This is a genomic window from Psychrobacter sp. Arc9 (assembly GCF_041431295.1).
Taxonomy (GTDB): domain Bacteria; phylum Pseudomonadota; class Gammaproteobacteria; order Pseudomonadales; family Moraxellaceae; genus Psychrobacter.
The window spans coordinates 1-53,507 of sequence record NZ_JASMRK010000017.1 but is presented as its reverse complement, the minus strand read 5'-3'; the positions used below and the strand labels follow the sequence as shown (position 1 = coordinate 53,507).

At 42.0% G+C, this 53,507-nt stretch carries 49 protein-coding genes; 14 read left to right on the top strand and 35 right to left on the bottom strand.

Annotation, left to right across the window (positions count from 1 at the left end; all coding sequences use genetic code 11):
* Nucleotides 1–459: 459 nt before the first annotated feature.
* Nucleotides 460–1,374 (bottom strand): CDP-diacylglycerol--serine O-phosphatidyltransferase, encoded by a 915-nt coding sequence (pssA, locus tag QO187_RS09885; protein ID WP_371548218.1) that lies wholly within the window; start codon nt 1,372–1,374, stop codon nt 460–462.
* A gap of 26 nt (nt 1,375–1,400) precedes the next feature.
* Nucleotides 1,401–2,288: a 23S rRNA (adenine(2030)-N(6))-methyltransferase RlmJ gene (locus QO187_RS09880; protein WP_057758888.1), complete on the bottom strand. Its 888-nt coding sequence runs from the start codon at nt 2,286–2,288 to the stop codon at nt 1,401–1,403.
* Between the two features lie 141 nt (nt 2,289–2,429).
* On the opposite strand from QO187_RS09880, the gene QO187_RS09875 reads away from it, so the two are divergent.
* The 3 genes from QO187_RS09875 to QO187_RS09865 all read left to right on the top strand — a co-directional run bounded on the left by QO187_RS09875 (nt 2,430) and on the right by QO187_RS09865 (nt 6,929).
* The gene (locus tag QO187_RS09875) at nt 2,430–3,185 is read left to right on the top strand and encodes a 2OG-Fe(II) oxygenase (RefSeq protein ID WP_371548216.1); all 756 of its coding nucleotides are present in this window, start codon (nt 2,430–2,432) and stop codon (nt 3,183–3,185) included.
* Between the two features lie 62 nt (nt 3,186–3,247).
* A complete protein-coding gene (gene dapE / locus QO187_RS09870) occupies nt 3,248–4,465 on the top strand; it encodes a succinyl-diaminopimelate desuccinylase (RefSeq protein ID WP_371548214.1) in 1,218 nt (405 codons plus the stop codon).
* A 277-nt stretch (nt 4,466–4,742) separates the two neighbouring features.
* Nucleotides 4,743–6,929: a TonB-dependent receptor domain-containing protein gene (locus tag QO187_RS09865; protein ID WP_160022630.1), complete on the top strand. Its 2,187-nt coding sequence runs from the start codon at nt 4,743–4,745 to the stop codon at nt 6,927–6,929.
* Nucleotides 6,930–7,139: 210 nt separating this feature from the next.
* Here the strand turns inward: QO187_RS09865 and QO187_RS09860 are convergent, their stop codons facing one another.
* The 6 genes from QO187_RS09860 to QO187_RS09835 form a co-directional block, all read right to left on the bottom strand.
* Entirely contained in the window at nt 7,140–7,622 is a 483-nt protein-coding gene (locus QO187_RS09860; RefSeq protein ID WP_160022628.1) for a GyrI-like domain-containing protein, read from the bottom strand.
* A 65-nt stretch (nt 7,623–7,687) separates the two neighbouring features.
* Nucleotides 7,688–7,897, bottom strand: coding sequence for a Fe-S cluster assembly protein IscX (iscX, locus tag QO187_RS09855; RefSeq protein WP_021812734.1), 210 nt, complete (start codon nt 7,895–7,897; stop codon nt 7,688–7,690).
* A gap of 176 nt (nt 7,898–8,073) precedes the next feature.
* Nucleotides 8,074–8,610: an acyl-CoA thioesterase gene (locus tag QO187_RS09850; RefSeq protein ID WP_160022626.1), complete on the bottom strand. Its 537-nt coding sequence runs from the start codon at nt 8,608–8,610 to the stop codon at nt 8,074–8,076.
* Nucleotides 8,611–8,888: 278 nt separating this feature from the next.
* A complete protein-coding gene (locus QO187_RS09845) occupies nt 8,889–10,289 on the bottom strand; it encodes an NAD(P)(+) transhydrogenase (Re/Si-specific) subunit beta (protein ID WP_102092432.1) in 1,401 nt (466 codons plus the stop codon).
* On the bottom strand, nt 10,286–10,621 hold the full coding sequence (locus QO187_RS09840) for a proton-translocating transhydrogenase family protein (RefSeq protein ID WP_219621845.1): 336 nt from the start codon (nt 10,619–10,621) through the stop codon (nt 10,286–10,288). The genes QO187_RS09845 and QO187_RS09840 overlap by 4 nt, the downstream gene beginning before the upstream one ends.
* A 115-nt stretch (nt 10,622–10,736) precedes the next feature.
* Nucleotides 10,737–11,888, bottom strand: coding sequence for a Re/Si-specific NAD(P)(+) transhydrogenase subunit alpha (locus QO187_RS09835; protein WP_371548213.1), 1,152 nt, complete (start codon nt 11,886–11,888; stop codon nt 10,737–10,739).
* A 497-nt stretch (nt 11,889–12,385) separates the two neighbouring features.
* Here QO187_RS09835 and yaaA point away from each other — a divergent pair, with 497 nt between their 5' ends.
* Nucleotides 12,386–13,192 (top strand): peroxide stress protein YaaA, encoded by an 807-nt coding sequence (yaaA, locus tag QO187_RS09830; RefSeq protein ID WP_371548211.1) that lies wholly within the window; start codon nt 12,386–12,388, stop codon nt 13,190–13,192.
* A gap of 93 nt (nt 13,193–13,285) precedes the next feature.
* On the opposite strand, the gene QO187_RS09825 is transcribed toward yaaA, so the two are convergent.
* From QO187_RS09825 to QO187_RS09810, 4 genes are all read right to left on the bottom strand, one after another.
* A complete protein-coding gene (locus QO187_RS09825) occupies nt 13,286–14,899 on the bottom strand; it encodes a hypothetical protein (protein WP_371548209.1) in 1,614 nt (537 codons plus the stop codon).
* A gap of 492 nt (nt 14,900–15,391) precedes the next feature.
* Nucleotides 15,392–16,018, bottom strand: a complete 627-nt coding sequence (locus QO187_RS09820; RefSeq protein ID WP_371548222.1) for a glutathione S-transferase family protein — start codon at nt 16,016–16,018, stop codon at nt 15,392–15,394.
* A 66-nt stretch (nt 16,019–16,084) separates the two neighbouring features.
* Nucleotides 16,085–17,263, bottom strand: a complete 1,179-nt coding sequence (locus QO187_RS09815) for an aromatic amino acid transaminase (protein ID WP_201549337.1) — start codon at nt 17,261–17,263, stop codon at nt 16,085–16,087.
* Between the two features lie 18 nt (nt 17,264–17,281).
* Nucleotides 17,282–18,199, bottom strand: a complete 918-nt coding sequence (locus tag QO187_RS09810; RefSeq protein ID WP_371548207.1) for a DMT family transporter — start codon at nt 18,197–18,199, stop codon at nt 17,282–17,284.
* Nucleotides 18,200–18,346: 147 nt separating this feature from the next.
* Between QO187_RS09810 and QO187_RS09805 the strand changes: the two genes are divergently transcribed.
* Nucleotides 18,347–18,802, top strand: a complete 456-nt coding sequence (locus QO187_RS09805) for an Lrp/AsnC family transcriptional regulator (RefSeq protein WP_371548205.1) — start codon at nt 18,347–18,349, stop codon at nt 18,800–18,802.
* 241 nt (nt 18,803–19,043) lie between these two features.
* Here the strand turns inward: QO187_RS09805 and QO187_RS09800 are convergent, their stop codons facing one another.
* The 3 genes from QO187_RS09800 to groES form a co-directional block, all read right to left on the bottom strand.
* Complete coding sequence (locus QO187_RS09800; protein WP_201549335.1) at nt 19,044–19,421, bottom strand: hypothetical protein; 378 nt, start codon at nt 19,419–19,421, stop codon at nt 19,044–19,046.
* A 399-nt stretch (nt 19,422–19,820) separates the two neighbouring features.
* Nucleotides 19,821–21,470, bottom strand: a complete 1,650-nt coding sequence (gene groL / locus QO187_RS09795) for a chaperonin GroEL (RefSeq protein ID WP_371548203.1) — start codon at nt 21,468–21,470, stop codon at nt 19,821–19,823.
* A gap of 123 nt (nt 21,471–21,593) precedes the next feature.
* Nucleotides 21,594–21,884, bottom strand: a complete 291-nt coding sequence (gene groES, locus QO187_RS09790; RefSeq protein WP_057758860.1) for a co-chaperone GroES — start codon at nt 21,882–21,884, stop codon at nt 21,594–21,596.
* 478 nt (nt 21,885–22,362) lie between these two features.
* On the opposite strand from groES, the gene QO187_RS09785 reads away from it, so the two are divergent.
* On the top strand, nt 22,363–23,142 hold the full coding sequence (locus QO187_RS09785) for a DUF3108 domain-containing protein (protein ID WP_296207610.1): 780 nt from the start codon (nt 22,363–22,365) through the stop codon (nt 23,140–23,142).
* A 110-nt stretch (nt 23,143–23,252) separates the two neighbouring features.
* On the opposite strand, the gene QO187_RS09780 is transcribed toward QO187_RS09785, so the two are convergent.
* Together QO187_RS09780 and wrbA are read right to left on the bottom strand one after the other, a co-directional pair.
* Nucleotides 23,253–23,702: a hypothetical protein gene (locus QO187_RS09780; RefSeq protein WP_371548201.1), complete on the bottom strand. Its 450-nt coding sequence runs from the start codon at nt 23,700–23,702 to the stop codon at nt 23,253–23,255.
* Between the two features lie 126 nt (nt 23,703–23,828).
* Nucleotides 23,829–24,446, bottom strand: a complete 618-nt coding sequence (gene wrbA / locus QO187_RS09775) for an NAD(P)H:quinone oxidoreductase (protein ID WP_160022606.1) — start codon at nt 24,444–24,446, stop codon at nt 23,829–23,831.
* A 256-nt stretch (nt 24,447–24,702) separates the two neighbouring features.
* Between wrbA and QO187_RS09770 the strand changes: the two genes are divergently transcribed.
* From QO187_RS09770 to QO187_RS09760, 3 genes are all read left to right on the top strand, one after another.
* Nucleotides 24,703–26,286, top strand: coding sequence for a YihY/virulence factor BrkB family protein (locus tag QO187_RS09770; RefSeq protein WP_371548198.1), 1,584 nt, complete (start codon nt 24,703–24,705; stop codon nt 26,284–26,286).
* Nucleotides 26,279–27,895 carry a DUF2254 domain-containing protein gene (locus tag QO187_RS09765; RefSeq protein ID WP_371548196.1) on the top strand — a complete coding sequence of 539 codons (1,617 nt, stop codon included), beginning with the start codon at nt 26,279–26,281 and terminating at the stop codon, nt 27,893–27,895. The genes QO187_RS09770 and QO187_RS09765 overlap by 8 nt, the downstream gene beginning before the upstream one ends.
* Before the next feature lie 154 nt (nt 27,896–28,049).
* Nucleotides 28,050–29,324, top strand: coding sequence for a cation:proton antiporter (locus QO187_RS09760; RefSeq protein ID WP_371548195.1), 1,275 nt, complete (start codon nt 28,050–28,052; stop codon nt 29,322–29,324).
* Between the two features lie 78 nt (nt 29,325–29,402).
* Here the strand turns inward: QO187_RS09760 and QO187_RS09755 are convergent, their stop codons facing one another.
* The 3 genes from QO187_RS09755 to QO187_RS09745 are packed head-to-tail and all read right to left on the bottom strand — an operon-like array spanning nt 29,403 to nt 32,287.
* Entirely contained in the window at nt 29,403–29,888 is a 486-nt protein-coding gene (locus tag QO187_RS09755) for a DUF2127 domain-containing protein (protein ID WP_371548220.1), read from the bottom strand.
* Between the two features lie 55 nt (nt 29,889–29,943).
* Nucleotides 29,944–31,155 carry a dihydroorotase gene (locus QO187_RS09750; RefSeq protein ID WP_371548193.1) on the bottom strand — a complete coding sequence of 404 codons (1,212 nt, stop codon included), beginning with the start codon at nt 31,153–31,155 and terminating at the stop codon, nt 29,944–29,946.
* A 58-nt stretch (nt 31,156–31,213) separates the two neighbouring features.
* Complete coding sequence (locus QO187_RS09745) at nt 31,214–32,287, bottom strand: aspartate carbamoyltransferase catalytic subunit (RefSeq protein WP_114701674.1); 1,074 nt, start codon at nt 32,285–32,287, stop codon at nt 31,214–31,216.
* 389 nt (nt 32,288–32,676) lie between these two features.
* Between QO187_RS09745 and QO187_RS09740 the strand changes: the two genes are divergently transcribed.
* Both QO187_RS09740 and QO187_RS09735 read left to right on the top strand, forming a co-directional pair.
* The gene (locus QO187_RS09740; protein WP_371548190.1) at nt 32,677–33,660 is read left to right on the top strand and encodes a class 1 fructose-bisphosphatase; all 984 of its coding nucleotides are present in this window, start codon (nt 32,677–32,679) and stop codon (nt 33,658–33,660) included.
* 105 nt (nt 33,661–33,765) lie between these two features.
* A complete protein-coding gene (locus tag QO187_RS09735) occupies nt 33,766–34,560 on the top strand; it encodes an RNA methyltransferase (RefSeq protein ID WP_102093280.1) in 795 nt (264 codons plus the stop codon).
* A gap of 206 nt (nt 34,561–34,766) precedes the next feature.
* Here the strand turns inward: QO187_RS09735 and QO187_RS09730 are convergent, their stop codons facing one another.
* From QO187_RS09730 to QO187_RS09695, 8 genes are all read right to left on the bottom strand, one after another.
* On the bottom strand, nt 34,767–35,699 hold the full coding sequence (locus tag QO187_RS09730) for an electron transfer flavoprotein subunit alpha/FixB family protein (protein WP_057758839.1): 933 nt from the start codon (nt 35,697–35,699) through the stop codon (nt 34,767–34,769).
* A gap of 167 nt (nt 35,700–35,866) precedes the next feature.
* Nucleotides 35,867–36,616 (bottom strand): electron transfer flavoprotein subunit beta/FixA family protein, encoded by a 750-nt coding sequence (locus QO187_RS09725; RefSeq protein WP_057758837.1) that lies wholly within the window; start codon nt 36,614–36,616, stop codon nt 35,867–35,869.
* A gap of 457 nt (nt 36,617–37,073) precedes the next feature.
* On the bottom strand, nt 37,074–37,643 hold the full coding sequence (locus QO187_RS09720; RefSeq protein ID WP_102093282.1) for a DUF421 domain-containing protein: 570 nt from the start codon (nt 37,641–37,643) through the stop codon (nt 37,074–37,076).
* A 267-nt stretch (nt 37,644–37,910) separates the two neighbouring features.
* On the bottom strand, nt 37,911–38,123 hold the full coding sequence (locus tag QO187_RS09715) for a cold-shock protein (RefSeq protein WP_057758834.1): 213 nt from the start codon (nt 38,121–38,123) through the stop codon (nt 37,911–37,913).
* A gap of 363 nt (nt 38,124–38,486) precedes the next feature.
* Nucleotides 38,487–38,918, bottom strand: a complete 432-nt coding sequence (locus tag QO187_RS09710; protein ID WP_102092530.1) for a hypothetical protein — start codon at nt 38,916–38,918, stop codon at nt 38,487–38,489.
* A 314-nt stretch (nt 38,919–39,232) separates the two neighbouring features.
* Nucleotides 39,233–40,249, bottom strand: coding sequence for a ketol-acid reductoisomerase (gene ilvC, locus QO187_RS09705; RefSeq protein WP_102092529.1), 1,017 nt, complete (start codon nt 40,247–40,249; stop codon nt 39,233–39,235).
* Nucleotides 40,250–40,383: 134 nt separating this feature from the next.
* Nucleotides 40,384–40,881, bottom strand: coding sequence for an acetolactate synthase small subunit (gene ilvN, locus QO187_RS09700; protein WP_057758828.1), 498 nt, complete (start codon nt 40,879–40,881; stop codon nt 40,384–40,386).
* Entirely contained in the window at nt 40,881–42,593 is a 1,713-nt protein-coding gene (locus QO187_RS09695; RefSeq protein ID WP_197411831.1) for an acetolactate synthase 3 large subunit, read from the bottom strand. Before QO187_RS09695 ends, ilvN begins: the two co-directional genes overlap by 1 nt.
* Nucleotides 42,594–43,583: 990 nt before the next feature.
* Between QO187_RS09695 and QO187_RS09690 the strand changes: the two genes are divergently transcribed.
* On the top strand, nt 43,584–44,081 hold the full coding sequence (locus QO187_RS09690; RefSeq protein ID WP_102092528.1) for a DUF4124 domain-containing protein: 498 nt from the start codon (nt 43,584–43,586) through the stop codon (nt 44,079–44,081).
* A gap of 22 nt (nt 44,082–44,103) precedes the next feature.
* Here QO187_RS09690 and QO187_RS09685 read toward each other — a convergent pair whose 3' ends face one another.
* Nucleotides 44,104–45,927, bottom strand: coding sequence for an NAD(P)H-hydrate dehydratase (locus tag QO187_RS09685; protein ID WP_102092527.1), 1,824 nt, complete (start codon nt 45,925–45,927; stop codon nt 44,104–44,106).
* Nucleotides 45,928–46,171: 244 nt separating this feature from the next.
* Between QO187_RS09685 and queG the strand changes: the two genes are divergently transcribed.
* Nucleotides 46,172–47,329 (top strand): tRNA epoxyqueuosine(34) reductase QueG, encoded by a 1,158-nt coding sequence (gene queG, locus QO187_RS09680; RefSeq protein WP_228153116.1) that lies wholly within the window; start codon nt 46,172–46,174, stop codon nt 47,327–47,329.
* Nucleotides 47,330–47,475: 146 nt separating this feature from the next.
* Here queG and lysM read toward each other — a convergent pair whose 3' ends face one another.
* The 6 genes from lysM to QO187_RS09650 all read right to left on the bottom strand — a co-directional run bounded on the left by lysM (nt 47,476) and on the right by QO187_RS09650 (nt 51,999).
* Nucleotides 47,476–47,985: a peptidoglycan-binding protein LysM gene (lysM, locus tag QO187_RS09675; RefSeq protein ID WP_057758817.1), complete on the bottom strand. Its 510-nt coding sequence runs from the start codon at nt 47,983–47,985 to the stop codon at nt 47,476–47,478.
* Nucleotides 47,986–48,277: 292 nt separating this feature from the next.
* Complete coding sequence (gene acpP / locus QO187_RS09670) at nt 48,278–48,514, bottom strand: acyl carrier protein (RefSeq protein ID WP_057758815.1); 237 nt, start codon at nt 48,512–48,514, stop codon at nt 48,278–48,280.
* Nucleotides 48,515–48,785: 271 nt separating this feature from the next.
* Complete coding sequence (gene fabG / locus QO187_RS09665) at nt 48,786–49,514, bottom strand: 3-oxoacyl-ACP reductase FabG (protein WP_057758813.1); 729 nt, start codon at nt 49,512–49,514, stop codon at nt 48,786–48,788.
* The gene (fabD, locus tag QO187_RS09660; protein ID WP_102092525.1) at nt 49,511–50,479 is read right to left on the bottom strand and encodes an ACP S-malonyltransferase; all 969 of its coding nucleotides are present in this window, start codon (nt 50,477–50,479) and stop codon (nt 49,511–49,513) included. Before fabD ends, fabG begins: the two co-directional genes overlap by 4 nt.
* Before the next feature lie 425 nt (nt 50,480–50,904).
* A complete protein-coding gene (rpmF, locus tag QO187_RS09655; RefSeq protein WP_057758809.1) occupies nt 50,905–51,087 on the bottom strand; it encodes a 50S ribosomal protein L32 in 183 nt (60 codons plus the stop codon).
* 318 nt (nt 51,088–51,405) lie between these two features.
* A complete protein-coding gene (locus tag QO187_RS09650; protein WP_102092524.1) occupies nt 51,406–51,999 on the bottom strand; it encodes a DUF177 domain-containing protein in 594 nt (197 codons plus the stop codon).
* Between the two features lie 181 nt (nt 52,000–52,180).
* Between QO187_RS09650 and QO187_RS09645 the strand changes: the two genes are divergently transcribed.
* Nucleotides 52,181–52,609: an elongation factor P hydroxylase gene (locus QO187_RS09645; protein WP_102092523.1), complete on the top strand. Its 429-nt coding sequence runs from the start codon at nt 52,181–52,183 to the stop codon at nt 52,607–52,609.
* Nucleotides 52,610–53,507 lie beyond the last annotated feature (898 nt).

Sequence of the window (53,507 nt, the reverse complement as noted above, 5' to 3'; positions counted from 1 at the left end):
CATATCATGTTTTAATAGTCTGTCAACTTCTTTTTTTAATTTGTTTCAACAAGTTAACTGGGTTATTAATGTGTAATTACACACTAGCTACTTCCAGCTCGTCTTGATGAGGTGCGTATTATAGACGCTATATTTATTTAGTCAAGAAGTATTTGCTATTTAATTTAAACAATTTGCATTGCTCAAACCTGTAACCTACTTCCCTTTCGACTGGGTGGCATTATACGGAGTTTTAGATAGAAAACAAGGAAACTCTATAAATAATCTCAGTTATTTTCTATCACTGATATCGTATTAACCTAACCCATTGTTATCGCTATCAAACTTTAAATACTGTCTTTTATATCTACAGATTTAGCTGTTTTACAGTGGTCGACGTACTTCAGCAGTATATAGAGCGCGTAAAAAAAGGAACTCACCTTACGGTAAGTTCCCTCATATAAAATCTAAATACAGTATCTAGCTTTCCACTTTCGTTTTAATCGTAGTCACAATACCTGATAACGCATAGATGATGCCGATAGCTAAGATACCAACGGGTATATCATAGAGCACAATGCTCATGACTAGCACCCCAATGATAAGCACTACAAAAGGTACTTTCTTTTTGTCAAACTCTTTAAAGCTATAGTATTTGACATTGCTGACCATCAGTAGACCGCAAGTCACGACCCAAGCTGCAAACAGTAGCATGACGGCTGTATCGTATTGACCAATCCATTCATTATGATCGACTGCAACCATTACAGCAGACGTCACCAGTATAGCGGCCAGTGGACTGGCTAAGCCAACGAAGTACTTTTTATCGACGATGCCGACCTGAACATTAAAGCGTGCAAGGCGAAAAGCAGCACAAGCAGTAAAGACAAACGCACAGCCAATACCGATACGACCCAATGGCTCTAAAGCAAAACTATAAATCAAAATAGCAGGTGCAACGCCAAACGCTAGCATATCTGCTAAAGAATCGTATTGCTCACCGAATGGACTTTGCGCATTGAGCATACGTGCGACACGTCCATCTGCACCATCAAGAATAGCAGATAAAAAGATAGCCAAAGCCGCCTTATAGAACTCGCCTTGCGTACTCGCCAAAATAGAGTAAAAGCCTGACAGTAGCGACAAGGTTGTGATCAGATTGGGTGCCAAATAAACACCGCGACTAACTACTCGCTTACCTTCGGCTACTTCAGCTTCAATCACCTCAAATGTCAAACCATCATAGCTGTCGTTATCCGCTAGGCGAATATTAAATTCGTGCTCATCAATAAACGGTGGCTGAGTCGCTGCATTATCTTGCAACGAGCCGTCATTTAAGGACGAATTGTCCAAAGGTGCATTATTCGGCTGGCCGATAGGTGGCTGAGTCGTCATCTTAATATCCTTATTGGCCGTTATTGCTATTCGCCGACGAGCCAGCGCACATTGGTCGCACTATCAGGCGTCAAGTTTGGCGCGTCTTCTACTTTTAGTACTGGCTGTAAGAAACGTAATATCTCACGTGCATGGTTATCAAACTGCCATGGCGGATTGATAACCAGTAGACCTGTACCGTTCAGACCAACCGCAACATCATTAGGATAAATGTTTAGCTCACAAACCAACTGACGTCTCATTTCAGTACGTTTGAGCTTTTTATAGAAGAGCTCTACGGCTTCGATGTTTTTGATTGGGAACCAAAGCGCATAAGTGCCCTGTGGCCATTTGTTATAAGCCGCGACTAATAAATCGATCAGGCGCGTAAAATCTTTGTGCTCTTGCTCATAAGGAGGATCAAGGAAAATCAAACCGCGCTTTTCTTTTGGTGGAATAACAGCGGTGATACCTTCAAAAGCATCACGATGCTGGATACCAATTGGCAACTTATGTAGCTGATAGTTCAACGCATCGTATTCAGTCGCTTTGGCTTCAAAAGCCTCAGCACGCACGCCAGCATCAGGCTTTTTAGCGGCGGTTTTTTCGACGTGATGGGCCACCCACCATGGCGAACCAGGATAGACTTTATTGTCGTAAGTGAATTTGGCTTGCTTGATGCCTTCCATATAATCTTTGACAGCAGCTGGTGCCTTTTCGGTATCTGCTTTTAGAAAAGCTTGAATACCGCCTTTGGCCTCACCTGTTTTGCGCGCTTCTTCACTGCTTAGTGAATACAGTCCACGACCGCCATAAGCGTCAAGCACATAAAACGGTTTGTTTTTCTGCCCCAGTTGATTAAGCAGTTGTACCAATAAAATGTGTTTAACCACATCAGCAAAGTTACCAGCGTGGTAGGCGTGTTTATAGTTCATAATCTCAAAAGTTTAAATAAGAAAAATTGCATCTATGGTAGCATAGGCAGAGTAAAAGATAATGTGGTTTTAGTAAGTGCTTTCAATAAAAACGTATTGAATGACGGTATATTGACAGCTGATTGATAATAATGAGATGAAATGACGCAGATTATTAGCAACCTTAACAAGACAGCGTTGGTCGTTGATCATCCGATAGGTCAGGATAATCCACCATTACTGCTGCCAAATACTCATAATGATAGCCAAGAAATTCCTACTCAGCACGTATTGCAAATGTCTGACTTTGCGGTTAACTGGGAAGATAAGCTGACGGATAAACAGCTCGATACCTTTGTCGCTGACGGCTGGCTCATTATTGATGATGTATTCAATAGTACTGCCTTATTAGCACTACAAGCAGAAAGCGGTTTTATTGACTATCGTGATGCAGAGCTGACCACTGGTGTTCGCATCAGTGATATTCGCGGTGATAGAATACGCTGGATTACTGAAGACTTTTTTGCAGGCTATTACTATCTACAAAGCATCAATGCTTTGGCCTCGCTATTCAATCGTAGTTTATTTGCTGGTATTCGCCATAGCGAAGCGCATTATGCGTGCTATCCGACTGGTTTTGGCTATCAATGGCACAGTGACAACCCTGCTGGACGTGATGAACGGGTTATCTCGGCGGTTTTTTATCTCAATGATAATTGGGAAGCAGCCGATGGCGGTGAACTAGAGGTCGTTGACAAACATGGCACGCACCATGAAGTGATGCCAGTTGCCAATAGACTGATTATTTTCGATAGCGATTTACGTCATCAAGTACAAACTGCGCATCGCCAACGCTACTCTATCGCCACTTGGATGCGCCGTGATGGTCTTGTACCCTTTGTCGAAATAGCCATTTAGCATTTATCCTCTACTCTTTATTTATATTTACCATTTCAATTTATTATACAAAAGGCTTATTCATGTCTGACTCTCATAACCAATCAAGCGCATCTCAACATACGACTCATCAGCAAGAAACATTAGACTTGAGCATTGCACTGTTAGAGCGTCCTTCAGTGACGCCCGATGACGATGGTTGCCAAGATATGTTGTCAGCACGGTTAGAACAAGCAGGCTTTGATTGCGAGTTTATGTATTTCGGTGATAGAAAACAAAGCGGTGAACATGCCGAAGTCAAAAACTTGTGGGCACGCCGCGGTACTAGCGATCCAGTGATTTGTTTTGCTGGTCATACTGACGTCGTGCCAACGGGTGATGAGAAAAACTGGACATACCCTCCATTTACACCAACCATCGCTGATGGTTATCTATGGGCACGCGGTGCCGCCGATATGAAAACTGGTATTGCAGCTTTTACTGTTGCAGCCGAACGTTTCGTCGCCAATCATCCTGAGCACAACGGCTCAATTGCTTTTTTAATCACTTCAGATGAAGAAGGCCCGTCAATTAATGGTACGGTCAAAGTGATCGAGACCTTGGAAACTCGCCAAGAAAAAATCACCTACTGTCTCGTTGGCGAGCCGTCAAGTACCGATACGTTAGGTGATATCATCAAAAACGGTCGTCGTGGCTCGCTAGGTGCAGAGCTTACCGTTACAGGTAAACAAGGCCATGTCGCCTATCCACATCTAGCATCTAATCCGATTCATGCAGCGATGTCTGCCCTTGCTGAACTGACATCTACCGCATGGGACAATGGCAATGACTATTTCCCAGCCACCTCATTGCAAATATCAAACATCAATGGCGGCACTGGCGCAACCAATGTCATTCCTGAAACGCTAAACGTGGTCTTTAACTTCCGTTTCTCAACTGAAACGACTGAGGATGAACTAAAGGCAAAAACGCATGCTATCTTTGATAAGCACTTTGCCAACAGTAAAGCGAGCTACGATATTCATTGGAAATTATCTGGTCAGCCATTCTTAACCCCTGAAGGAAAACTGGTTTCGGCATGTCAGAACGCCATCAAAAAAGTGACCGATGTCGATACAACGCTATCTACTTCTGGTGGTACGTCTGATGGTCGATTTATTGCCCCAACAGGTGCCCAAGTCGTCGAATTGGGTGTACGTAATGCGACGATTCATCAAGTCGATGAAAAAGTCGAAATCGATGATTTGGGCAAATTGGCGCAGATTTATGAAGGGATTTTAGAGCATTTATTGCTTAATTAGGCTCTACAGTATCAATGATGTTAATAAAAAAACAACAATAAAGGCAGTGCTTAAATGTTTAGCGCTGCCTTTATTTGTTTTAAGTATTATTACAACATATAAATAACCCTGTATTAACAGTCACTTAAGGTGACCACCACTAAAATTTTTGTAGATCCATTGAAAGCAGAATACATAAATGTTGCTTATTACTTGCAAACGATAATCATTATTGTTAATATTCACTTTTATAAAAATGCGGTATTAATTTTTATGCTTCCCTTTTGGAGTCCGTGAGATGTCTCATCCTTATAAGTCTGTTACTGTATTTTTATTGTCCACTTTAGCCTTGTCCATGCAGGCAGTTTATGCAAAAAGTGTTGATACCCAGCAAGGCAATCCCGAAGAATCAGCAATCTCGGTAACCTTAGACGAAATTACTGTTATCGGCAGTAAAGACAATGTACCGTTAATGACGGGTTCTGGTTATTACGTTGATAACGAACAGTTAGAAAATGAGCAAATTACAGATATTAACCAAGTTTTAAAGACCGTGCCAGGGGTTTACGTCTCTGAAGAAGATGGGTTGGGCTTACGTCCTAATATCAGTATTCGTGCCGGTATTGGTGGACGTAGTAGTAAGGTGCATTTAATGGAGGACGGTATTCCTATCGCGCCCGCTCCTTATGCTGCCCCTGCCGCTTATTACCATCCAACAGCGCTGCGTATGTCAGGAGTTGAGATTCTAAAAGGCGCGCCGCTGCTACGTTATGGGCCGCAAACGACCGGCGGCGTTATTAACTATCTATCAACCCCTATTCCTGCCACTAATGGCGGCCAAGCGATGACCTCAATCAACGACCGTGGCGGTGTGGATGTTCATGCTTATGCTGGTGGACGCGAAGGCGACTTTGCAGGCTCAATTGAAACTGTGCAACAACGAGGCAAAGGCTTTAAAGAGATTGATGGTAAAGACATTGGCGACTATGACAATCAAGATTATGTCCTAAAAGGTCGTTATCAGATCAATCCTGCGCATAGTTTATTTGCTAAAGCGCAGTATTCTGATAGATCTAGTGATGAGACTTACTTAGGTTTAACAGATGCTGACTTCAATGAAAACCCTAACAGACGCTACCCGATGTCTGCGCTTGATAATATACAAGACGAACATACCGGACTTAACTTGACGCACAACTGGATCACGGATAACAATAGCGAGCTACGTACGACCGCTTATTATAATAAAACCCATCGTAATTGGTATAAGCTTAGCGGTAATAAAATCAATGATTTTTATGAAGGTGATGTCACTCAAGGGCAGTTAGATGGTACCGAGGATTTAGCAGGTATTAGTATCCAAGCCAATGATCGCACTTATTATAGTACCGGTGTTCAGACGAACTTCAACACTGACATTTTAAGTGCCTATGGCGATCACAACATTGATGTGGGCGCACGCTATCACCGTGACAAAGTTGAGCGTTATCAGCCAATCGATACTTTTAATCAGGTTGACGGTGATTTAATTTATCAAAGTACGAAAGCCCCTAGCGCTAGCAATAACCGTGAAGAAAGAGCCAATGCAACTAGTCTTTGGCTGACTGATAAGTGGCAAGTGACTGACCCCTTAGTTCTAAATCTAGCCATGCGTTACGAGTATATTGATACTGAAGAGACACGCGGTGTTGATACTGATACTCAAGCACGCGTGAGCAATAATCAGTCTATATTTTTGCCCGGTTTATCCGCAAGCTACCAGCTCAATGATGAAGTACAGCTGATAGGGGGTGTCCACAAAGGCTTCAGCCCACTAGGCGCTGGGGTGTCCGAAGATGACAACACGGATCCTGAACAGAGCATCAACTACGAAATTGGTACACGCTATCGTGCTGGTAGTAATTATATGGAAGCGGTTGGCTTTTATAGTGACTTTGATTCTGTGATCAGAAACTGCTCAGAAAATGTACCTTGCGGTAGTAGCTCAAATCCCATAACATCAGGTAACGAAAAAGAGAGTGGTTCTGCGGTAATCGCAGGGCTTGAGTTAATGGCTGGCACTCGCTTTGATGGAGATGGATTCAGTATTCCACTGCATGCCACTTACACTTACACCCAAGCTGAGCTTGCCGAGGACTACAAAGACACGTTAGATGGCGATCGCTTAACGCTAGTGCCCAAAAATCAAGCCAGTGTGCGCGCCGGAATCGAGATGGATTCAGGTTGGGATACTTACTTGACTGCTAAATACGCTGGCGGCATTTGTGAATCAGTGGGCTGTAATCGTACCAATGAGCCGCGTAGCGAGACTGATTCGTTATTCACTTTTGATGCTATTACCCACTACCCTATCGGTTATGATGCTAAAATCTTTGGTAAGGTTGAAAACATCGCTGACAAACAAGTTATTGTGAGTCGTACGCCATACGGTGCTAGACCAAACCTACCACGTACCTTTACCATTGGTGTAACTAAAGCTTTTTAACTAGCATTGAATAAATAATTTTGATGAATTACTCATAATAAAAAACCCCACAGCTATAATAAAATAGATGTGGGGTTTTTTATAACTGCATTATGGTTTGTTAGACAATAAGCTACGCCTAAGTATTTTAAAAACCATCCATCTAAAGCTCACTTGATGCCGCGTCACAGATTACTATAGTCAAGTCGACTTCTTATAGTGTTGACAGCCTTACTCAATACCAATATAAAGATCCACTTGCCCAAACTCTAAATTACCACCGACATACTGCTCAAAATCGACATTATAAGTTCTGGTATGCTCACAGCTTGGATCATTAAAATAGGTCCATGCCTTCTCCCAAGCATTCATTACTGTATTAGGCATTCGACCTTGTTCAGAGAATACCAAATACTTTCCAGCCGGAATATTGACTGTTACTAAATTACCAGCGCTTTGCTGCTCTTGCTCGCTGTCTACTTTCCAGCTCGCCACGACATCAAAAGCGCCTACCAAATCATCACTCTCATAGTTGTGAAAGATACCGTAAATGTCTTCACCTTCAGAAAGCTGCTTTACATGGTTTTGATAGAACTTCTGCCATAATCTGCCAAGCTTGGCAGTGTCATGGCTTATCTCAGCGTTGTTGGTGGTACGAACGCTGATACCGCTACAAGCTATCGCTTCTGGTAGCTCTTTAATTTGTGATGTCATGATGCGGCCTTTTCTATCTGTTTATTTGATTTTCTGTTTATGGCAATGCTGGCAGATCAAGTCGATTAATCGGCTTCATCAATCCAGTTCATTTGAATGGCTTCTAAGATGCCTTCATTTGATTTTTGTGGATCATCATCAAAGCCTTCAAGTTCAGTTACCCAGCGATGCAAATCAGTAAAGCGAATATACTGCGGATCTGTTTCTGGAAACTTCTCGTAAAGCTCAATCGCGATATCTAAACTGTCTGTCCATTTTAATTTTTGTGGTGTCATAACGGTACCTTATTTTTAGTCGTTTTGAGAATCATCGTCTTAAAAGTAATGCCATCGTCCTAATACTGACGACTTGATGGGCTCTATCCTACCAAAATTCAGCAAATGATTATAGCCAAGTTATTTTACGATGCTGTTTTTCAATACTGGGTTTCAATACTGTTTTGCGATGTGGCTTAGGCTGATTTAGTCGATTTTACCGCGACTTGGTGCTCATTCCATGTGTTAATGGTATCTGTCAATTGCTCGCCCATCATATCTAATACTTCTGGTGTGCGCATACCTTTACTATCTGTAAAAACAAACTTGGTCATACCAACGCCCATCAGCTGGTTTTTGACAAAGAAGCGATGTTCAAAATACACATATTTATGATCCCATCCTGCGACTGCACTGCTAAGCGTCATTTTATCCAAAAATTTAATTTGCTTCAGATAAATCATCTCTTGCATGGCAATCACCCAATTCAGCGACTTAATGCCTTTTTTATGACAGCACGCCTTTACCCAGCGTGTCACGTTTAGCTCAATAAATGATAAATAACGATAATTGGGCAAATGATCGCGAAACCCCATATCGTGGGGCAAAATTCGATAATGGCGGACGGTCGGTGCAGTCAATGTCTCTAGACTGATAGTTTCGCTCGTCGATTGATGCTTGAGCTGTTGCTTAAGTAAGCTAACCATAATAAAAAAACGCAGTAACATGTTCATAAATCTTTCTCTTATTTCATCGTATTTATAATTGGTGATTGTCTATCGTTGAAGCAGCTCACATGGGCTAAAAGATTAATCAAGCGCAAATCGTATACTGAGTACATAAAGCGCAGTTAATATTGTGATCATTAAAAACTGACCATAATTGGAAATAACCTCAGTCCATAGTCGGCTTATAAATGTCGCCCACTTTAACGCAAAAAAAGCCACCTCAGTGACTTTCTTTATCTAAAACTTATCTGTGCATGATGATGGTTAAAAACATAGCTTAGAGATTAATGACCGCCGCCATTGATAGTACGTACCATCTCTTCTACCATTTTCTTGGCATCGCCAAAGATCATCATCGTTTTGTCCATGTAGAACAAGCTGTTATCCAGACCTGCATAACCAGTACTCATTGAACGCTTGATGACCATGACCGTCTGGGCTTTGCTGACTTCTAGAATCGGCATACCGAAGATTGGAGAAGTAGGATCATCTTTCGCAGATGGGTTCACAACGTCGTTCGCACCGATGACCAACACCACATCTGTACTCGCAAAGTCTGAGTTGATCTCGTCCATTTCTAAAATATCATCATAAGGGACATCAGCTTCAGCCAACAGTACGTTCATATGACCTGGCATACGACCAGCAACTGGATGGATAGCAAAGCGAACGTTAACACCTTCTTCTTTTAACAACTCATATAGCTCTTTTACTGCATTCTGTGCACGGCCTTGCGCCATACCGTAACCTGGTACGATGACCACGCTACTGGCATTAGACATCAGGAACCCTGCGTCTTCTGCTGAGCCTGCTTTGTAATTCTTCGGTGCCCCATCATCGCCGCCTGCTGCCACAGCTGACGTGCCCATGCCACCAAACAAGACATTAAGTAGTGAGCGGTTCATGGCTTTACACATGATGTAAGACAAGATCGCACCTGATGAACCGACTAGCGAACCTGCGATAATCAGCATCGAGTTGCCAAGCGTAAAACCAATACCTGCTGCTGCCCAACCTGAGAATGAGTTCAGTAGTGATACGACTACTGGCATGTCACCGCCACCGATTGGCGCAATCCACATCCAACCAAAGATAACGGCAATCACTGCCATCGCATAAAATGCTGGTAGTGAGTCAGTGACGAAATACACCCCACCGAAACCAATCATCGCAATGAATAGTAGCGCTTGAACCGGTTTTACCCAGCCGCCGACCAATGTTTTCGCCCAGCTTTTCGCTGCCAATTTACCAAAGGCAAAGACTGAGGCTGAGAACGTAATCGCACCGATGAAGCAACCGATAAATAGCTCGATGCGAGCAACGGCGCCATGCTGCTGTTCAGTGTGTAATACCGTCGCAAGTGCAATCGCAACCGCTGCCAAACCGACGAATGAATGCATTAAAGCAACCGTTTCTGGCATTTGGGTCATTGCGACTGTTTTTGCTTTCCACATACCAACAAGGGCACCCAACACCATCGCACCGATTATCAACCAAAGCACAGGGCCTTCTGCTAAAAAGAAGGTAGTCACAACGGCAATTGCCATCGCTGCCATACCAAAACGGTTACCGCGAATCGCTGTCTTTGGGCTAGACAAACCACGTAACGTTAAAACAAAGAGGATAGCGCCGACTAGATAGAACCAATCTGCATTTGCCGCAATCATTGTTGAGAAATCATTCATGCGTCACCTCCATTTTCTGTTGCTACAGGTGCTTTTTTCACTTTCGGCTTAAACATCGCAAGCATACGCTCAGTCACCGCAAAGCCACCGAAGATATTGATACTGGCTAAAAATACCGCGAAGGCACCAAGCAAGCTGGTCGGTGTAAACATTGAACCATCAATCGTGACAGTCTGTAGCATCGCACCCACGATGACGATACTTGATAGAGCGTTGGTTACCGCCATCAATGGCGTATGTAATGCAGGCGTTACGCCCCAAACCACGTAGTATCCGACAAAAATAGCGAGCACAAATACAGTGAAAATCGCTACAAATGGTGTGCTACTCATGGCCGCACCGGCTGGCGCTGCAGCTAAAATAGTGGCAATCATCTAATCCTCCTAAAAATTTATTCATTACTGGCAAATGTGTAGTGACGAAATATGTGGTAATAGACTGTTCAAACTAGCGTTTGGCCAGTCGTACCTGACTGTCATGTGTCACTGCCAGTGCGCCCTGAATCTCGTCTTCCATGTCTAAGTTAAGTGCCAAGCTAGCCGATGCATCATCGCCAGTAGGTGCAATCAATGTCGTAATAAAGTTAACAAGGTTATTGGCATACAAATCTGACGACTGTGCGGCGAGCATAGATGGGATATTGGCGGCACCAACGATACGTACGCCGTTGTCTGTGGTGATGGTTTCGTTAGGCACGCTGCCTTCGACATTACCACCGGTACCAGCCGCCATATCGATCAGTACAGAACCTGCCTTCATTTTGGCAAGCGTTGCGCCATGTACCAAACGCGGTGCGTTACGACCAGGAATCTGCGCCGTGGTAATAACGATGTCAGCATTACTGAGCGCTTTATCTACGACAGCTGCTTGATCTTTGACATATTGCTCTGATGGCGTCCATGCATAACCACCGGTAGACTTAGCTGTTTCAGCCTCCTCTGCGCTCATCGGCACATCAAGCCATTTACCACCGAGTGATTCCACTTGCTCACGAGCCGTCGGACGTAGGTCACTGGCTTCTACCACTGCACCCAAACGCTTTGCTGTCGCAATTGCCTGTAGACCTGCAACACCAACACCTAGGATAACGACTTTGGCTGGCTTAACCGTACCTGCTGAAGTCATAAACATCGGGAAAGGACGTGAATACTCATTGGCCGCGAGCAATACGGCTTTGTAACCAGCAAGGTTGGCTTGTGATGACAATACATCCATATTCTGTGCGCGTGACAGGGTGCGAGGCAATAACTCCATCGCAAATACTGTCGCGCCTTTGGCTGCATAAGTATCAAGCTGAGTGTTGCGATACGGGTCGAGCATGCCAATGACGATCTGACCAGACGATAAGCTTTCAGTGGCTTCCGCTGGTAGGTCATTGACGGTGGTAATAATATTAGACTGGGTAATCACCTCGGTGCTGCTACTAGCAATGTCGGCGCCCGCAGCCTGATACAACTCATCAGCATAGTATGCTGCTTGGCCTGCACCTGACTGAATGACGACTTCGAACCCAAGTTTACGCAATTTTTTGACTGCGTCTGGGGTTATGGCTACACGGCTCTCGCTCGTGATATCTGCACTGATTACACCGATTTTCATACCGTCTCCTTACTTACGTCCAATGACTATATTTACGTCTCACGACTACCTTTAATACCCTCAACGCACATCTAAAAAGCACAGGGGACAAAACCCATTGATCATGATTAATCCATTACAGCGACCGAAGGTTATCAATTTAATAAATGATAGCTACTTTACCATCATGCCTTTTTATTATAGAGATATCGTTCGTCAAATTTCATTGTCTAATGATGACCCACAAGTAAAATAAAAATTTAGGTATTTAGGCCATTGGCATACTTTTTGTTGGTATATTAAAGCCTTTTATTTTTCTAAAAAATGCTTATCCCTTATAAGGAAAGGGCTACCTCCATTTACTTCCTAATTCTAAATCTGTTATTTTATTAAAAATATAACGTCAATAAACATAAAATAAGCAAGGCTAAGTCAAGTTCCACCCATGCATACCGTATAATAAGAATACTTGACACTCGAAAAAACCCGTCATCGATTCATTATAATAAGGAATAACCATGTATTTTTTGCTCTCCCCTGCAAAATCCCTGAACGAAACAGACGCTATACCATTAAATTTAGGCAACTACTATAGTCAGCCCGAGCTAATCGAACGCTCACAAGAACTGATGAAAGTACTGAAGTCAAAAGAGCCCGTTGACCTACAAGAGCTAATGAGTATATCTGACGATCTGGCTCAGCTTAATGCCACGCGCAATCAACAATGGCATTGGAGCGAAGAGCAACCATTCACTGATAATACTGATGCGGCAAAACCTGCAGGCTATTTGTTCGATGGCGATGTCTATACTGGACTTGATATGTATCATATGGACAAAGATACTGCTACTTATGTTAATGAGCACTTAGGTATTTTGTCTGGGCTGTATGGAGTACTCAAGCCACTCGATCTTATCCAGCCATATCGCTTAGAGATGGGTACCAAGCTGAAAAATGAGCGCGGTGGCAATCTTTATGAGTTTTGGGGCGAGGAAGTGACTAACGTTATCAATGCGCGTATGGCTGACAGCGATGACAAAACATTGGTTAATTTAGCTTCCAATGAATACTTTAAAGCGGTAAAGAAAAAAGCACTGAAGGCAGATATCATTACGCCACGATTTGAAGACGAGAAAAATGGTCAATATAAAGTGATTAGCTTTTATGCCAAAAAAGCACGTGGACTAATGGTGAAATATGCAGCAGATAACAAGCTGACCAATGCTGAGCAGCTAAAGCAGTTTGATTTGGCAGGATATTACTACTGTGAAGACGCGTCTGATGATAAGACGTGGACGTTTAGACGAAATGCGGCGGATCAGTAGCTTGATATAATACGAGTCAAAATTATAAAAACCCATCATAAGTCGAAACTTATGATGGGTTTTTTATTCTCCAACCACTAAATGTTTTAGTGCCTATACTCTAAAGCGCAACTTATCCCTTGAAACATCAAGTACCACTGTTTCATTATAAACATTATAGGTATGGAGACGATCAATGTCAGTCTCCCAATTCGGTTCAATATAACGTACAAAGGTTTCTTTATAAGAATTCGGTGTTAACTCTTCTACTAGGTATATAGCGACCCTACGCCCGTATCTAAGAGTGCCATCCTGAGCAGTACGAAAGAGCTGACCGTTTTTTCGGAATAATGCGCCTGCTAATCGCGATCCACGCACGTCAATTTTTAGAGGCGCCGAGGGATGAATGGTCCAGTTATCTGCTTGCAGCTTGTCAGACGTATAAATATGCAACTCTAAATCTATTGTCATATTTGAAACTGAACCGTGAGTTGTGAAAAGATACCATAATCCATTATGCTCAATCACGGCGCTATCCACGGCCTGAACGTCTGAAACTAACTCATGAACTTTTTCCCACTTACACGGAAAGTCTGTCGCTTTTAATAAGCTAATACAATTGGTTTTTGCAGCCTCTGGAATCATATAGACAGCATCTTCATACTCGAATACATTGGGAAAGCTTAAGTGCGTGCTAATACCCAAATCAGCTTGTCCTGAACCAATCACTTGATGGCTTTCATTCAGCTCTATCCATTCTATTCGACCAATATTCTCTTTGTAGTTCAAGCTTTCAAAAAATATGTAACGTCTTGAGTCGTGTTCAATATAAAAAGGATCGGCCCAAAAACATCCCTTTTCAGGCAGTATCTCCGTATATGTTTGTATCGGCTGATCAATAGAACCAATAAAAATACTCCAGTTGTTTAGATAAAGTCTTTTATAAAATCTTTTTATCATGTAGTTTTTGAGAAAATTCTGTAAATGTCGTATGGCCGTTAACTGTGTAGGCGTTTTATAAAGTGTGCGATCGTTAATTAAATTAATAGAATCTCCACTTTCGACGCCAATTTTATTTTTACGGAAGTACCAATACAGTATTGATGCTGCAACTCCTTTTAACTTATCCTCAGTCAAATTATAGTCCCAGTAAAACAAACTGCCATAACCTCTACCTACCACTTTGTGTACATCATGGTCCTTACTCACTAGTTGCAGCGTCACGACACTATTTTCCCATTGTTCAGCAAATTGCCAATACAACGCAGGCCCGCCTCGCTGTATTCTTTCATCACCATAATGAAGTAAGAGAATGCCATGCTTCGTAATGCCTAGCGCTTTCCCTATTAAGGTTTGGAAATCCATACTCAGTAGGTAATCTAAATCTGTTGCCTGCAGTCTCTTAATCACTGAGTCTTCAATTTCATCATTGGATTTATCTTGTCTTGGTATTGATGTAACGACAGGCATTTTGCCATTGGGAACTAAATCATGAATAGAATAACGCTTGGTAGTCTTTTTAGCGTGCGAAAGAATAGAAAATAACTTTTGATTGATAGACGGTATAATCTTGGATATATGGGAGGGATTAGATTGGTATTCTGCACTTCGTTGGATAGCAATACAAACCTCAACTATACCTTCATCTACTAGAGACTTTAATGGCATAAATTTGTGCCATGCTAATGTTTCATCTTCTACAAATATTCCAAGCCTAATTTTTTTCATCGTTATCACATTAAATGGCACACGATATTTTGCGATTTCTGACCCGCAACATGTGTCCAAACTCCTTTTAAGTAAAGTGTCATTCCATTATATATTCAAATAATAGCATATATAGTAGTACATGTTAAAAGAGACTCACCATTAAAATTAGACACAAAAAAGTCCTGCTATCTTTCGATAACAGAACTTCTAATAGCCAAATAGACTTTATGATAAAATCATACTTTTAGCGAAACGCGATTTATCGAGAAAGGTGAGAAAACGGTCAATATCAAGTGAAGTACTGAGCAGCTAAAGCAGTTTAATTTGGTGGGATATTATTATTGTAAAGCAGCCTCTGATGACAAGACATAGACGTTTAGACGAGATGCGGCGCTTCAGTGGCTCGATATAAAACTATATTTACTACAATCGCTAGAAGTCACTAGAAGCATTGCATTCAGTGCTTCTAGCTCACTCATCACATATCTTTTATTTGAACATATGAACAGATTACAACAACCCTTCTTGTGCCATCATTTCTTGTATCGAGGCACGGTTTAGCATGGCTTGATAGTGTGCGTTTAGGTGTGTCCAATCCTGTGCTCGACTCGCATATCGCTGACTCCAGTGAGCAATCATAAATAAATGAAAATCAGCTCCACTTAATTTATCGCCTAACACCCATGGACCATTACTAGCTAACTCCTTTTCAACAATATCCCAGCAGTGGGTTAGCACATCATTCGCTTTATCTTTCACTTGCTGCAAATTGTGCTTACCACTGATGTAATGCTCGGGATGTGCCCAGCGATTAGCGGCTTCTTGTAGTGTAGAAGACATCCAAAACAAATACTGGTAATAGACACCGCGTCTTGGGCATCCTATATCAGGTGCTAGCCTAGACTTAGGATGCTGATCTAGTACATACATTAAAATTGCCGCAGACTCATAAATAACCTGCCCCTGATGCACTAGCGTAGGTACTTTACCGTTTGGGTTGACGGCTAGATATTCAGCTGATTTTTGCATGTTTTTAGACAGGTCTATTTCTATCATCTCATAAGAGGCGCCTAGCTCCTCAAAGACAGCATGAGTGGCCATGTTAGCGCCACCCTTATCCCAATATAAAGTATAAATAGTCGTGTCCTTTTTGCTGTGCGATTAATGGATAAAACCATTGCACTGAGCTACAAAAATTAATCTTTAACGTGAAATAATCGACATGATAGCGTCAGCCAGTTGAGGGATTTCCGTCATTTTCAAACCGGCAATATTGATTCTACCATTTGGCATGCCATAGATAGCGAACTCATCTTGCAACATGAGCATTTGATTTTCTGTTAGCGGTAATAAAGAGAACATGCCTTTTTGATGTGAGATGTCCGAAAACTCTGCAGGTGCACTCCTATCTTTTAATGCTACGCCTAACGCTTGGCGAATAGCATCTACCCTATCACGGTAGCTTGCCAGCTCGACTAGCCAAGCATCTGGGCTGTCTAGCAAATAAGAAGCCACTGCGGCACCGTGATTAGGCGGCATAGAGTAGTTGGCTCGTGTAATGGTTTCTAAAAGTGTCTGTATATCTGCGTGACGCTCATGGTTCGTCGTCATCACCGTGGCAATACCAGTGCGCTCATTATATAGACCCATATTTTTTGAACAGCTGGCGGCGATAAATGCAAAGTCAGCGTCTTCAATCATTAAACGAAGTCCTGCAGCATCGGTATCAGGATCATCTCCAAAGCCTTGATATGCCATATCAATAAACGGCACAATATTTTTCTGTTTACACTTATCAGAAAACAATTGCCACTGCTCTAAAGAAGGGTCTATACCGGTAGGATTGTGGCAGCACGCATGTAATAACAACACGTCTCCTTCTTTTGCTTTTTCTAACGCAGCAAAACACGCATCAATATCTAACTGGCCATTTTTATTTTGCCATGGATAAGTATTAACCGTTAACCCAGCACCTTCCATCAGCGGACGATGATTGATATAGCCTGGGTCACTGATCCAAACGGTTGAATCTGGAGAGAGCGTGGCGATAAAGTCAGCAATGAGTCGTAGCGCCCCTGATGCCCCAACCGTCTGAATCGTGCACTGGTCTTTTAGACTTAGACTGTCACCCAGTACAAACTTTGCCATTTGCTGGTTAAAACTAGCGTTACCCGATAACATACCATAAGCCTTCGAATGAGCTTCATGAGCAAGATGTATCTCTGCATCTTGCACTGTTTTCATTACAGGCGTATTGCCATGCTCGTCTCGGTAAACACCAACCAATAGATCTATTTTATGTTTACGTTGGTCAGCACGAAACCTACCTAACAATGCCCACAGTGGATCACCATTGATGATAGGCATATTGTTTAACATCATGATACTTCCTTAATTAGTTTATTGCGCTCGATTGGACAAAATGACGCCAATGGTACTGAGTACGATGCCGCATATCATGATAACTGATAGAGACTCATTAAGTATCAGCGTGGCTAGTATAGCGGTTAATCCTGGGGATAAAGAGCCAAGTAATAAGGTACGAATGGAGCCCAATTGTTTTACTGCATAAGAAAACGCAATGGTTGATACTACCCCTACACCAAGTCCTTGTACTAGGATAAACGGAAGCGCTTCATCAAAAGATACAGAACCTATATTGGTCTCTACGATACCAGACAGAACCATCATCAATGTCAGAAAGAATGAGGTATAAGAGAGCACGATAGCGATAGCAATTGGACTCAACTTGGTGCTTTTTAACCCTAAGGTATAACCCGCCCAAATCAGGCTTGCCATCAATAATAACCCCACACCGTACAGAAGACTATTAGGTATTGACTGTGTACGCCCGCCAATCATAGTAGCGATACCAAAGAGAATAAGGATTAATGCGGCAAATTTTCTTAATGATATTCGCTGACGATAAAAAATAAAAGACAATATTGCGGCAAAGAAGACTGGCGTACCTGTCAAAATAGTACCAACGTAAGCTGCTGGCACTGTACTTGCGCCAAAAGCAGCTAACAGAAGAAAAGGCACGCCACCAAGTAAAACGAACATGATATCTGGCAGTCTTATACTTTTGACTTCATGCCAACTAGAGAGTACCCAAGGAGTCAACAAGACCAGCGGCACGCTAAAGCGAATAAGCATGACATCCGCAATAGTTAGCGACGATGCACCAACCGCTCGTACAGTCAACGCAAATCCTGACCAAATCAATAATACAACGCTCATCGCCACATAGCCTTTGGTTAGTGGCGACATTACAAACAAAGGATTTTTGCGCGATGAGGGATGGAATATCGTATTCATAGTCGTGTCTTATGCAGCTATACAAAGACCAATTATCGATTAAAATACGCGCTTTTATCTCTATTTATTCATTGCAATTTTGCAAATATTTGGTGGATAATGCTAACTAAATCAAAATTATTGGCTTAAAAATCCAAAAGGTAAATTATGGATAAAATTGATCGCCATATCTTGGAAGTACTCCAAAAAGAAGCGCGCTTATCTACGGCGGAACTGTCCGAACGCGTAGGGCTATCACCTTCTCCCTGTGCGCGACGCCTCAAACGTTTGGAGGACGAAGGTTATATAGAGAACTATCAAGCGAACATCAATAAAGCCAAAGCGGGCATTATGATGAGTTTCTTTGTGGAGGTCAGTCTCAACAGCCACCAAGAAGAATCTATCGCAGCTTTCGAACGCGCTCTGTCCAATATGGACGAGGTCATTAACGGACATGTGGTATCGGGTTCTTATGATTATTTATTGGAAGTGGTTAGCCCCAATCTCGATGGTTATGAGCGCTTCACACGTAAGTTAAATAAACTTGCTAGCGTAAAAGACATACATACTCATTTATCAGAGAGAAAGGTAATTAAGAAAACGACTCTACCTATTTTTGTGTGAGATTCTTTTATACCGTCTAGCAGCACAATGTCTCACTTAATCATTATTGAGTAGCAAGACCAAAGAAGTGTTTGAAAGTACGATATGAACGTTGAGACGAGATATGACAGATCAATAGAGGATTTAATGAGCATCAACTATAAAGCCCTAATATGAAAATATTATTAGGGCTTTATTTTAGAGGCGTAAGTAAGTCGTTCATAGTAGATAGCTTATTAACAATAGATTTGTATTTACTGTATTACAGGGAAATCTCAACTTCTATCTTGATGGGTCGTTTTAAATGGATAGTGACTTTTATATTAATAGAAGCCGCTTCTGGTGGCTCATTGTCTAAAGCGCCGTCAACGATATGAGCGATTTTCATTGCTTCTACCTCTTTAAGCTCAAAGCCATTTGCTTTGGCACCTCTCATAACTTTTTCATAAATCTCTTTTTCGCTTGTGTAGCGCTCTTTATTGTTAAATACTAACTGCATGGTCATTGGTCGCTCAGCTTGAGACAAACTGATTGCTTTTTGAGAGGTTTGCACACTATTTTGAAATTTATACTCTGCTGAACTGGGCGCAGAAAACAGCGCTAATGCGGTTAATGCCGTCAGCGTGGTTAAGATTTTCATAGTTATATTCCTTTTGATTTGAATGATGACACATTATAAAAGGCGTATAGCGAATATATTCGCTACTATGACTATATACGAATAACTCATCAATAGGAAATCTTACTCAATATTGCTATCGCTACGACTGGTCAATGATAATGCAAGTGTCTCAGCGTTTTTGGCCTAACATAAGCTAAATATCATGCATATTCTTGTATCCCCCATAAAAAAAGCCCTGCTATCTTTTGATAACAGAGCTTTTAATAGTCAAATAGACTGTATGACGAAATTATACTTTTAGCGAAAAGCGATTTATGGGTTGACTGAAGCAGTACGACTAGGCAACCGAGTAAGGATTGTACTTATAGTACATCGAACGAGGTTAACAACATCGTACAAATTCAGTCGAGGCATAAATTACATCATGCCGCCCATTCCACCCATACCGCCCATTCCACCAGCGCCGCCCATCGCAGCCATACCATCATCACCTTGTGGCAAATCAGTAATCATCGCTTCTGTGGTCAGCATGAGACCAGCAACAGACGCTGCATTCTCTAGTGCTGAACGAGATACTTTCGCTGGATCAAGGATACCCATCTCAAGCATATCACCGTATTCACCAGAGGCAGCATTGTAGCCGTAGTTACCAGTGCCATTTTTTACTGCATTTACGACAACTGATGCTTCTTCGCCAGCGTTGGTGACGATTTGACGTAATGGTGCTTCCATCGCACGGCGTAGGATATTGACACCAGCATCTTGGTCATCGTTGTCGCCTTTTAGCTCAGATAGTGCATTCATCGCACGAACTAACGCAACACCACCGCCAGGTACAACGCCTTCTTCAACCGCTGCACGAGTTGCATGTAGCGCATCGTCAACACGGTCTTTCTTCTCTTTCATTTCTGTTTCAGTCGCTGCGCCAACTTTGATTACTGCTACGCCGCCTGCTAGTTTCGCAACGCGTTCTTGTAGCTTTTCTTTGTCATAGTCAGAAGTAGATTCAGCGATCTGACGATTAATAGACTCAACACGGTTTTCGATGTCAGCTTTGTTACCAGCGCCATCAACGATAACCGTGTTTTCTTTACCGACAGTGACTTTCTTAGCAGTACCAAGTTGCTCTAGAGTAGCAGTCTCTAAGCTTAGGCCAATCTCTTCAGAGATCACAGTACCGCCCGTTAGCGTTGCGATGTCTTCTAACATTGCTTTACGACGATCGCCGAAACCTGGTGCTTTAACGGCACAAGTTTTCAAGCCGCCACGCATGTTGTTTACAACTAGTGTCGCTAGTGCTTCGTTTTCTACATCTTCAGCGATGATTAGCAACGGCTTACTCTGCTGCATTACTTGCTCAAGTAATGGCACGATTTCACGGATGTTGCTGATTTTTTTGTCAACTAGCAAGATATATGGGTTTTCAAATTCAGCAGTTAGGCTGTCTTGCTTGTTAGCAAAGTATGGGCTGATATAACCACGATCAAACTGCATACCTTCTACAACTTCTAGGGTATCTTCGAAGCTTGAACCTTCTTCAACAGTGATAACGCCTTGCTTGCCTACTTTTTCCATCGCTTGCGAGATCAGCTCACCGATTTTGGTGTCTGAGTTTGCAGAAATAGAACCAACTTGAGCAATTGCTTTGTGATCGTCAGCTGGCGTTGATAGTCTATGGATTTCTTTAACCGCTTCACGTACCGCTTTGTCGATACCGCGCTTAAGATCCATTGGGTTCATGCCAGCAGCAACTGACTTCATGCCTTCTTGTAGGATTGACTGAGCCAATACCGTTGCAGTGGTTGTACCATCACCAGCGACATCATTAGTGCGACTAGCCACTTCACGTACCAACTGTGCACCCATGTTTTCAAATTTGTTTTCTAGCTCGATTTCTTTGGCAACTGAAACACCATCTTTAGTGATGGTAGGTGCGCCAAATGATTTGTCGATAACAACGTTACGACCTTTAGGGCCTAGTGTTACACGTACTGCATTTGCTAGAACGTTTACGCCGTCCATCATTTGTTTACGGGCATCAATGCCGAATTTTACGTCTTTTGCCATGTTAAATTACTCCACTATTATAAGTATGAGAATACAATTGATTGATTTGATAGTTGCTTATCAAAAGCGATTATCAGAAACTGCTATCAAAATGTGCTGAGTATAAAATAATACTCAAAAGGACTAGCCTTCTAGCACACCCAATACATCAGACTCTTTCATAATCAATAGTTCTTCACCGTCAACCTTTACGGTTTGACCAGCATATTGACCGAACAAAACTTTGTCGCCAGCTTTTACATCTAACGCACGAGTTTCACCATTGTCACGAACTTGACCATTACCAACTGCAAGCACTTCACCTTGTGAAGGTTTCTCTTGTGCTGAACCAGGAAGCAAGATACCACCAGCAGTCTTTGTTTCTTCTTCTATGCGGCGGACGACAATACGGTCATGTAAAGGACGAATGTTCATCGATATGACTCCAAAAGTTGGTTAATAAAATTAAGGGTTTATTTGAATTAATGGTCTCAAAACCAGTATCTATAGGGAACACTGCCAAAAACAACGCTTTATAGATAAGCCTTGAGCTTGTAACAAAAAGTGGGGGCAAGGTGAGTTCGGTTCAAGTGTAAAGCCCAAAAATTTACAAGATTATTTTGCAAAAATTCATCAATCAACAGCTCGTATCGATGCATCACGTTTAATAGAGTCAGTATGCTAGTTAGACAAAGGACAAGAAGTAGGAATATTTAAAGATATTGACGAGCTGAATTTATATTTTGACCAATACCAAATTAACTATAGAAACATTTGCTACACGCACTACACGAAGCGGTATGACATCACGCTTGAAAATGTAACAGCGTATGACCATTATAGGTCTGGTAAACATAATAAGAACGAACGATAAAAGTTGCTATATTGGCAATAAATTAATGAAGGGGTATCTATGAGTTTTTCATCAATGCACAAGAAATCATCAAGCGACAATGTTGATAATGCTAATAACGCAAAACGCAGTCCATCTAAATTTTTATCTGCCTTAGTAACAGGCATCAGTATCTCTACTGTTGGAGCTTTGAGTATGACCGCACCTACCCTTGCCAGCGCAAAAACTGTTCAACCATCGACTGCCGATTATAGTTTTACCGTTGAGGACAAGTACAAAGGCACAGCAACTCGTACGTTAAGCAAATCTGGTAATACGTGGAAATATAACGTTAAGGCTCGCGTCGCTGGTGTGGCGAGTGCCTCGCAAAACAGCACTTTTACGCTTAATGGCAACAACGTTAGCCCCACACAGGCGAGCACCACTTACAAACTACTTGGCATGGGTCGCACGCATAAACTAGACTTCAACCCAAGCAGCAAAAAAGTCACTAGTAACTATAAGGGCAAGTCGACGACTATGAACATGTCGCAACAAGCCTTTGATGATTTGAGCCTTGAGGTACAGATTCGTCAGGATTTATTAAACGGTAAATTCTCTGGTAACTACTACATGGCAAAAAAAGACAAAATCGAGAAGACGCCATTTAAAAAATCAGGCAGTACTAAGATTACCGTACCAGCGGGTACCTTTGATACAGTACGTGTTGACCGCGTCCACGATGACGATAGCCGCTCTACTAGCTTTTGGTTAGCCCCAAGCTTGGACTATATGCCAGTTAAAGTTAGCCAAATTAACGATGGTAAGAAAATGGATTTAGAATTAACTAAGATTAACTAATCTACTTATCTTGAAAGTTATAAACAGAAAAGCGGCGCCCCAGATGGGGCGCCGCTTTTTTATGGTTTTAGATTGATAGGTATAATTTATTAGGCTTCAGGTAAGTTCAATTATTGACGAGGTTTCTTCACAACGTTGTTCATCGAAGGCAAACGTTTGAGCAAAATAAATAGCCAAACATTAATAGCAAGTAGTAGTAGGAAATCCGCTAAGTATACGGCGATTTCTGCCCAGCTACTGCCATATATACGAGTAAACAGCACCACGCCACTTGCACCCAAATATACTAAGGTAAACATACTGCTTATCAACAACGCATAAGGGGAACGACCGCGCAATATCCATGGCGTCAAAATCAACGCTGGCACTAGCCATAACGCCTGCCAAGCAATACCGCCAACGATATCAGGGCTGCTAGGGTTGAATACGTTAATAAAAATAGGCAGTCCAAGCAATCTATAAACGAGCCAAATTAACCACGTAATCTTCAAGCGCTGTGCAATAGGTGCGATAGGCTTAACCGTTTTAAGAGGCTTTGTATTAGAGCGGGTTGTGGCCATTAGATATTTTGATTTCCTAAATGAATAATATAATGCTTAACATTAATAAGTAGTTCTTTGTTATACGCAAGCAATCATAGACTTTGAGACTCAGACGCTTCTAGACCGCAGGTTTATAAAAGTTACTTATCGGTTCCAATTAGCCTGTGCTAATGCAGCCGCAGTAATCGCTAAACGGCGTCCCTGCGCAATACCCAAATCTCGCTCATCAGCAGATACTGGCTGATCATGCGATGCTCCGCTGACATGACTGGCACCATAAGGCGTGCCACCGCGATGAGTGCGGTTCAATGCTGGCTCTGCATAAGGCACCCCTACGATGACCATACCATGGTGCATCAACGGCAACATCATCGTCAACAATGTTGTTTCTTGGCCACCATGCATGGAACCTGTCGCCGTAAACACTGAGGCTGGTTTGTTTTGTAGGTTCCCTGCCAGCCATAAAGTCACGGTATTATCCCAAAAATATTTCATGGGTGCGGCCATATTACCAAAATGCGTTGGGCTACCAAGCGCTAGACCGCTACAGTCTTTTAGATCGTCCATCGTACAGTACAAGTCGCCTTCATCAGGTATCGCAGGCTTGCTTGACGTGGTTTCAGGTGCCACTGTCGGTACCGTACGGATACGCGCAGTCATGCCAGCATCTTCAATACCTTGAGCGATAGCATATGCTAATGTCTTAGTCGTACCGTAATTAGAATAATAAAGCACCAAAACATAAGGGTCGGTCTGACTCATTAGCAAAGCTTCCTTATAAAAACGTCAGTCGTACTGGCCACCAAAAATGCGGCGAAATATACGACTAACTGGCATTGTAGAATATGTGCACATTATGCCCGAGTCATTCACTGTCATGCAAATAACCATGATTGATAACCTGACTTATATTGTATCTGATGTGCTACGCGGTGCATTTTGACACAATTAAACCGCAGATGATAACCGTTCATCTTTGTTACACTATTGTCACTCTTACTTTTGCTTAATGGTCGACATGGAAAAATTATCTCAAAAACTCCCGTTTTTACAACAGCGCTGGTTTCAGTTTTTACGGTTTTTGACTCGGCATTTTTTTGAAGATAATTGCCAGCAAAAGGCAGCTTCACTGACATACACTACTATGCTGTCGATCGTGCCTGTATTGACGGTATTACTGATGATTTTGTCATCCGTACCAGCACTCGCATCGGTTAGAGCGCAGATTTATGACGTCATCTATAGCAATCTGTTACCGCAATCGAGCATGCAAGTTAGTGAGTATATTAATAGCTTCGCCGAAAAGTCATCCAATCTAACCATCATCGGTGCCATGATTTTATTCTTTACGACTATCATGACCTTGACCACTATTGAGCGCGCGTTTAACCAGATTTGGCGAGTAGAAGACCGCTCGGGTGGTATCAAAAGCATGCTGCGCTATTGGACTATCGTTACTTTGGGACCTTTGGTATTGGGTACCGCTTTTATCGCTTCCAGTACTGTACAGAGTCTGAGCTTTCTCAATCGTCAAATTGCAGGCTACGGTATCGACTGGAGCTTTTGGGTACAAATGGCATCGATTGGTATTACGATGGCGGGCTTTATCGGTATGTACTGGTTTATTCCAAAGGCGCGCGTACCGGCAAAAAATGCAGCCATCGCTGGCGTGTTTGTGGCCATTGTCTTTGAATTAATGAAGCATCTGTTTGGTACAGTAATGGCTAACTTTACCAGCTACGAAGCGATTTACGGTGCCTTTGCTGCACTGCCTATCTTTCTACTATGGATTTATCTGTCGTGGAATTTGATTTTATTAGGCGTTGAAATCAGTTATACCTTGACGATTTTTGAGACAGAAGAAGTCTACCCTCGTCACCCGTTACTCAGCTTGTTAGACATGTTGAATTTGGTTTATACCCACCACTTAAAAGGTGAAGCTGTTAGCGAGCAAGCACTGCGTAATGTCTTAGGTCGCAAAGAGCTGCCAAAATGGTATACCTATATCAACTACCTACAAGACAGCAATCTGATTACCATGACAGATGATGAAGACTATGTACTCAAAAGAGACCTGAGTAGGATGACGTTATGGGACTTTTATCGTACCTTGCCCTACCCACTTCCTATCAAGGACGAGTTGGATGAGATGAAATTGGAAGGTCAAAAACCTTGGCTGAGTTTATTGGTAAAACGTTTTGAGAATACTGAAGCGTATGCCAAACAGCAACTGCATCTGCCGCTAAATGCTATCTTTGCCAATAGCGAACCTCGTAAACAATCTACTAGCAAGCATGGCGATGACCGTAAACTATTTAGAAAAACCTCTGCCGCCACTGAAAACGTACAACGACATGATAATCTAAATAGACATGGTGAGAGTGCTTACAACGGTAATGATCCACATCTAGAAGCATCACCGCACCTAGAGCCTATGGCTTATGACAAAGACAGTGATATTGAATATGATGATCACGACAATGAAGCCATCATACCTCTAGGGACTAGTGAGAGTCATGCTAAGACAGATATGACAAGACGTACGCATAAAAACGCTATTATTACAGAAGCAGATAACCCTAAGGCTCAACACAGTGAATAAAAATGATGGAGACAGCATCTGGACACGTACGATCAATGCAGGTCAAAACAGGCTCAAGCAGTTCACTAAGTTGTGGTCAATACAAACGCTGACCGACTTGCCTGATCGCTTAAATAATTTGTGGCAGTGGCTGATTGGCTCCTATTGGTTTATCCCAACCGTTTGTGTCATCGTGGGTATTTTGCTTGCTCCTTTACTAGTCGCGATTGATCAGCATTTTGATCGTGAAACGGTAAAAGAGATCTCCTTTGCCTTTACTGGTGATGACGAAGCGGCGCGCGCGATTATGACAGCCATCGCTGGTGCGGTACTGGGCGTGGCGGGTACGACGTTTTCGATTACAATCGCCGTCCTGTCGATGGCATCCTCACAGTTTGGTCCAAGACTGCTACGTAACTTTTTGACCGACACACCAAATCAGTTTGTCCTTGGCGCTTTTATCGGTACATTTAGCTATAGCTTACTGGTACTAAAGTCTATCCATAAGTCTGACGTGGCTTTTGGTGTGCCGCAATTGGCAGTGACCTTTGCCATTATCATGGCGATTATCTGTGCGCTGCTCTTGGTTTATTTTGTACAGCATATGGTGCATGCTATTCAGGCGTCACACGTCATTCAAAATGCTAGCAACGATGCAATTGCAAACATTTACTATTGGTATAACGATCGATGTGATATTCAACATCAACGCGATGCTGAGCACCATGATATCGAGCAGTTCCAAAACTGGCCTGCTATGCCGATTTATTCACCAAATTCAGGTTATCTACAGCAGATTTATCTTGAATCATTGATTGCGCTGTCACAGGATTATGGTGGCGTGGTACAAATGCATGTCAACCTCGGTAATTACGTCACTGACAAAAACGTCATTGGTTACTTTTATCAGCGGCCTGCATCTCATCCAAATAATCGCCAAAGGACAGCGACCCCGCATCTGGCAGTAATTCCGAGATCGCCCGATGGACTGTTTTGGCAACGTCTTGCAGGTTGCCTACGACTTGAGCAACGATTGGCGCACTCTAACGACATTGCCTATAGCTTAGGTCAAATGACGGAAATTGCTGTACGCGCACTGTCCCCTGGTATCAATGATCCAAAGACTGCGGTCAATTGCGTTCAATCTCTAACCAGCTGTCTGAGTATCATGATGCGTCGTCAGCCACCAAGCCCTTATCATTTTCACATACCGCAATCAGACACTAACGATAGCTCTGAAACTACTATCAAACAGAAGCGACTGGCCATATTGGCACTAGTCACTCATATACCCAAAATTTCTGACTTTATCAATGTGTCACTCGGTGAGATACGTCGTTATGCAGCTGCTGACCTAATGGTCTTAAAAGCATTATGTCAGGCAATGGTCAATTTGAACTATGCACGGGTAAACAGCGCACAGCAGCAAACGCTATTACATGAATTGCATCTGATTCAGCGCGCTGGTGAAGAGAATTTAAATTATCAAGAATTGGTTGATGATTTGGTCGCTATGTGCGAACAAGCCAAGCAGTTTATTCTTGATAACGATGCGCAGCACAAGCATTTTAATTACGTGAGTGATTTTGAAGCCGATATTCGTCAAGCGTTACAGACACAGTCTAGTTAATGTTATGACCAATTAGCTGTTTAAATAAATAGCAATATCAGCCTTTATAAACACATTACTTATAATCACAATACCTATAGCTAGCAACACTTATAACGATCCTAGAAGCCCTGCGCTTTAGATATTTTTTATATTCATATGAGACCTACTTTTTATGGCATCTGCAACCAGCCTCACCATACTAGAAATCAGCGCCATATTTTTATCGATTACCGCTTCATTAACTTATATCAATCACCGTTTTATTGGTTTGCCGACCACTATCGGTGTCATGGTCATCTCTATCTTATTGTCAATCGGCGCGATATTTTTGGGCTTCTTAGGGTTTGATCAGCTGATTGATTACGAAGTCAGTTTATTGGAGCAGCTTGATTTTACCGAAGTACTCTTAGACGGTATGCTGTCGATGTTGCTATTTGCAGGCGCATTACACGTCAATATTGGTGATTTAAGACGTTACAAGTTACCTATCGGCATCCTTGCCGGACTTGGTACGATCATATCGGCGCTACTCATTGCGACCGCGATTTATTTTATGCTGCCGTTGTTTGGTTTTGGCCTACCGTTTCTCTGGTGCCTGTTGTTTGGGGCACTTATCTCCCCTACCGATCCTATTGCCGTCATGGGTATTTTGTCGTCAGCAGGCGCTCCAAAGAGCATCGAGACCGTCATCGCTGGCGAGTCATTGTTCAACGATGGTATCGGCGTGGTTATCTTCGTTTTATTGCTAGGGATTTTATCTAGCGGTGATATTCCTACTGCCAACTACGTCGCACATACTTTGGCGGTTGAAGCTGGTGGCGGCGTTATATTCGGACTGGTGCTTGGTGCGATTTTGTATTACTTGCTCAAGAGCATTGATAGCTATCAAGAAGAGGTGCTATTAACATTAGCAGGTGTCATTGGTGGCTACGCGCTGGCCAGTCATTGGCATTTATCAGGGCCACTTGCCATGGTTATGATGGGTCTGATGGTTGGTAATCGTGGTCGCGAGCTAGCCATGAGTGACAAGACACGGCACTATATTGATTTGTTTTGGGAATTGATTGATGAGATTTTAAACGCCATTTTGTTTGTGCTCATCGGTCTAGAAGTGGTGATGATTGCTTATTCAGGCAATTTATTTATTGCTAGTGGTTTGACCATTTTGATTGCGCTCGTTGCCCGGTTTATCGTGGTAGGCATGACGACCAAGACCTTTCACCGTCAGCTTGATTTGCCTACGGGCGCATGGAAAGTCCTAACGTGGGGTGGTTTACGCGGAGGTATCTCAGTCGCGTTAGTATTACAGCTACCTATCGGAGCTGAACGAGAGATTCTATTGGCACTCACTTATGCAGTGGTTATTTTCTCTATCTTGGTACAAGGCCTGAGCGTTGGAAAAGTCGCTAAAAGCATTCGTAAAGATGAAAAAACAGTAGACGTATAAACGAAAAATATAGCAGGCACAAAAAATCCAGTATCAGATACTTGTCTTATGCTGGATTTTTTGACTTAAATTTAAACGCTATATCAAGCCCTTTCGTTTCATATTACGATAAACCACAATAATAATGAGCAGATTAGAAACCAATATCCCAAGCTTAAACCAGTCAAACGGGCTAACGATCAGATAGTAAATTTCTATAGGAATAAATACCCCGTAGCCTAATACCCCAAACCAATACGCCCATGTTTTGTCGTGCCATAAGCCATAGGCTTCGAGGAAGCGCAAACTGGCATAAGCGAATATCAATAATAAAAACATCGGCCAGTTTTTACTTGCCTGCTGAGCAATACGTACGGCACTGTCAATTTGCGGGGCAAGCATATGGCCGAAACTGTGCTGCCAAGTAACGGTTGCGGTCGTCAGCCAATGCTCAAGATTGGTATGCCACCACCATAATGCCCCTGCTCCTAGTAACGCACCAACACCTTTGACTACCTCATAAATGGCCACCGCTTTGATAGACTCACTCGCCGTACTGCGCGATTTTTCTTGCTGACCATTCATAGTAACCCCTTTATCCTTCAAGGATGGCGGCAGACGGTCATCCTGTCGGGGCAAATTAGCCAAAGAATGTCTCCACAACACGTCCTTGCAACTGCTGATTGAAAAATGGCGTGTTTTTACCACTTGATAGCATAGATTGTGCCGTTACTTGCCACTCAAGGTTAGGATCGACTAATACTGCACCGCCGATAGCTTCATACTGCTCGCTAATACCTGCGATTTTTGCAGGATTCAGGCAGATTTTATCTACTAATTGCGAGAGTGTTAATACCTCATCATTGACCAGCTGACAAGCCAACGCCATAAACGTATCAAAGTTTGAGATACCGGGCGTACTCTCAGCAAACGGTGCTTTTTTGGCGGTACTATTCAGTGGCTCGTGATGACTACAGATAGCGTCGATAGTGCCATCTTTTAATCCGCGGCGGATTGCCTGCTGGTCCGTGTTACTACGCAGTGGTGGTAACACATATGCCTGAGCATTAAAACCTTCTAAGTTATCATCAGTTAAGTACAGCTGATGCATCGCAACATCACACGTAACAGGCAGACCTTTGTCTTTTGCCCAGCGCATTAGCTCGATAGAGGACTTACATGATAACTGGCTAAAATGAGCAGCGATTCCGGTCTCTTCCACCATCAGTAGCTGCGTAGACAACGCAACAGTTTCCGCAATCCAAGGTATTCCTTGCAGACCATGATAAGAAGCAATATAGCCCTCATGTGCTACGCCATCTCCAGACAGACTTGGCTCATCAGGATAAAAGAATACTTTCATGCCAAAAGTCGCCGCGTACTCTAGTGTGCGTAGCAATACTAAATCATTGCGAAAAGGTCTACGCGCATTAGATACTGCGATACAGCCGCCCTTCTTGAGCCCTGCAATGTTAGACGGTCGTTCGCCCTCTAACCCTGTGGTCAATGCACCCAAAATATGCAAGTAAATCCCGCCATCACTTAAGGCGCGCTCACGTAAACCTTTTAAGAGTGAGCCATTTTCTAAAATAGGATTGGTATCAGGTGGTGTGACTACATGTAAAAATCCATTACCACGGGCGGCGCTGCCTTCTGATTTTAGCGTACCGTGTTGCTGTTGGCCTGGCTCACGCAAGCGCGCGCATAGATCTACTAGTGGTGGTAATAACCACATCTCACGGCCAGATTCGAGTGTAGACAGTTTTTCTGTTGCGGCTTGCGGCAATGCATCTTTAAATGCTTTTGGTAAATGGTCAAGAATGGGTGCATCCGTATTAAGCATGGTAGACATAACGTTATTACCGTATCAATAAAATGAAATAAATGAGAATAAGTCGCGCGGCAGCCTGTTACTTGCCAGCCGCTTGATGAGCACGTTGACCTTCCATCGCAAGCGACAAGACCGCCATGCGAATGGCAATGCCGTTATTTACCTGCTTTAAGATAACGGATTGTGCGCCATCAGCCACACTAGAGGCAATCTCAACACCGCGATTCATCGGCCCTGGATGCATCACTAATGCATCAGGTTTGGCAAGAGCTACTCGCTCTGGCGTGATCCCATAATGCTTATAGTATTCACTTGAGGATGCCAATAGCGGCGAACCAATACGCTCATTTTGTATTCTTAATCCCATGATCACATCACAGTCGGTGACACACTCGTCCATGTTTTCATATACTTGCACGCCAAAACGCTCGATACCTTTAGGCAGTAAAGTGCGCGGCGCACAAACACGGATGTCTGTCACACCTAGCGTTTGCAGTGCACTAATATCAGAGCGTGCCACGCGTGAGTGCTTAATATCACCAACGATTGCGATAGACAGCTCTTCAAATGGGCGCGGCGCTTCACGGTGAATGGTCAACATGTCAAGCATTCCTTGAGTAGGATGCGCATGCCAGCCATCACCGCCGTTAATAATTGCGATATCAGGCGTCACTTCTGTCGCCATAAAATGCGCGGCACCTGATGCTGAATGGCGAACTACAAAGATATCCGCGGTCATTGCCTGTAGATTCCACAGCGTATCACGCAGACTCTCGCCTTTTTTGGTACTAGAACGTTCGATATCGATATTGAGTACATTGGCACCCAAGCGTTTTTCGGCAACCTCGAATGTCGTCCGTGTACGAGTCGATGGTTCAAAGAACAAATTCATGACCGTATAGCCGTCTAACTCAGGACGATTGATTAGCTGTCCATTTTCATCAAAGAAAGTCTCTGCTTTTGCGATAATAGCTTTGAGCTGTGCTTTATTAAGACCTTCAACACCCAAGAAATGCCTGATACTGCCATCGGTGTTGAGCTGCGGACGACTTAGTGAGGTATTGAGCCTTTGATGAATCGTGTTGGGATCAAATTTTGCATAATCAGTCGGTGAGACTGGTTGTGTAGCGCTACTATCGATAGAGTTTGACATAATGGCGAGTCTTTATTGTGGGTTTATATGAGTCTATAGTAATCACTTATTCATCTTTGTTCGATCATTTATCACTGATAGGCATAGATACAAAGGACATTTTGACGCTTATTTGCTACAATTTACCGTAATCAAACTCGACCAAAAAATAGCCTCAGCAGACAATCAGAAAGCGTGAGTAGACATGCTGTATTCTCATAGAGAATAATTCTGACAAAACTATAAATGAATAACAATAGATATAGTGTAGCCGATTTTGTGGTTGGGACAAAGATGCCGTATTCGCTATTTAAGAATTTACCTATTTCAGGTGTGCTAAATGCCTCCTACTTCTTTACTTTGACACCTATCCATTCTTTTACTTTCCATACCCTTTATTAGGAAGCCTTATGACGACCTTAGCAGACTATCTAAACCAACATGCCACTAGCCCTGCACTTAACGACGTGATTACCACCGTCACTGATGTCGGCAAGACAATTTCACAATTGCTCAGAAAAGGTGCTTTAGCAGACATTCTGGGCGAAGCCGGTAACCAAAACGTCCAAGGCGAAGATCAGAAAAAATTAGACGTACTGGCCAATGACTTATTGCTAGATGCATTGGCAAAAAATGCACATTGTGCTGGTGTTGCGTCAGAAGAGCTCGATGACGCGACCCCTGCTAATGACGATGGTAGCCTATTGGTACTATTTGACCCATTAGATGGCTCATCAAATATCGACATCAATATGGCAGTGGGTACGATCTTTTCTGTGTTACCGTATGAGCGCCAAGGTCAAACCAGTGAAAACAGCGACTATTTGCAAGCAGGCAATAAACAGCTAGCAGCCGGTTATCTGCTATATGGTACCTCTACTGTCCTAGCGTTAACCATCGCTGATAAAGTCGTGATGTTTAGCTTAGATCCTGAGACGTCTGTCTATGTGCTGATAGAAGACGATGTGCAAATCGATGCCGATACGAGCGAATATGCGATCAATAGCTCAAATTATCGCTACTGGCGCGCGCCGATGCAGCAATATATTGATGAGTTAATCGCTGGCGAGACTGGGGTACGTGGACGTGATTTCAATACACGCTGGGTAGCCGCCATGGTTGGTGACGTCCATCGTATCTTATGCCGCGGTGGTTTGTTCACTTATCCGTTTGATACCAAATATGCTCATAAAGCGGGTAAACTACGCTTGATGTATGAAGCCAACCCAATGAGTTTATTGATTGAACGCGCGGGTGGCGGTGCGACAGACGCTGTCAATCGTATCTTAGATATCGAACCGACTGATATCCATCAGCGTGTACCAGTGGTACTCGGTAGCAAAAACGAAGTCAATTATGTGAAAGATTTACACGTAAATTATTCTGAAAAATAATTGATTGACGCACCTGTTAAGAGTAGCCAACATAATGCTAAATCAATAATAGGCATTGTGTTGGTTATCTAAACGACTCCTTTACTCTTCTCTAAGCGATCCACTATGGTATTAAATCCCACCGAGCTGATTACCTCAGATAAGAACATAACAGTGAAGCTTGTAAAAGCACTGTTATCCCAAGCACGCCAGCGTAAAAAGAACGGTCAGACAGTCATAGAAGGCGTCCATTTGATAGATGCTGCGCTACGTAGTGACTATCCTTTCGTCCAGATACTACTGTCTGAGTCAGCGCATAGCCACCCTGAAGTTCAGCAGGTATTGACTCGCCTGCCCACTTATACGCCCATTCTTACTTTATCAAACTCACTCTATGAGAGTATTCGTAGCTTGGGTACTGGCATTGATATCATGGCGATAATCAAAGTACCAACGCCTAGTCTATCGATGATCGATGAAGACTGCTTAATCTTGAACGACGTGCAGGATAGCGGAAATGTTGGTACGCTATTACGCACAGCAGCAGCCGTTGGTATCCGCAACATCCTATGCACCAGTGCGACCGCTCAAGCGTGGTCTCCCAAGACGCTACGAGCAGGTATGGGTGCACAGTTTGCCCTGACTATCTATGAAGGCTTGAGTACGCAGGCTATTTTAGATCACGTACAAGTGCCGCTTTTGGCGACTAGCTCACACACAGATACTATCATTTACGATCACGATTTATCTGCGCCTGTGGCTTGGATTATGGGTCATGAAGGCCAAGGCGTTAGCGACGAGCTAATGCAATGTGCCACGCCGATAGCATTACCGCAGCCAAACGGGCAAGAGAGCTTAAATGTAGCGATTGCAGGGTCTTTATGTCTGTATGAGACCTTACGCCAAAGACAATACTCTTAGCGTCCATTTATACCTGCTATTAAAATCTTCTCTATCAATCAAGAAAAAACCCACTATCATTTAATAGTGGGTTTTTTATTATCTGTCTACTACTGATATAGTCAAAGAAGTCTAAAACGGATACAAGGCAACCGACTGCAGATTGTACAAGTAGTACATCTAAGGAGGATAACGCCGTAGCCGTTTAGTAGTTCTGTGACTATACATTAAACTTTGCTAGTAAGCTCAGGCAGTGCTTCGAACAAATCAGCTTCTAAGAAATAATCAGCAACGCTAGCGATAGGGGCTTCTGGGTCATTATTGATAGCAACGATGACCTTAGAATCTTTCATACCAGCCAAATGCTGAATCGCGCCTGAGATACCAGCGGCGATATATAGCTGCGGTGCAACGATTTTACCCGTTTGACCGACCTGCATATCATTTGGTACATAGCCTGCGTCAACAGCGGCACGTGAGGCACCAACAGCAGCGCCTAGCTTGTCAGCTAATGGCTCAATGTACTTGGTGAAGTTTTCACCGTTTGCCAATGCACGACCACCAGAAACAACAATACCAGCTGAGGTCAATTCTGGACGATCAGACTTAGCCATTTCTTCGTTCACAAAGCTAGCTTTGCCAGTTTCTTGTACATTATCGATAGTTTCAACAGTAGCTGAACCGCCTTCGCTTGCCACTGGGTCAAACGCAGTAGTACGTACTGTTAGTACCACTTTGTCTTCTGTTGTTTTTACTGTTGCCGTTGCATTACCTGCGTAGATAGGACGCTCAAACGTTTGCGCATCTACTACACCTGAGATTTCAGACAACATGCTGACGTCAAGTAACGCAGCAACGCGTGGCATAAAGTTTTTGCCAGTCGTGGTCGCAGCCGCTAGGATATGGCTGTAATCACCAGCGATATCAGCGACCAATAGCGCCACGTTGCCTGCCAATTGATGCTCATAAGCAGCATTGTCAGCCAATAGTACTTTAGTCACGCCTTCTGCTTTTGCCGCTTCATCAGCTACAGCTTGGCTACCACTACCAGCAACCAATACATGGATATCATCACCCATTTGTTTAGCAGCAGCGATCGTGTTTAAAGTTGCCTTTTTTAGACTGGCATTGTCATGTTCTGCATATACCAAAATTGCCATGGTTTTAGTCCTTTATATATTCGTATTATCTATTCATGCGGTTGTTTGTGTACAAAGCTATTTGAGCAACTATCATTTAATATGAAATAAAGCAGTCAAACTTATAGCCTTCAAATTCTTAACCTTGTACAGGATATGCCGTAGCGAAGCATCCAATCATTAAAACATTAAATGACTTTTGCTTCGTTTCTTAGCTTATCGACCAACTCATCAACTGACCCTACTGTAATACCAGCTTTACGGTCAGCAGGTGGCACGACTTTAATAATTTCTTGCTTAGATGTCATATCAACACCGAAATCTGCTGGCGTTTTCTCATCAAGTGGTTTTTTCTTCGCTTTCATGATGTTAGGCAATTTAGCATAACGTGGCTCATTCAAACGTAGATCAGTCGTGATGACCGCTGGCAAATCAAGTGCAACAGTTTGTAGGCCACCATCGATTTCGCGCGTTACGTTTACTTTGTCGCCTTCAACTTTCACTTCTGATGCAAACGTACCCTGACCGATACCCATCAATGCTGCTAGCATCTGACCAGTTTGGTTGTTGTCATCATCAATCGCTTGCTTACCTAATAAAATAATATCAGTGCTTTCAGCTTCGGCGATACTTTTTAGAATCTTAGCAACTTGTAATGGATATGGTTTTTCGTCACTTACTACTAACACACCACGGTCAGCACCTAGCGCTAGGGCTGCACGAATCTGCTCTTGTGACTCTTTTGGACCGATTGAAGCAACAATGATCTCATCAATGACGCCAGCTTCTTTCAGACGAACCGCTTCTTCTACTGCGATTTCATCAAAAGGGTTGATTGACATTTTAGTGTTTGATAAGTCAACGCCAGAGTTGTCGGCTTTTACACGAACTTTTACGTTATAATCAATGACACGCTTGACCGCTACTAATGCTTTCATACGTTCCTCGTTTATTAATGTTATGAGTTAAAAATTGTCAGTTAAGAACCAAAGGTTCGTTGTGGTTCAAATTGTCGTTCAAAATACTGCTCAAGGTTATTACTACATCAACAGAATATTGTTAACTAAGAAAGATTAGCCAATATCTAAGAGCATATTAGCATTGTATCTCTTACTAATAAAATCTGCTAAAGCTAAGCCAACCGTTATTATCAGACCTATGTATCTTGCGTCAGCAGGCAGATAAGGTCAAGACAACGCCGTGAATAATGCGTCATAAATTTGTCAACACTCTACAATAAATAGTCTATAAGCGCATCATTTCATGATTTGCGTTGTTCAACAGCTCAAAATACTTGTACCTTTATAGCATTCTAAGCCTCAGCTTTACTTAATATTTTGTTATTATTTATCTCTTTGAGGTTAACGGATAAAAATAGTTAGTTAATTAGTCAAGCTAGACCTGCGACTTACTATTCTTACTAGCGCCAAGCAATAATTCGCTATCTCGTATATCGTCAAATAAAGACCAGTCAGGTTCAACATCGTTACTTTTGATGACACTCATATCACCTGTCGTCTCCATAATCACCGCAAACACTTCTGTTTTCGCTTTGATACCATTTTTACGTAGCACTTCCTGCACATCGCTGGTACTAAGATTGGCTTCTTTTAAGTTGTCTTCTAGATACTCACCATGAGCCATTAGGATAATAGCTTGATTGTCTATCAGTGCTTTTAGCGGTTTTATTTTGCGTCTGATAACTGAAATAACGCCCTGAATTAAGAATAATACCGCAACAGCAAACAATCCTTGAAATAGAGAGGGCTTATCTGACAATACCGTCGACGCCAATATACTACCAATACCCACCGTCATTGCAAAATCATGGCTTGATAACTTGGAAAAACTGCGCAAACCCATCAATCGAGTAAACGACATCAGCCCTACGTAAAAGCCTACTGCAGATAAAGAAATCCCGAGCACCTGTTGCCAGTCAATTGAAAGCCAGTTTTCCCACTTCATAATACAACCTTATCTATTACATTTTTATTAAATCATTGTTCATTATTACCTGATGATGTTAACCGTCAAAATCAATAGCGCCTTACATTAGCAACACTTTGTCATACCAGAAAAGTCCCATAAAAAAAGCAACCTGATAAGAGGTTGCTTCTTTTTAAAGTCGATACAGTATTTTTATTGTTTTAACAAACAAAGTAATCAATGCATATTGATAATCTTATTGTCATTAAGCTTACTGACAAGCAGTTAACTTAACGATGAATGAGATTAGATAGCTTCGATTTGCTCAGCTTGTGGGCCTTTTTTGCCATCACCTAAGATGAAAGACACTTTTTGGCCTTCGGCTAGAGTTTTGAAACCGTTACCTTGGATAGCGCTGTAGTGAGCGAATACGTCTTGTCCGCCGTTGTCTTGAGCGATAAAACCAAAACCTTTAGCTTCATTAAACCACTTTACAGTGCCTTCAACTTTATCTGACATAAATTTTCCTGACTCTTTAACTGTTGGCGAGACTTGTGTCATCACCGATTAATTGATATATACCCTAATATTTTCTGCTAAATGCGGCGGCCAAAAATGCTAAATAATCTTAAAGAAAATTTGGATTTTTTGCCTCAAATATCTTGAGTACAGTCTGATTATAACAGTTTTCCATGGTAGGAACAGTCTAAATTGCTGATTTTTGTAAATAAATACTAACTATTGTTGCAAGCTAACATCGATAGTAATCAGCTCTATATCTTATTGATATAAAATAGTTTTTATTTATAGATGTACTACAACTTCATCAGTAAACCACTAATTAAATAAGTCGACATAGATGATGATAGGTTGGAATATCAATCATTGCAATGACGATGTTGGTAGCCATGCTGAACTCAATACGAGCAAACATAACGCAAAAAACACCAATGAAAATGACTGACTATAGGCAATATATTTTGATGGAATGACCAAATCTTTAGGAGAGTCAGGGATGCCTTTGCGCTTAAGTAGCTTGGTACCATATATCCAACCAAAGGTCGTGTATATGCCATATGCAGCAGGCACTGTGATAGCTAACGGGGTCAAATCAATAACGTATAAAATCACCACTGATATGAAGAACCATAGCGTATCTAACAATGAACTAACTTTGAAGAACTTAGATTGAGGCAGTTTGCCATCGGTCTGTTTGAGCATCTCCCCTTCTATCCAAATTAAAACTGCTACCACAGCGCTAAGAGTAATATATACGAATTGCGGCGTTAGCCAGTCTGAATAAGATATTTGCACAGCATACAACCTATTATCTATAGAAAGTGAGAATGAAGCATCCGCCCGCTTCGAATATTTAGAAACGGGTAAGAACAATGATAAATGTTGATCGCAAAGGCGCTTTGGCCAATGTTAAGGTGCCTGCTTATATTGGGTAGCAATTAATAGTTTTCAACCGATAACCCCGATTCAAATCAAAGCGCAAAGCGCCTATCAAATACTTTGCATAAAAAAACCCATGCTATCAAGTGATAACACGGGCTACTTCATCTAAATCAGATTTTTATCTGAATAAGACTTTTATCGGTATAAGACTTTTATCGGTATAAAACTTAGTTTTTGTCTTTATCGATGATTTTGTTGCCGCCGATCCATGGCATCATGCCACGTAGCTTGGCACCAGTGATTTCGATTTGATGATCAGCGTTATTACGACGACGCGCAGTCATTGATGGATAGTTGGTTGCGCCTTCAGAGATGAACATCTTCGCGTATTCACCAGACTGGATGCGTTTTAGTGCATTACGCATGGCTTCACGTGACTGCTCATTGATAACTTCAGGGCCAGTAACATATTCACCGTATTCAGCGTTGTTACTGATTGAGTAGTTCATGTCAGCGATGCCGCCTTCATACATCAAGTCAACGATAAGCTTTAGCTCATGTAGACATTCGAAATAAGCCATTTCTGGTGCATAGCCCGCTTCTGTTAGCGTCTCAAAGCCCATTTTAACTAGCTCTACTGCGCCACCACAAAGTACGGCTTGCTCACCGAATAGATCCGTTTCAGTCTCATCTTTGAACGTTGTTTCGATGATGCCTGAACGACCACCACCAACGCCAGCAGCATACGATAATGCTAACTGTTTGGCTTGACCAGAAGCGTCTTGATAGATAGCGATAAGATCAGGGATACCGCCGCCTTTAGCGAACTCTGAACGTACAGTATGACCTGGTGCTTTTGGTGCAACCATAATGACATCAAGATCGCCACGTGGTACCACTTGGTTGTAATGGATTGCGAAACCGTGAGCAAAAGCTAGTGTCGCGCCTTCTTTGATGTTTGGCTCGATCACATCATTATAAAGCTCTTTTTGGAACTCGTCAGGCGTCAAAATCATGATAACGTCAGCAGCTTTTACCGCTTCTTCTACTTCAGCAACTTTTAGACCAGCATTTTCAGCCTTTTTCCATGATCCTGAGTTTGCACGTAGACCAACAGTTACATCGACGTCTGAATCTTGTAGGTTAAGCGCGTGTGCATGGCCTTGTGAACCGTAACCGATAATGGCAACTTTTTTACCTTGGATAATAGATAGGTCACAATCTTTGTCATAATAAACGTTCATAAATAGAGTCCTTGTTCTCAATCATGGCTTGCCATGGATAGTAAACGCTTATGCTGTAGTCAATATAATGACTAAGATAAGCGCTTTGTTGATTAGATAAATAAATATTGGTTTAAACTGGTCTTGATAAATACTTAAATGCTTAGGGTTTTTTCACCGCGGGCAATACCGATAACACCTGAGCGAACCACTTCCATGATACGCTCACGGCCAATCACATCGATAAAACCATCAAGTTTGGCTTTGTCGCCCACGATTTGAATCGTATATAAGTTCGAATTTACATCGACGATTTGTGCGCGGAAAATATCTGCGCTACGTTTAATCTCTTCACGCACACCGCCCGTTGCACGGACTTTAATGAGCATCAATTCACGCTCAACGTGCACGTTCTCCGTCAGATTAAGCACTTTAACCACTTCAATCAATTTATGCAATTGTTTGGTGATCTGCTCAATTCTTTCAGGTGACGTAATGGTCGTAACCGTTAGACGTGAAATACTTGGGTCATCAGTAGGTGCGACGTTCAAAGTTTCGATATTGTAGCCACGTTGTGAGAACAAGCCGACTAGCCGCGACAACGAACCCGCTTCGTTTTCCATCAATACCGAAATCAGATGTTGTTGTTGCATTAGGTACGCTCCCCTTTTGTTAACCACATATCACGCATGGCCTGTCCAGCGATTTGCATTGGATATACATGCTCATTACGATCGACGTAAACATCGATAAATACCAGTTTGTCTTTCATAGCCATTGCTTCAGCCAATTGTGCCTCCATAGTCGCAGGGTCAGTAATTTTGATACCGACATGACCATAGCTTTCAGCCAATTTGACAAAATCTGGTAAGGAGTTCATATAAGACTGGGCATGACGACCTTCATATAGCATATCTTGCCACTGCTTCACCATACCAAGCTGCGCATTGTTAATGTTCAGAATTTTAACTGGTAAGTTATATTGCAAGCAGGTCGATAGCTCTTGGATATTCATCTGAATAGAGCCTTCACCCGTGATACAAACCACATCACGCTCAGGATTGGCAAGTTTGGCAGCCATTGCATACGGCAGACCAACACCCATGGTACCAAGACCACCTGAATTCAGCCATTGACGTGGCTCATTGTAAGTATAGTAAAGTGCCGCAAACATCTGATGCTGACCGACGTCACTTGTGATAATAGCGTTACTGTTAGTCACTTTATCTAGAGCTTGTACAACACTTTGTGGCTTAATACCATTATCTGTGCTGGTGTCATAACGTAAGCCATGACGCTTACGCCACTCATTAATTTGTGACCACCAATCGAGCAATGCGTGCTGCTCTAACTGTTTGTCTTGACCAACAATCTCTAGCATGTCCGTTAAGACCGACTTCACATCACCTACGATAGGAATGTGCGCAAGAATCGTTTTTGAAATTGACGCAGGATCGATATCGATATGAATGATGGTTGCGTTAGGGCAGAATTTTTTGACGTTATTGGTTACACGATCATCGAAACGCGCGCCGACAGCTAAAATCACATCAGCGTGATGCATGCTCATATTGGCTTCGTAAGTACCATGCATGCCAAGCATACCTAAGAACTGACGATCAGAGCCAGGGAATGTACCAAGCCCCATCAAGGTATTGGTCACTGGTAAATTCAAACGATGTGCAAGATCTGTTAACTCTTCGTGCGCATTGCTCCAAATCACACCGCCGCCTGCATATACAACAGGACGCTGCGCTGCTAATAGCGTTTCAATGGCTTTTTTGATTTGACCGCTATGACCTTTGAGTGACGGCTGATACGAGCGTATAAACACTTCTTCTGGATATTCGTAAGCAAATTTTTCGCTAGGCGCAGTCATGTCTTTTGGCACATCAATGACGACAGGGCCTGGGCGACCAGTCTGGGCAATATAAAATGCCTTTTTTACAATCATTGGAATTTCGCTAGCATGGCGTACTTGAAAGCTATGCTTAACGATAGGACGTGATACACCTACCATATCTGTTTCTTGGAAAGCATCTTCACCGATTAGGCTGCTTGGTACCTGACCTGCGATTACAACCATTGGTACAGAATCCATAAAGGCAGTAGCAATAGCTGTCACGGTATTGGTCGCACCAGGGCCTGATGTGGCCAACACGACACCAGTATTACCAGTCACTCGCGAATAAGCATCGGCCATGTGGCCCGCTGCTTGCTCATGACGTACTAAGATGTGCTCAATATTTTCTTGCTGAAACAGCGCATCATAAATGTGTAAGACCGCGCCACCTGGATAGCCAAAGATGTATTCGACACCTTCGTCAGTCAGTGCTTGCACCAGCATTTCAGCGCCCGATAGCATCACAGGCTGTGCACTACCTTCTGCAAGACGTTGTTGCTTTTGTTCAAAATTTTTGGCGGCATTACCCGTTTGGGTATGTCCCGTCATGTTCGGACTTTGCGTGGTTTGCGTCACTGTCATCACCTTTTTTTGCGGCGAGAATTTGCGGGATTCTATGAGCAAAAATAATTACTTACCGTCGTTATTTTTACTTACTGAATGATCGCTAATTCTTGTCCATATCAAGAATATCTGCCTAATAAGTTTAATTAACACTGTCTCATAGGACAATACTAATCAAACATAGCAGTGTATTTTAGGTCAGCTTTGTGATGGATGTTTATCGATATACAGTGACAAGATGCGAGTGCATCTATAAAAGAAGGCGCTTATTATTGAGATTCGATACTAACAAGTACCTATTGTGACTTTATTCGTGTGACTTTATTTGTACAGATGCATCGATATACACAAGCAAAAAAACTTCATAACCAATGCTAAATTATAAGATCTTTAGAACTTACAATAGGCTTTGGGGAAATCTCTCAACGGCGTACTATATCGCTTTTGATACAACTGCTAAAAACACATTTAGCACATTTCAAATAATAAGTTTATCTTAGTCATTGTAGACAGATAAGTCCGGAGACAATGTATCGCTATCAATAGTGGTCGTTTTGCCACTACGCTTGCTATATCATTATCACAAAGGAAATAAAACTGCATAAGCTACCGATAAGTAACTCGTCGTTTTCTTTCTCAAGTGCCACGGCAACATCGTAAAAGCCGCTCACTGACCAATCAACTGCTATTATATTCGATGGTTTACGAGTTATTGTCAAGAAAAACTTCTAAAGCCTATCCCAAACTATTAGTTATTAAATAATATACATTGATAAGTATTATTTGCTAGAATCGATAGTCGATACATTATTACTACCAATAAAATGTTCAAGTGTTATATTTACACCCATATACATTTGATTTTTATTAAATAAGAGGATTGCTACTATGGCATATGCGTTTAAGATAAATACCGCTGCCAAACTGTTGATGAGTACCGCGTGTATGCTAATGCTGTCCATGAATGCCAGTCAGGCTATTCAAGTTTATAAATCTATTGGGGCACATGGTGAAGTAAAATATAGCCAACATGCACCGCAAGTCGGTAAAAATATCGAACTGATTGAATTTCGTAGTGATGGTAGACAGAACAATGCAGGGCAAATGGCAGGAAAAACAGATCCTAACCAGAGCAGCAATGCTCAAACGGCAGAAGAACAACGAGTAGCAGCACTTGAAGCACGTATTAAAGAACAAGAAGCTCAGGCTAATGCCCAACGCTGCCAGTCATTACGTAATAACTTGACCAACCTAAATGTAGGCGGACGTATCTATGAGATGGATGCTAACGGCAAACGCCAGTATCTAGATGGTCGTGAGATTGAGCTTAAGCGCGAGCGCGTACAGCAAGCGATTACTCAGTATTGCTCCAACCCTTCTACCTAGTCAAATCTCTTGAAAGCAAATATCAAACTATCATAAGCTGCATAACGTGACGAATGGCTGCTGGCATATCTTGAGCTTGTAGCCCTCGTTGGCCCACTAGCAATGTATTGGTGTCGCTATTCGCTTGATTGACTAATACATCTCCTGCAAACCCATGTATAAGAACCGCTTGATGCAAGCTACGCGCCTCTACTGATAAATCTTGCTGTGCCAATAGTCCAGCGGTCACTCCAGATAACACATCACCCATGCCAGCGGTTGCCATGCCAGCATTCCCTACATCACAGACGTATATTTGCTCTTTTCCCTCTTCTTGTTCTAGCACTAGCGATCCTGCCCCTTTTAATACCCAGTTACCACCATATGTTGCAGCACACTGTTTTATAGCTTGTAGTCTATTTGACTCAATCTTACTTATCTTTTGATCAAGTAGTCTAGCTGCTTCCCCACTATGTGGCGTCAAGCAAACCCGATGATTAGTACTATATTCTCGTAGCTCTGTTATTAGCTCATGATTACCCATGTGCAGTGATGCCAAGTGATAAAGTCCATCTGCATCGATCACAATTGATTTTTCATTCTCTATAGCAGCCTGTACATAATCAATAAATAATGCTTTGGCTTTTTCGTCACGGCCAAGTCCCATCCCAATAGCAACGACACTAGCCTGCTTAATCAGACCTTTTACGCCGCTTGCGTCATGTAGATTAATGGTCATCGCATCTGGTAATGGAGTCAATAGTGACCCATGAAAAGCCTCATGGCAGGCAACCGTTATTTTACCAGCACCTGTCGCCATCGTACTGGCCGCAGACAGTATGGCAGCTCCGCCCATACCTTGAGAGCCATCGACGCGATTTCCGCCAATGATTAATACATGACCATAGCTGCCTTTGTAGCTGTTCTGGCGACGTGGCTTCATACTATGTGCAGCCGTCAGCAGCGTAGCAACTGGCTCAAATGCTTGACTGGCATTTTTCTCAGCTACCATATGATGGCTAGCTGTTTGCGGACATGCCATTTGATAAGGTATCAACGGTATATCGACTACGTCTCCGCTATAGTCTGTACCATCTTTGGTATGTAGACCAAACTTACGCGCAATCAAACATAGAGTCACGTCGGCTTGTATTGCTATGCGTTCGAAAACTTCACCGGTAGAGGCCACTAACCCACTTGGAATATCAACTGCTATTGCTAGGGCGTTATTTTGCTGAGTAGCGTTGTTAAAAGCGTTAATAGCTAATTCATAAATACCTTCTGGTGCACGATCTAAGCCAATACCAAATAATGCATCGATATAAACATCAGCTGGCAAGTTTATTTTATCCGCATCATCGTGACTAATAATGCCCTCAAATCGTTGATAGTTGCAGCTGCTAGCTAGGGCTATCTGTAATGCCTTTGTCGCGTCAGTAATATTGCTACTATCGCTTTGTTTATCGCTAGGATTTTTAGAAGTTACTGGTTGATCATCGATAACAAAATCATTTTCGCTAAAACCAACCGTCATTACTTCTACTTGCCAGCCAGCTTGCTGTAAATAATGAGCGATAAGCCAACCATCACCACCATTGTTACCTTTCCCTACCCAGATACTTGCTCGACGTGGATGAGCACTACGGTGATAAACGTTAGTATTGGTAGAATGGCTGGCACTGACGGTTTTTCGCTCATAAATCTGCTCTATTTGCTGTGTCATTTGCCAAGCAGCTTGTTTCATCAAACCAAAACTGTCGTATCCCTCTGCAAACCAAGCCTGCTCCATCGCATAAACCTGCTCACTATTATATAGCGCAATAGGTTTTGTATTTTTTATAGGTGACAAATTGGTATTATTTCTCATAACTTATCCTTGGTGTTTCTACTCATTTTTTATTCTATTTAAATTTGATTGCTCATTTCTCATATCAGCTTAGCAAAAGCTTACCTCGACTTATGTATCAATATGAATGTGAGTTTATTTTCTTTTATACTTGCACTCATTGCTCACTGGCTTATCATAGCGGTATTTACATTATCTCTTATTGTCAGATATGAATAATCTGATTAAAACAAACGAGAAAACATCTAATAAGCACCTACTCTCTATGCCTACTGATAAAAACAGAATTGCCATTACGAACCCAACTGTATTTGCAACCACAGCTGATGTTAAGCAATGGATCAAAGCACAAGCACAGGCACTAGGATTTGCTGATTGTGGTTTTTTATCTGTGCATCATCCTTTGTTTACTCAGCAGATTGAACAACTACAGCAGTGGCTAGATAAAGGCTATGAGGGCCAGCTGCAGTTTATGCATAATAATCATGATCTGCGCGCTCATCCTGATCAGTTAGTTGAGGGCGCAAAGACCATCATCAGCGTACGTATGGACTATCTAACTCAAGCACCCACACCGCGTGCTGTCACTGATAACGATCATCCCAATAAAGGCATCATCGCGCGTTATGCAAGAGGGCGCGACTACCATAAGACAATGCGTAGTCGTTTAAAGCAATTGGCTTTAAAGATAGAAACAATGCTTCCTGAATGGCAACATTTAGATATCGGTTCAGAGAAAGAATTTGTGTTTAGACCTTTTAGCGATTCGGCGCCTATCTTTGAGCGGCCGATTGCAGATGCAGCAGGTCTTGGTTGGACAGGTAAACATACACTACTTATCAATAAGCAAGCAGGCTCATTTTTTGTACTCGGTGAGCTATTTTTGAGCCTTGAGCTACCCGATGACAAACCAGTTAAGGAGCATTGCGGTAGTTGTAGCGCTTGTATTGACATATGCCCTACTCAAGCAATTGTAGCGCCCCATGAGCTCAACGCTTCTGCTTGTATCTCTTATTTGACTATCGAACATGATGGTGTCATCGATACCAAATATCGACGCGAAATTGGTAATCGGGTCTTTGGCTGTGATGATTGTCAGTTAATCTGTCCATGGAATCGTTATGCCAATCTGACTACCGTCGATGACTTCGCACCAAGACATGGACTGGATAATAGTAGCTTACTTGAACTATGGCAGTGGCAAGAAGCCGACTTTATGAAGAAAACTCAAGGTAGCCCGCTAAGACGCACCGGCTATGTGAATTTTTTACGTAATATCGCTATCGGACTTGGCAATGCTAATGCCAGCTTAGAAGTAGTCGAACGGTTAAAATCTAAATTGACCTTACATAATGACATGCTAGATGAGCATATCGAATGGGCTCTAGCTGAGCAGCACAATAAGCTAGACTCGACTAATTAACCAATCACTCTATGACTATCAAATCTCCCTGAGATAAAGTGGTTATTTAAAGTGTACGATATAAAAAAAGCCTCTTAATAATAAGAGGCTTTTTTTATTAGAATGTCATATTCAAAATACTATCTTTCTATACGCTTCTTCTAGAATTATGGCTTAGGAATGCGTAGTACTTGACCTGGATAGATTTTATCTGGATCAGATAACATTGGCTTGTTTGCTTCAAATATTTTCATGTAGTCGCCAGATGAACCATAAACTTCTTTAGCAATCTTAGATAAGCTGTCACCAGATTTTACCGTATACATTGTAGATTCAGGTGCATCTTCTTCGATATCGATGTTATCAATAACTTTTGCAACGTTTTGCACATTACCGATAGCGATAATTGCTTTTTCACGATCAGCTTGAGTTTTAGCATTACCACTTATTTCTGCAGTATCTGTAGAACCATTATATTTAATTTTTAGGTTACTGATATTAAGATTCTGCTGCTGAATACGGCGCAACAAAATATTGGCAACTGATTGTGCACTCGGTTCACTGCTTTGTACTGGTGTATTAGCATCTGCTTTCGTTTCTGTCTTAGCATCATGCTTTTCATCATCACGGTTAAAAATCTTATCACCGATATCTTTTGCAAAGCTAAACATACCCATATATCTACTCCTTGAAATATTATTATTTATCATTCTTTTAATAAAATACGCAATCAAACAATATCTTGAATGTCTAACTGGCATTTTTTTCTACGACTTACTATTATGAGTATAAATAAAGTGAGTCAATGTAGATAGTAATAGTATGTTGAATAATGTTGAATAATGTTGAATTGACGTAGTCAATGTTAAATTCGATTACTGCGTTTAAAGATAATAATCACGCGCCCATAAAAAAACCGCCTATCTAATCAGATAAGCGGCATTATAAATCTGCTAAATAAGCAGCAAATTATAGTTGGGCTTGTACGTAATCAATTGCTTTTTGAACAGTAGTCAATTCTGCAGAATCTTCATCAGGAATAGTGATACCAAAATCACTTTCAAATGACATAACCAATTCAACTAGGTCTAAAGAATCCGCACCTAGGTCTTCCATGAATGAAGCATCGTTGTTGATGTCTTCAACATTCATACCTAGTTGCTCAGCTACTGCTGCTTTTACTCTTAGCTCGATATCATTACTCATGTAGATCACTCCGTTATCATCTATTATTTTTAATAAACTGCTATATCGCCTTGTTTAAACGCTATAGCATGGTATATAAAATGCGTTTGCCAGACTAGCAATGCTGTCTGAGTACTCTATGACATGTTATACAGTCTGTCTGATGTCTAATAAAGCCCTGTTATCATACAGGGCTTTGACTCAAAAGTATCCGTCATTATAGCACCCTTTATTATAGTTTACACTCGTTCACACAGTTTTTTATTATAACTGTGTAACGCTCATATATTGACTACATATACATGCCGCCATTGACAGGAATAACAGCACCTGTAATATAGCTGGCTTCGTCGCTAGCCAAGAAATGTACCGCTGCAGCGATGTCTTCTGGCTGACCAAGACGGCTGATAGGTACAGCATCTAACATAGAGTTCAATAGGCGCTCATCAAGCTCATCTGTCATATCCGTTTCGATCAAGCCTGGTGCCACACAGTTGATGGTCACTTGGCGTGAACCGATCTCACGTGCAAGCGTACGGCTAAACCCTTCTACGCCAGCCTTGGTCGCCGCATAGTTAGATTGGCCTGCATTGCCCATTTGAGCAACGACAGAGGTGATGTTGATAATACGACCACGGCGTGCTTTCATCATACCGCGTACGGCACGTTTACTCATGCGATATACTGAAGTCAAATTGGTATCGATGACATTTTCCCAATCTTCATCTTTCATACGCATCAATAAACCATCTTGGGTAATACCGGCATTGTTAACCAACACTTGTACCGCACCATAGACGCTTTCAATCTCTTCAAACAGTTTGTCAATTTGAGCAGTATCACGTACGTCTAAAACACGACCAATACCACCAGTATCATGAAGGTAGTCATCGATAAGCTCAGCGCCCTTTTCAGTGGTCGCGGTTCCGATGACAAAATGTCCTTCTTTAGCAAAACGCTTGGCCACTGCCTTGCCAATACCTCGGCTAGCGCCAGTCACTAATGTAATCGTACGGCTCATGATAACACCTCCAATAATTTTTCTAGACGGGCAGGCTTGTCAGTAGGATAGCTGGCGATTGGCTGCGCCTGACGCTTCGCCAAATTGCTCAGTACATTACCACTGCCACATTCGATTAAGATATTGATTTGCTTGTCAGCTAACTCTTGCATGGTTTTTGACCACAGTACTGGCTCGCTCAGCTGTTCGGTCAATGCTTGTTTGATACCGACCGCACTGGTTTCAACGCGTGCATAGCGATTTTGTATAACAGGAATGGTTGCCTGATCAAACTTGATACCCGCTAGTATCTCAGCCAATGCATTGCTGGCAGGTTCCATAAGTGCGCAATGAGATGGCACACTCACTTTTAGAGGAACAGATTTTTTGCCCGTGTTTTTGACTTTATCAATAACAGCATTAACACCAGCAGCGTTACCCGAGATAACCACTTGTCCTGGACTATTAAAATTGGCTGCCCCGACTACGGCATCTTCTACGTGTTCGGTTGCTTGCTCACACAAGTTTTCGACTCGGTTGTCTTCTAGTCCTAATACTGCAGCCATAGCAGTATCAACACCTACAACGGCCTCTTGCATCAACTGACCGCGCTTATGTACTAAAATGACTGCATCACCCAGCGATATCACATTGGCAGCACACAGGGCACTGTACTCGCCCAAAGAGTGACCAGCTAAATAACAAGGCGTATCTTCTATTTTTTGTTGTAAGACACGCCAAATAGCAATACTAGCTGTCAAAAGCGCAGGCTGAGTATATTGGGTTTGATTGAGTTTTTCTTCGTCCTGACAGATTGCCCACAAATCCTCGCCAAGCGCATCACTCGCTTCGGTAAATGTATCACGTATCTCTGGATAGATTTCAGCAAGCTCGCTCGTCATTGCGACTGCTTGAGATCCTTGTCCAGGAAAAATAACCGCGATACGAGCGGGTTGCTTTTTTACCATATCGGATACAGAAGCCATAACCAATATTCCTTATCTGATTAGAAATATCCCTAAAAACAATGGGGTGTATTATATTATTAGATGCTATACAAAGCCGCTACTTCAAGTATTTATGCAAGAAAACGGATTGTCAGTAAACTATACACTGACAGACACTATTATCATAGCGGATGCAAACCAAACAGCAAGAGTAACGCTGCCCAAATTAAAGGAGCAGATTATATCAGCACATTTTTAAATCTACTAAAAATAACAAGCGAATTAAGCAATAAGTCTAGCTATAAATAACAAAAAGCCAAGTTATCCAGCCACATAATATATGATAGCGAAATAACTTGGCTTTTTTTAGCTCAAAGCTTATTGACTAATAATAACTAGGCAAAAACAATAATAGTCACCAGTACTATTATTATCTTCGCCTAAGCTATCATAGAGCCAATGTCTTAGGCGTCTTGGCTGACTTTGAACAGTTGACGACCACGGTAGAAACCATCTTTAGTCATGTGATGACGACGATGTTTTTCACCAGTAGTAGCATCTACGCTTAGTTCAGCAATTTCCATACGGTGATGTGAACGGCGCATGTCACGACGAGAACGGCTTTTACGACTTTTTTGAACAGCCATGATATAGCTCCTATACTTAAAAGGGATAAGCTTGAAATTCAGCTTAAGTCGATACTGACAGAGGCTATATAATCACAACAACCTAAGTCTTAAGCATCATTAGTTAAATAGATTGCCACTCACATAAAGCACTGACCAAGGCTGAATTTTATAAAAAATTTACCCAGTCAGTTTCTATCAGCAAGCAACAGGTTGCTCGAATGCAATAAACCGGACATTATACGCATGTTTATTAAATTAATAAAGCCCTGCCTTGCACTCTTCTGTACAAAGCTGATAAAAGGTTTTTTAAATGCATCGAGTAGATAGTTTTGGTGCTTATAGCTTGCCTTTTAGCGAGGCTAAAGCAGCAAAAGGATTTTCACCTTCCTCTTCTTCTGGTATTTCACCAAACTGCTCAACAGACATTTCACAATCGTCATGCTTTGGTGCCATTGGTGTTTTGAGCAAGATTTCGTCTTCTACCAATTTCTTAAATGGTAACAGACGCTCTGGAGATTGCTCGGTAACGATTTCATCCAGTAATAAATAATCTTGTTCATCTTTAACTAAACGAACCTGACTATCGTTTTCGAGTAGCGCGATGTCATAATCATCAGACAAGTCTATAGCGATTGGTTGTAAACAGCGCTGACAAGTTAGCCAAACATCACCTCTCAAAGTAAATGCTAGATGCAAGACGTTGTTACGACGATATAAGTTAGCGTTGAGCTGTATATCTGACTGCTCATGTTCAGTGCTCAGAGTAGTAGCAAGACGATCAAACGAGTTTGGTTTGACCTCTCCTGACCATTCATAGCCAGTGTCTGCCCACTTATCTAAGGAGATGTGCTCAGGCATGCCAGTAGATACAGGCGCTTTTTTGTTGTCAGCGTGAGGTGCTGACGGTTTAGTTTCTGGAGTGCTTGACATGCGCGGCCTCATTCATAAAAACGGTGTATAATATTGCCTGCCATACTAACGGAAAGTGCCATATTCTGCTAGCGCTAGTATGTTAAGATTTTTGATAGTAAATTTGTTTAAGCTCTTTTACTACCTACCTTTTTACCTAAAGTTTTTTGTCTTTAGTATTTATTAAGTCAATGTCTTCTCTATGAATCTATCCGATAATAAAATTAATTTTTCTAATTTACTTTCTTCTACTGAAGCAAGTTCGTTGCTACAACAGCTTCTTCAATTAAAGAGTCATACTGAAAATGTTCCTAATAATAGACTGTGCTTCGATAAAGATGAGTATTTAAACGAATTAAGAAGTCAGTGGCAAGAGTTGTCTATTACTCAATTTGACAATACTCACACAGCAGAATTGATAATTGATAGCGAACGATTAGCTACCGATTGGCTCATACAGCTATTTAATACTTTGTTCGCTAATCAGCAAGTTATATTGGCTCGTAGCAATCATGAACCCGAGTATTTTCCAGCTCAAGATAATGAACCCGCTCGAATTGAATTCGCTCATGGCTTTTTTGCCAGTGCTTTACATGAAATCCACACATCTCCTTATAGGTTGACATGCTAGAAACCTCTTATTCTAATAGTGTACATCGCTATATTATTTGTAGGCATCTAAATTAAAACTATCACTTCGGTGATTCTTACCACCTATCAGAAAAAATCACTTTTACCTATCCAAAAGATAATGGTCGTTCTATCAATTAGGTATCATAATAATTAAGTTTTTCAGGTATCTTTCACATCTTCAGAAACATCCTTTCTAATATCATCCTATCTAAGCTATAAACGCGGACATGATGCGCTTCGCTACGTCTATCTATTAATGGTTACTTTTGATCAATCGTACCATCCTCTAATCCAGTAGATTTTATCTATGTCAGATAGGTAGAAATAAAAGTAGTTTTCTGCTATTCATGTTTATCATTAACGTCTTTGCACATAGTATTGTCAGTTGCAAGATATCGAATCATATGAACACGGATATAATGATGGTAATATTAAAGCAAGCGAGTGTAGATAGAAGCAGACCCAAGGATGTAATTCATCACGGTGATATCAGGTCTTAATGCTTATCTATTCACTAAGCGAATAAGCTGACTAGCTATAACGTTATTATGTTTGTGGGCAGGGTAGTTATTCTTTATTTCGGAGATGGCTGGACGAGAGTTAGTGATGCTGGACTAGTAATCTTACATAGGTGAAATGATTTGATAAATATGATTGAATAGCACAATTAATTATGTTTCATCTTTCGATACTGGCTGTGAAAAGCAATACTATAATAGCTTAGCAACGTCGGGCTCAAATTATAAGAGCTAATTATCTTCGAGCGCTATCTTAGTATAGTGAGCATGTAGCAAAGCTTTTACTTCCTTGCTAGTTGCAGGGAGTTTCCTAAAAACTGTGTAACTGCTTATAATCCATTAACAGGAGAATAAGCAATGACTACTCAATCTGACATT

Bases quoted from the DNA above. Each gene is read 5' to 3' on its own strand.
- lysM (WP_057758817.1), bottom strand. From the start codon at position 47,985: ATGGGTATGTTTAGCTTTGCAAAAGATATCGGTGATAAGATTTTTAAC.
- QO187_RS09835 (WP_371548213.1), bottom strand. From the start codon at position 11,888: ATGAAAATCGGTGTAATCAGTGCAGATATCACGAGCGAGAGCCGTGTA.
- QO187_RS09815 (WP_201549337.1), bottom strand. From the start codon at position 17,263: ATGATGTTAAACAATATGCCTATCATCAATGGTGATCCACTGTGGGCA.
- QO187_RS09715 (WP_057758834.1), bottom strand. From the start codon at position 38,123: ATGTCAGATAAAGTTGAAGGCACTGTAAAGTGGTTTAATGAAGCTAAA.
- QO187_RS09825 (WP_371548209.1), bottom strand. From the start codon at position 14,899: ATGAAAAAAATTAGGCTTGGAATATTTGTAGAAGATGAAACATTAGCA.
- QO187_RS09740 (WP_371548190.1), top strand. From the start codon at position 32,677: ATGACGACCTTAGCAGACTATCTAAACCAACATGCCACTAGCCCTGCA.
- dapE (WP_371548214.1), top strand. From the start codon at position 3,248: ATGTCTGACTCTCATAACCAATCAAGCGCATCTCAACATACGACTCAT.
- QO187_RS09735 (WP_102093280.1), top strand. From the start codon at position 33,766: ATGGTATTAAATCCCACCGAGCTGATTACCTCAGATAAGAACATAACA.
- QO187_RS09750 (WP_371548193.1), bottom strand. From the start codon at position 31,155: ATGTCTACCATGCTTAATACGGATGCACCCATTCTTGACCATTTACCA.
- ilvN (WP_057758828.1), bottom strand. From the start codon at position 40,881: ATGCAACAACAACATCTGATTTCGGTATTGATGGAAAACGAAGCGGGT.
- QO187_RS09690 (WP_102092528.1), top strand. From the start codon at position 43,584: ATGGCATATGCGTTTAAGATAAATACCGCTGCCAAACTGTTGATGAGT.
- rpmF (WP_057758809.1), bottom strand. From the start codon at position 51,087: ATGGCTGTTCAAAAAAGTCGTAAAAGCCGTTCTCGTCGTGACATGCGC.
- QO187_RS09770 (WP_371548198.1), top strand. From the start codon at position 24,703: ATGGAAAAATTATCTCAAAAACTCCCGTTTTTACAACAGCGCTGGTTT.
- QO187_RS09725 (WP_057758837.1), bottom strand. From the start codon at position 36,616: ATGAAAGCATTAGTAGCGGTCAAGCGTGTCATTGATTATAACGTAAAA.
- QO187_RS09860 (WP_160022628.1), bottom strand. From the start codon at position 7,622: ATGACATCACAAATTAAAGAGCTACCAGAAGCGATAGCTTGTAGCGGT.
- queG (WP_228153116.1), top strand. From the start codon at position 46,172: ATGCCTACTGATAAAAACAGAATTGCCATTACGAACCCAACTGTATTT.
- fabG (WP_057758813.1), bottom strand. From the start codon at position 49,514: ATGAGCCGTACGATTACATTAGTGACTGGCGCTAGCCGAGGTATTGGC.
- QO187_RS09645 (WP_102092523.1), top strand. From the start codon at position 52,181: ATGAATCTATCCGATAATAAAATTAATTTTTCTAATTTACTTTCTTCT.
- QO187_RS09805 (WP_371548205.1), top strand. From the start codon at position 18,347: ATGGATAAAATTGATCGCCATATCTTGGAAGTACTCCAAAAAGAAGCG.
- QO187_RS09865 (WP_160022630.1), top strand. From the start codon at position 4,743: ATGTCTCATCCTTATAAGTCTGTTACTGTATTTTTATTGTCCACTTTA.
- QO187_RS09745 (WP_114701674.1), bottom strand. From the start codon at position 32,287: ATGTCAAACTCTATCGATAGTAGCGCTACACAACCAGTCTCACCGACT.
- groES (WP_057758860.1), bottom strand. From the start codon at position 21,884: ATGAACATTCGTCCTTTACATGACCGTATTGTCGTCCGCCGCATAGAA.
- QO187_RS09780 (WP_371548201.1), bottom strand. From the start codon at position 23,702: ATGGCCACAACCCGCTCTAATACAAAGCCTCTTAAAACGGTTAAGCCT.
- QO187_RS09875 (WP_371548216.1), top strand. From the start codon at position 2,430: ATGACGCAGATTATTAGCAACCTTAACAAGACAGCGTTGGTCGTTGAT.
- QO187_RS09810 (WP_371548207.1), bottom strand. From the start codon at position 18,199: ATGAATACGATATTCCATCCCTCATCGCGCAAAAATCCTTTGTTTGTA.
- QO187_RS09760 (WP_371548195.1), top strand. From the start codon at position 28,050: ATGGCATCTGCAACCAGCCTCACCATACTAGAAATCAGCGCCATATTT.
- groL (WP_371548203.1), bottom strand. From the start codon at position 21,470: ATGGCAAAAGACGTAAAATTCGGCATTGATGCCCGTAAACAAATGATG.
- yaaA (WP_371548211.1), top strand. From the start codon at position 12,386: ATGTATTTTTTGCTCTCCCCTGCAAAATCCCTGAACGAAACAGACGCT.
- acpP (WP_057758815.1), bottom strand. From the start codon at position 48,514: ATGAGTAATGATATCGAGCTAAGAGTAAAAGCAGCAGTAGCTGAGCAA.
- QO187_RS09840 (WP_219621845.1), bottom strand. From the start codon at position 10,621: ATGAGTAGCACACCATTTGTAGCGATTTTCACTGTATTTGTGCTCGCT.
- QO187_RS09880 (WP_057758888.1), bottom strand. From the start codon at position 2,288: ATGAACTATAAACACGCCTACCACGCTGGTAACTTTGCTGATGTGGTT.
- QO187_RS09730 (WP_057758839.1), bottom strand. From the start codon at position 35,699: ATGGCAATTTTGGTATATGCAGAACATGACAATGCCAGTCTAAAAAAG.
- QO187_RS09800 (WP_201549335.1), bottom strand. From the start codon at position 19,421: ATGAAAATCTTAACCACGCTGACGGCATTAACCGCATTAGCGCTGTTT.
- QO187_RS09720 (WP_102093282.1), bottom strand. From the start codon at position 37,643: ATGAAGTGGGAAAACTGGCTTTCAATTGACTGGCAACAGGTGCTCGGG.
- QO187_RS09785 (WP_296207610.1), top strand. From the start codon at position 22,363: ATGAGTTTTTCATCAATGCACAAGAAATCATCAAGCGACAATGTTGAT.
- QO187_RS09755 (WP_371548220.1), bottom strand. From the start codon at position 29,888: ATGAATGGTCAGCAAGAAAAATCGCGCAGTACGGCGAGTGAGTCTATC.
- wrbA (WP_160022606.1), bottom strand. From the start codon at position 24,446: ATGAGTCAGACCGACCCTTATGTTTTGGTGCTTTATTATTCTAATTAC.
- pssA (WP_371548218.1), bottom strand. From the start codon at position 1,374: ATGACGACTCAGCCACCTATCGGCCAGCCGAATAATGCACCTTTGGAC.
- QO187_RS09650 (WP_102092524.1), bottom strand. From the start codon at position 51,999: ATGTCAAGCACTCCAGAAACTAAACCGTCAGCACCTCACGCTGACAAC.
- fabD (WP_102092525.1), bottom strand. From the start codon at position 50,479: ATGGCTTCTGTATCCGATATGGTAAAAAAGCAACCCGCTCGTATCGCG.
- QO187_RS09850 (WP_160022626.1), bottom strand. From the start codon at position 8,610: ATGAACATGTTACTGCGTTTTTTTATTATGGTTAGCTTACTTAAGCAA.
- iscX (WP_021812734.1), bottom strand. From the start codon at position 7,897: ATGACACCACAAAAATTAAAATGGACAGACAGTTTAGATATCGCGATT.
- QO187_RS09845 (WP_102092432.1), bottom strand. From the start codon at position 10,289: ATGAATGATTTCTCAACAATGATTGCGGCAAATGCAGATTGGTTCTAT.
- QO187_RS09695 (WP_197411831.1), bottom strand. From the start codon at position 42,593: ATGCTATCGGGCGCTGAAATGCTGGTGCAAGCACTGACTGACGAAGGT.
- QO187_RS09685 (WP_102092527.1), bottom strand. From the start codon at position 45,927: ATGAGAAATAATACCAATTTGTCACCTATAAAAAATACAAAACCTATT.
- ilvC (WP_102092529.1), bottom strand. From the start codon at position 40,249: ATGAACGTTTATTATGACAAAGATTGTGACCTATCTATTATCCAAGGT.